This window comes from Clostridium sulfidigenes (genome assembly GCF_052067195.1).
Taxonomy (GTDB): Bacteria; Bacillota; Clostridia; order Clostridiales; family Clostridiaceae; genus Clostridium_J; species Clostridium_J sulfidigenes.
In genome coordinates, this window is record NZ_JBQHQR010000015.1 from 1 (window position 1) to 57,671 (window position 57,671).

Sequence of the window (57,671 nt, forward strand, 5' to 3'; positions counted from 1 at the left end):
GTGTGGGAGGGTAGGTTGTTGCCAGGTCAATGTTCCGCGATAGCTCAACGGTGGAGCACTCGGCTGTTAACCGATAGGTTGGAGGTTCGAATCCTCTTCGCGGAGCCATTTTTAGTCTTACAAAGTAAGGCTTTTTTTATTTTTCGATAATATATTTGAAAAGTATGCAACATAGCTATTAATTAAATATTAGCTATGTCGCATACTTTTAATATTAGCTACCTTCATGTTCGGTAGATATCATTAATTTATCGTTATTTGATTTTATTATAATGTTGCCATTTATATCAGTCCTAAGTATTTTAGAATTTAGATTTTCCAATGCTTTTAAAGTATTTTTATGAGGATGACCAAAATCATTTCCCATGCCACAACTTATTACAGCTATTCTAGGGTTTACTTTAGATAGAAATCCTTTGGAAGATGAAGTCTTACTTCCATGGTGTGCTACTTTTAATACAGTAGATTCTAAAGATTTTTTACTAGCTAATAAAATATTTTCAACTTCTTCTTCCATATCTCCAGTAAACAAAAATGAGGTATTTTTATTTATATATTTTATTACTATAGAATGATTGTTTAAATTATCATCGGAGATATCACCAGTCCATAGAAAATCTATATAATTATCCTTTGAAAGTTGAATTTTAAGATTGTCATTAATAGTTTTAATTGTAAGGTCTTTACTTTTAAGTGCGTTTACTAAGTTAGAAAAATTCTTATCTGTGGTTAAAACTTTAGGCATAATAAACTCTTCTATATAAAATTTATTAACTATATCATCCATAGAACCAATATGATCTTCGTGAGGATGAGATGCAATAAGGTAATCTAATTTTTTAATTTTATATTTTTTAAGATAAGAAATTAAAGTGTCTTTAGCGGTATTTGGTCCACTATCTATTAAAATATTAAAATTATTATTCTCAATAAGAATAGAATCTCCTTGGCCAACATTTATAAAATGTATCCTAGTTTCTGAATCCTTCAATTTAGTATTAATACTATTTTTGCTAGTATAACCTAGTAAGAAAAAGGAGACAAAAAATATTATAGATAATATAAATAGAGTTCTATTACTTTTATAAAATTTTTTCATAAGACCTCCTTAAGTAGTACATGTAATATATAAAGTATTGACAAAATTTCAATATATACTTCACCAGAATACATATTATTGATATAATTAAATGTAAACATTAAAAAAGGACGTGAATTAGTTGAGAAAATTAAGATTTGGAATAAAATTTTCTTTTAAAATGCTTGAAATTGCCATTAAAAGAATTACATATTCAATATGCAAAAATAAATTAACAGAAGAAAAAAGGGAAGAATACTTATATAATTTAGAGAAGGACTGGGCTGCTGCTACAATTAAATATTCTGAATTAAAAGTTCATGTTGTAGGTAGTGAAAACTTATTAAATCAAACATGTGTTTATGTTTCAAATCACCAAAGTATGCTAGATATACCTGTAATAATGATGAATATAAAAGATACTGCAGGAGCTGTGGCTAAAATTGAAATGAAGAAAGTACCGGTTATATCCTATTGGATGAAGGAATTAGGATGTGTATTTTTAGATAGAGAAAATGGACGGGAAGGTTTAAAGGCAATCCTTCAAGCTATAGAAATAATAAAAAGTGGCAGATCTATGCTTATATTTCCAGAAGGTACAAGGAATAGAGACAAGGGTGTAGGTGATTTTAAAAAGGGAAGCCTAAAACTTGCAGTTAAGGCTAATGTACCAGTGATACCAATTACGGTAAATGGAACCTATAAGGGGTTAGAGGGAGAGCCAGAAGATTTAAGAGCTCAAATTATTTTCCATAAACCAATTTATATGGAGAACTTGAGTAAAGAGGAAAAAGCTAATTTATCTGAGATATGTAGAGAGATAATAGCAAGACCACAAGATGAGAATATATAAAATATAAACAAAAAGCTTCAAAGAAAATTTCTTTGAAGCTTTTCTATTAAGCTAAATTTAGTCTATGGTTAATACTATGGATTTAAGTCTAGTCATAGCTTCAATACTATATTTTATACCTTGAGTACCCATACCTGAAGCTTTAACACCAGAGAATGGGAAGTGATCTGGTCCTCTTTCAGACTTATTATTTATTTGAACAGCCCCCACCTCTAATTTGTTAGCTACATAGAAGGCATCATTAATATTTCTAGTAAATACACTGGATTGAAGTCCATATTGAGACTTATTAGCAATTTCAATTGCTTCATCTTTATCCTTTACTCTAATTATAGGTAGTACAGGACCAAAAGGTTCTTCCCATGCAATACGCATATCACTAGTTACCATATCAAAAAGAGTTGGGTGTAGTAAGTTACCCTCTCGCTTATTACCATATAGCAATTTTGCACCTTTACTTAAGGCATCTTGAATAAGCTCTTCAACAAAATCAGCAGATTTTTTATCAATTAAAGGAGTGATTTTAGCTCCAGATTCAGGAGTACCGATGGTAAGTTTTTTTACTTGTTCCAAGATTTTAGAGGATAATTCATCGGCAACATCTTCTGTAACTAATACACGTTTAATAGCTGTACATCTTTGGCCAGAATAACTATATGCACCTGAAACAATTTCTCTAGCTGTATCATCTAAATCAGCATCTTTTAGTACAATGGCAGCATCCTTTCCACCAAGTTCCATAATCATAGGTACCATACCAGCAATTTTAGCTATATGTTTGCCTACTTCTGTAGAACCTGTAAAATTGATAAAGTTTATATTGTCGTTAGTAACCAGATAGTCACCTATTTCAGAAGATTTACCAGTAACAGAATTTATTACTCCATCAGGAACACCTGCTTCTTGAAATATCCTAATAAGATGAAGAGCACTTACAGCACCCTGTGTTGGAGGTTTAAGAATAACACTGTTACCACCAACTAATGCAGGAGCAATCTTGGAAGCTGATAGGTTAATTGGATAGTTAAAAGGTGATATAGCAAGGACTAAGCCTATAGGTACTCTTTGAACTAGACTCATCTTATTTTTTTTAAATCCTGGGAAAGTATCAGCAGCTATTGTTTCTCCTTCTAGATTTTTACCAGCATCTGCAGTAAATCTTATAAAATCTGCAGTACGCTTTACTTCAGAAATAGAGGAATTAATATCTTTGCCTATTTCCATCATAAGAACTTTAGATAATTCATCACAATTTTCTTCAAGCAAAGTTGCTGCTTTATGTAAGATTTCAGAACGTTTACTTACAGGTACATCACTCCAGGAGTTTTGGCTTTCTTTAGCAAAACTTATTATCTTATCCACATCGTCTTGACTCATTTGAGGTATAGTACCTATTAATGAGTTATCACTAGGAGAAAAAATATCTATAGTATTTTCAGTTGTCATCCATTGACCATTTACTAAATTACAGTAATGATTTTCTTTCTTTACACATTTGAACAAAGAAAAACCACCTCTTTCATATTTTTATTTATTAATAATATTATTATCAAAGAGGTAAGTTTAAATACTAGAAATAGAATATTAAGTTTTAATTACTATTCAATATTTGCAAAATTTTATCTTCAGAAATATCTAAATTGGAAAGCAATCCAGATACGCAGGTTACATATTCTGGTGTTGAGTTACTGCTCCATTGAATTTTATCATTAATAATATTTTCAACTATTCTGCATACATCAAAACCAAGACCTTCTAATGAATATCTTAATTTCCTTGGGAATATACAAGGCATGTTATTACTACGAGAGCAGTTGTTGCAAATTAGGCATCTTCCAGAAAATAGTGCAATGCTGTCATTATAATAAGATTCTAAGGAAAGTATTTTATTATCATTAAATTCTCTAAAACTATAATAAAGACCATTAAAAGTATTAGTAAATTCATCAGTGCTATTACTTATATCACTATATTTACTTAGAGAGTAGGTAACAATATTATTTAGTTCTTCCTTTGGAATTTGGTTTATATAGGTTTTACCACTAATTACATAACAATATTTGAACTTAGAAACATATTCTAAATCACTAAAAGAGAGTGGAGGACAAGACCATACTTTATTAAATTTATTACAGCTTTCGCAGTATTTATTTACTATCTCAGGAGTATAATACTTTAATAATTCATCAATACTACACTTTTTAACATTATAAGAAATATATTTTATCATTTTTAACACCTCAGCTAAGTTTTTCATAGGATATTTAGGCATAGAGCATTTTTATATAAGTTAAAAAATTTATTTAAATTATATTATGCTATTGCCAACCTATCTAAACTATTATAAATTAAAAACAAAATAAATCCTATAAAATTATAAAATAAAAAAGCCGCAATTGCGGCTTTAGAAATTATTCCACATCAGTATATTTACTCTTTGCAAAGAATGATATAGCATAAAGACCTGCTAATCCTACTATGGCATAAACAATTCTACTAAATGTGCTTATAGCACCGAAGGCACTAGAACCTGCAAATAAAATTGCAACTAAGTCAAATTGGAATAATCCTATTAGGCCCCAGTTTACCGCACCAACAATAACTAAAATTAGTGCAATTGAGTCTAATACTTTCATAAAAACATCTCCTTTTAAATAGATTACAGTTGATAGTATTACCATTAGTTTTAAATTTTAAACAAAAAATCATAAAAAATCCTATTGTTAATATTTTGTGAACATATTAAAAATCTGTTATAGTAAGTACATTTTTATAGATATATATTATATAATACTATTTAGTTACAATATATTTGAAAGAAGGAATTTTATGAAAAATGTATTAATATTTTTAGGAAGTATTTTATTATTTTCAATTATAGTATTAGGTATATATGCTTTACTAAAGAAATTTGTATTTAATAAAATAAAAATAAACAAATGGTTAGTACTTATAATGGCTTTTATTGTGTTTGTAGTACCACCACTAGTATTTACAACATTACCAGTGTTAGTAACAAATTATGTAATACCAGGTATATTCGTTATATTATTTCTATGGTTTTGGGATTTGTGTGGCTTCATGTCTAAGACTCAAAATAAAATTGCCAAGGCTGTTTACAATAAACCTAAGAGTAAGAAAAATGATATAATAATAAAGCCAAAGGCAAAACCTAATAGAGTTAAAAATAATCCTAATAATAAATAAAATATAATTGAATTAGATAAAGAAAAGGATGCATGTATAATTAAATACTTACATCCTTTTCTTTATTTTTTTATAAATATGCTATAAAACCTTTATTCCATTAACATAGGTTTCTAAAATTTTGGTTTCTTTAATTTTATTTTTAGGTACAGCAGTTATATCTTGAGATAAAACTACAAAATCAGCTAGATAATTTACTTTAATTTTGCCTTTTATATCTTCATCAAAGGACATGTAACTAGGTCCTGTAGTATAAGCTTTTAAAGCATCTAAAGGGGTAACACCTTCATCAATATTAAAGCCACCTACAGGTTTATTATTTAAATCTGTTCTATTTACAGCTCCATGGATTCCTTGGATTATATTAAAACTTTCAATAGGAGCATCAGAGCTAAAGGCTACAGGAATGCCTTTCTGTATCATAGAATTAAAGGCATAACTACTTTTAGTTCTAGCTTTGCCTACTGCTTTTTCAACTATAGGATAATCACTCATAACAAATGCTGGTTGTACATTAGCTATTACATTGAGCTCCTTGAATCTATTTAATAAATCCTCATTAGTAAATTGACAGTGAACTATAACAGGTCTAAGATTATCCTCAGTATCTTTAGAAATTTTTTCATAGGAGTTTAATATCATTTCACAAGCTCTATCTCCAATACCATGGATAATAATTTGAAATCCTTGTTTAAAACCCTTAGTAACAAAACTATCTAAATCCTCTTGAGAATAAATACTAATACCATTATCAGGAGTATCCTCATAGTTGTCTATCATAGCTGCAGTACGAGCACCTAAAGAGCCATCTTGAAAAAGTTTAAGACCTCCAACCTTAAGAAAATCACTACCTACCTTTGACCTCAAACCAAAACTATTAGCTTCCTCTAATAATTCATCAGTATTAAGGCAAAGTTGAAGAGTTATTCTTACAGGGAGTTTGCCTTCTTCTTCTAACTCTCTATAACTTTGAATTAAATTAGGTAAACTTCTACAGTGAGTTAAGTCTTCAGTTTGAACAGAGGTTATGCCACATTTAATTAAGTCATCAAAGGCGCTACGGAGTGAAGATTTTATCTCTTCTACAGAAGTGGGAGGAACCTTACTAAGTGCAATATTTAAAGCATTTTCACGAAGAATTCCAGTAGGAACTCCATTTTCTCTATCTATAGCACCGCCAGTAGGATTTTCTTTCATTTTATCTATACCTAAGAGTTCAATAGCTTTTGAGTTAATTACCCCTATGTGACCACATATTCTAGAAAATATAATTGGATGATCACAGGAGATTTTATCCAGATCATATCTATTAGGAAGTCGTTGTTCTTTAAAGTAGTTATCATTCCAGCCTCTAGAAATAATGTATGTATCCTTTGGAATATTGTTTTTATTAATATAAGACTTCACAACACTAATTATTTCATCTATAGAGGATAAGTTATTTAGCCTTACTGCAGTCTTTTGAAACCCATAATTAAGTAGATGCATATGAGCATCATTAAAACCTGGAACTACAGTATTGCCTTTTAAATCTGTAACTTTGTAATCCTCTTTAGAAAATAATGACAGTAAATCTTTATTACATCCTACTGCTAGAAACTTTCCGTCTCTCACAGCAAAGGCTTCATAAACCTTGTTGTTATCCAAGGATATAACCTTTCCATTAACGTATATATCTATAGACATATAATCACCACCTATTATAATATAGTTACATAATATATATAGTTATTCTTTAGAATAATATAAAATCCTCTTTAAAACTTGTAAAGGTTTTAGTTGTTGAGAAATTTTAAATAAATTGTAGGGTTATTTATACATATAACTTGTAAAATTATTATTATATGATAAAATTTAAATATAAATTATTTTAAAGGAGAGCATTATTATGTGTAGATGTTGTTGTTGCTGTTGTAACATATGTATAATTTAACAAGATACTACTGAGCTATAATAATGTAATTAATAATTGATATAAATTTTAATCGTTATTTAAGCTACAGTTGGTTCTGTAGTTTTTTATATTTTATACTAATATGATTTAGAATAAGAACAGTTTAATGTTATGTAAAGTATAAATATAGTTAAGCATATATTATATAGATAAGTTACAGAACAGTAATTATCATAAAACATTAGTTATAAGAAATATGTAAAGGAGACATGAGATGAGTTTTTATTTATACAACACCATGACTAGAAATAAAGAAGAATTTATTCCTGCCAATAAAAATAAAGTTGGAATGTATACTTGTGGACCTACTGTCTACAATTATGCACATATAGGAAACTTAAGAACATATATATTTGAGGATGCATTAAAAAAATCCTTAGAGTATGTAGGTTATAAAGTTAAGCATGTTATGAATGTAACAGATGTAGGTCATCTTCAATCAGATGGAGATGAAGGTGAAGATAAAATGGCTCTAGGTGCAAGTCGTGAGCATAAAACAGTATGGGAAATCGCAAAATTTTATGAAGATGCTTTTTTTGAAGATTGTAAAAAGCTAAATGTAAAAAGACCAACAGTGGTATGTAGAGCAACAGAACACATAGAGGATATGATCAAATTTGTTCAAAAGCTTGAAGAACGTGGTTACACATATGAATCAAATGGAAATGTATATTTTGAAATAGATAAATTTGAAGATTATACAAAGCTTGCAAATCTCAGTATAGATGAGTTAGAAGCTGGTAGTAGAATAGAAATAGATCCAAATAAGAAGAATCCTTTAGATTTTGTACTATGGTTTACAAATTCTAAATTCTCCAATCAAATAATGCAATGGGATTCTCCTTGGGGTAGAGGATTTCCAGGATGGCACTTAGAGTGCTCAACCATGAGTATTAAATACTTAGGTGAGAATATTGATATTCACTGTGGTGGAATAGATCATATACCAGTTCATCATACAAATGAAATTGCTCAATCAGAAGCTGCTTTAGGTCATAAATGGGTAAATTACTGGGTTCATGGAGAATTCTTAGTATTAGATGGAGGCAAAATGTCTAAATCAAGCGGAGACTTTTTAACAGTATCTAAACTTGAAGAAGAAGGATTTAGTCCTTTAGATTATAGATATTTCTGCTTACAATCTAAGTATAGAAAACAACTGGTATTTAGTTTTGAAAGTCTAAAAGATGCCCAAAATGGCTATAAGGCATTAAAGAAAAAAATAGGGACTATATTAACTAATATTGATGAAACCAATAATATGAATAAAGAACTTATTAGCGGATATCAAGAAAAGTTTAAAACTCAAATAAGTGATGATTTAAATATAGCCAATGCATTTACAGTGCTTAATGAAGTTATAAAAGATGGTGAATTAAATAATAAAGAGAAAGCATTTTTAATTGATGATTTTGATAAAGTTTTCTCACTTAATTTAATGACTATTGAAAAAGAGGCTATTGAAGTTGATGAGAAACTAATAAATCATCTTATTGAAGAAAGAAATATTGCAAGAAAAGAAAAAAACTATAAAAGATCAGATGAAATTAGAGCACAGTTATTAGATATGAATATAGAAGTGTTAGATAGTAAAGAAGGAACTTCTTGGAGAATAAAGTAAATAAAATAAAAACACATGGGGTGAATTTGAAAGTAACTCCATGTGTTTTTGTTAATCCTCACAATTGCATATGTTATTAATAAAGTTATATATTCTACATTCCAATACAGGATATATACAGTTAATTTGCTCTAGAATTTTATAGGCGGTTTTTTCAGCTTTTTTCAATTTAGAGGTTTTTCTTTTAGTGATAGTAGAATTATTTAATAATTGTGTTGTGCCCATAGTTAGATAAGAAGTATTAGAAAGCTGAATTAATATTTGAAGCAAAGGCGATATACAATTAGCTACATATAAAACTTCATAATCATTAAGAGCTAATAAGTTAAGCTGAGTTTTTAGAACATTTAGGCTAGTAGTAATTTCAGTTAAAGAAAGCAACTCACTTTTAAGAGAAAGTAAAGTGCTGGGATCAGAAGCAGATTCTGAAGAACTTTCATTTATTTTATCTAGACTAGATGATATTAGTGCTGTTAAATTGTCTATGCTAGTAGATATTTTGCTTATATCCTCCATAAAATACTCCTTGGAAATTTAAAATTCATATATTAAGTATATTAAATAGAATATATATATATTCATTTTATATGTGATTTCAACTATGGCAAAATACATATAGCCAAAAAAGTGGGTAAAAATATAGATAATATTATTGACATGGAATAAATAATCGAGTAAAATAATAAAAGTCATTGAAAGTATTCGATGATAAAGGAAACAGTTGTTTTCTTAACTGGGCGATGATATTGCAGACTTTTTCTATATGAGCAATATCCGTATATCAACAACTAAGTTAGTAGTATTATCGCAATGCTAATGAAGAATTAAAAAATTCTTCATTAAAGACAAACTTATTTAGTTTGTGGAAGTACAAAGATAATTATACTGTCTATGTACTTATCTGGTAAGCATATCTTGAAGGTAACACCCGTAACCATGCCGAACACGACGGTTAAGCTTCAAAGAGCCAAAAGTACTGCACGGGAGGCTGTGTGGAAGGATAGGTTATTGCCAGGTAGTTTGGTTCACTAGCTCAGTCGGTAGAGCACATGACTTTTAATCATGGTGTCCGGGGTTCGATCCCCCGGTGAGCCACCAAAACACCTTATTTTATAAGGTGTTTTTTTTATAGTATGATTACAAGCTCTTTACTCCTATCTCTTTCAAAGTGAGAGTAAAGAGGAGTTAGGTCCATGGATAACCATTGCTCCTAAAGGACAACCAGTTCTAAGTATGGAAAAAGCTCTGTTGAAAATTACAGGGATAGAGTATATTGCTTTTAAATTTTGAAATCGTATAGATGATCAATTTAGTATTTAATATTATAAAATGTCTTGATTTATATGAAAAATTCATATAAATTAAGTAAGGAAGAAAATTAAACTTAATATTGTATGGATGAATGTTATTGAAGATACTTAATTTTTTAAAAGACTAAGTAACCGTAGGAGAAAGAGTTAATTACAAGCTTTTAATTAACTTGAAACTTTCAGGTTGAATACAATAGCAGGACATAACCCTGGAGAGACTCTTTACATTAATAATTAAAGAGCATCAACGAAGCAACCTTTATAGGGAATCTTTCAGATAAAAGGACAGGGAGTAAAAAGCATTTATTAATTATGTTTTTTACTCCTTTTATATTGCAAAATATTAAATTGGAATATTATTACATGAAAATAGAGAGGAGAATACATTATGCTATTAATTATTTTTGAAGTTGTTGGAACAGTTGCATTTGCAATTTCTGGAGCTTTAGTAGGAATGCAAAAGAAATTAGACTTATTTGGAGTTATATTTTTAGGAATTATTACAGCTATAGGGGGTGGAATATTTAGAGATGTAACCTTAGGACAAACACCACCAGCTGCTTTTATAAACCCTACTTATTTTATTATAAGTATAGTGGTATCTATTATGGCTTTTTACGGATATCCCAAACTATCTACTATGTACACAACATCTAAAAGAAAAGAAATTATTTCTGAATCTCAGGGTAATAAATATATGAGTGAGGAACAAGTACTTAAAATAGCTAATAGGAGAAAGCAAATAGCTATCTTAAAAAAAGTAATATTAATTTTAGATTCAATTGGACTTGCTACATTTACAATATTAGGTGCAAATTTAGCTTTTAAGCAAGCTCATAGCAATATATTTTTAGTAGTTTGTATGGGATTAATTACAGGTGTTGGAGGTGGAATTTTAAGGGATACCTTTGTTCAGGATACTCCAATGATCTTTAAAAGGGAGATTTATGCCGTGGCATCAATACTTGGAGCATTGGTATTTTACTTATTTAGCTTTTATGGAGTGAATTACGATATAACTTTTTGGGTATGCTTCACAATAATATTATTATGCAGAGCTATATCTATAAGACTCAAATTAAATTTACCAATATCTAATTCTGACAAGTATGATATAAACTTATAGAGCAAATAATTAAGTAAAGAATAAGCTCATATAGATTTTAATAATACATTATATGAATATATCTACTAGATATATTGTAAAAAGTAGTAACTTCTTATTTCTAATATTTTTATAAATAAACATCACATAATTATTATGATTACATATTATATTATTAGGAACAGCTATTGAAGCTAATTTTTAATATATATAAACTTTAATATACTAGATCTAAACAGAAATATTTTATAGTGCTATAGGTTACTATTAAATATTTAGTTGTTAGAAACTATTATAAAATTGATTAAAAAGTGGGGAGAAATATAATATGTTAAATAATAATGAATTCTTCTATTATGATGAAAATAATGAACAAGACTTTTCAACAGAAATGTTTGCTCAAGATTTCAGATATGGACGACCAGATGGAGTAGATTTTGAACAAGAGTACTTTAGAGGCAAAGATGGAAATTGGGGACATGATTGTAAGCCATCACATCATAGACCATGTCCACCATGCCCACCATGTCCAAAACCATGTCCACCATGTCCACCATGTCCAAAACCATGTCCACCATGCCATTGTTATCCAAACCATAACCAATGCTCAAGCGGAGATGATTGGTGGATAATTTTAATACTATTGTTCTGCATATGCCCATTTGGTGGATTTTTCTGGTAAAATATAGTATTATAAATAACTTAAATGCAAATATTTATAGATAAAATATTAAAATAAACATGTATCAAATATAGAAATGGTCATCACTGTATATTAATATATATAGTGATGACTATTATTTTAGGAGGATTGTAAGATGAATAGACAAGAAAAATTGATAAAACTAATTGAAGAGAGGCTTAATAAAAATGAAGTTATAGATTATTATGTGGAAGGTGCTTTTGAAAGTACTGTAAATGGGAGACAAAATACAATGACGGGGATACTAGTAACCACTAATGAGAAAATCAGATTTTGTGGTAAAAGATTTTTCTTAGTTTATGATGACATTATAGAATATAAAGATATTGAATATGTAGAGGCTAATGAAGAAAAACTTGGCCATAAAATTTTTATAGCTGGAAAAGAAAGCTCTTATTCCATGAAATTTATCATAAGTAAAGATGTACATAATTTTGTAGATAGTATAAATAAAAATTTATAATAAAATAGGTAGCCAAAAGAAACTTCATGGTTTAATGATTATTATCTATAAAAATAGTAAATAATAATAATAATTTAAATCTGGTGAGTATACTATTAGAGGCTACACCCGTATCCATTCCGAACACGTAAGTTAAGTTCTAATAGGCTATATATACTACATTAATGAAAATGTGGGAAAAGTAGTTATTGCCGGGTATAAAACAGAAGTTAAAAATTTAAAAGAAGCAAGATAAAAAGGATGTATAATGTTTTATTAATAATATGCTTAACATATTTATTAATGAATCTATTATAATCTTGAATTAACTAAAGATATAGTATACGGTGACTTTAAAATATAAAGAAGAAGAGATAGTTTTTTATCTCTTCTTTTTTGTGCAAAATTAGCTATTATTAGCCAAGTTTATGTTATTAGACAATCATTGGTAAATAAAGATTAAAAACTAAATATATAGGTAAGGTAGATAAAAATAAACTTAAGATAGATTTAAGATAAATTTAAGCTAAGTAATTTATTATAGGATTGTACTAGATGACACAAGGAGGTGATTTATATGAAACAAGTTAAATTTAGACACGAGATAAAGCATTTAATAAATATTTCAGACTATTTGGCAATTAAAAACAGATTAAAAAATATTGCAAAGTTAGATGAGAATGCAGGAGATAAGGGTACTTATACTGTAAAGAGTCTATATTTTGACAATATTAATAACAAGGCATTAATGGAAAAAATTAATGGAGTAAATAATCGAGAAAAATTTAGATTAAGAATTTATAATGATAACCATTCTTTTATAAAATTAGAGAAAAAAAGTAAAGTTAATGGATTATGCAGTAAGATTGCAACAAGTATATCTATGAATCAATGTGAAGATATAATTAAAAATAATATTGATGACATATTTAAATATAAGGAGCCTATTTTAACGGAGTTATACTCAAAGATGAAATATGATTTATTACGTCCTAAGACTATAGTTGAATATACAAGGGAAGCATATGTATTCAAGCCAGGAAACGTGAGAATTACCTTTGATAGTAGCATTAAGAGTGGTTTATATTCACAAAATTTTTTTAATGATAACCTTGCTACCGTAGGAATGCCAGGAAGGAGTCCTATAGTTTTAGAGGTTAAGTTTGATGAGTTTTTTCCTGAAATTATTAGAGATATGATTCAAATAAAAGATAGAGAAAGCTCTGCTTTTTCAAAATATGCAGCTTGCAGAATTTACGAATAAAATTAAGTTATTTGGAGGAGATAAAAATGGATAAAGCATTAAGTTTTAATGATATTTTAAAATCAAGTTTTTTAGAAAAGGCATCAAGTTTTTCAATTGTAGATGTAGCTATAGCCCTAGGACTAGCTCTTGCTATTGGACTATTCATATTTTTAGTATATAAGAAAACTTTCAAGGGCGTAATGTACTCAGAAAGTTTTGGTATTTCTCTTATTGCAATGAGTTTAGTTACAACATTAATTATTCTTGCAATTACTTCTAATGTAGTACTTTCACTTGGTATGGTTGGTGCTTTATCAATTGTAAGGTTTCGTACAGCAGTTAAAGAACCTATGGATATAGCATTTTTATTTTGGTCAATAAGTGTAGGAATTGTTGTAGGAGCAGGATTAATACCTCTTGCGGTATTTGGCTCAGCATTTATAGGAATTATGATTATGGTGTTTGCAAATAAGAAAAGTACTGATAATCCTTATATCTTAGTTGTAAGTTGCAAGGGAGATAGCAGTGAAAATAATGCCATGGAGCATATTAATAAATATGTTAAAAAATATGTGGTGAAGTCTAAAACCGTTTCTGCAGGGAGCAATATTGAATTAACAGTAGAAATAAGATTAAAAGAAATGTCTACTCAATTTGTAAATGAAATTAGCAGTATATCAGGAGTAAACAATGCAGTGTTAGTAAGTTACAACGGAGAATACATGTCTTAAGATTTAGGTGGTGTATGAGGTGATTTTAAATAAGTATATAAATATTTTTATAGCAATAATTATGACATTAAGTCTGGCCTTGGCTGGAGTAATGGCAACTATTGATATGTCTACGGTTGAAGCAAATGCTACAGAGAAAACAACCCAACCAGAGTATATAACAAATCTTTTTAACAAAGATGATATTATGGAAATTGATATAGATATAGATGAGAAACTTTGGAATGAACTAGCAGATAATGCTATGGAAGAAGAATATTATAGTGCCAATATAACTATTAACGGAGAAGCATACTATAATGTTGGGCTTCGAGCTAAGGGAAATACAACATTATCACAAATTGCTAATGATGATACTACAGATAGATATAGTTTTAAAGTTAAATTTGATGAATATATCGATGGACAAACTCTTAAAGGCCTTGAGAAATTAGCATTAAATAATATGATGCAGGATACAACTTATATGAAAGAATATCTTTCCTATGATCTATTAAACAAAATGGGAGTTTCTACTCCAGCGTTTCAGTATGCTAGCATCACCTTAAATGGAGAGCCTTGGGGTTTATACTTAGCCCTTGAGGTTATGGAAGAAAGCTATATTGAAAGATACTATGGAACAACAGATGGAAATTTATATAAACCGGAAACTACTAATATGGCAAAAAACAATATGCCTATGGAACAAGGCAAAGAAATCAATGGGCCTATGGGAAGAAATACTGGTGGAGCAGACTTAGTATATTCTGGAGATGAGCATTCTAATTATTCTACTATATTTGAAAATGCAATTTTCGATTATACAAATGAAGAAGACTACGATAAAATCATAGCCATGGTAAAAAGCCTTAATGAAGATATTAATAACATAGAAAAACATTTAGATTTAGATGAAGTATTAAGATATTTTGCAGTAAATACTTTTGTTGTAAATTTAGATAGTTATGCATCAAATATGAAGCATAATTATTATCTATATGAACAGGATGGAATATGTTCAATACTTCCTTGGGATTACAATTTAGCTTTTGGAGCATTTCAAGGAGGAAGTGCAAGTAATGTTATAAACTTTCCCATTGATAATCCTGTAGCCGATAGTTTAGAAAGTAGTCCACTTATAGGAAAGCTTCTGGAAGTAGAAGAGTATAAAGAAAAATATCATGAGTACCTTAATGAAATAGTTCAGGATTATGTAAATAGTGGAGTATTTACTGAAACAATTAATAATACAGACAATTTAATTGGTGACTATGTGAAAAATGATGCTACAGCCTTTTATACCTACGATGAATATGTAGCTTCTATTCCTGAGTTAATTACCTATGGAGTGGACAGAGCTAAGAGTATATATGCTCAACTTTCTGGATCCCAGTCCTCTACTTCTACTGGAAATATGGCTACTAATTTAAATTTATCTGCCCTTGGTAGTCAAGGTGGTGGAGGCAATAGAGAGGGAAAGGATATTCCTCAAGATATGAAAGAGAATAATAATACTGAAAAGGGAATGGGGATTGGAGAAAAACCCAACAATATGCAGAATAATCCTGAAAAAGGAGCTCCTCAGGGTAACTTTATGCCAGGAAATAATCCAGGTGGTGTTAATAGAGAAAATTCTCCTAATAATATCAGGGGAAATACATCAAATGGTACAAACATTAAATCTAATTTGATAATATATGGTATATGCCTTCTAGGAGTCATTGCAGCAATAATAGTAGTGTTAAGGTTTAAAAGAAAAAAGTATCATGTATAAAATACTAAAAGCTATCTCAGGGTATATATCTAAGATAGCTTTTAAACTTATATAATTTAGATTATAGTACTTTTCTATGTTTCATTATAAATTATTTCATTCTAAAATAGGAAGTTCAACAATAAAGGAGGTATCTTTTCCTACATTACTTCTGGCATAAATCTTTCCTTTATGGCTTGTTACTATGGCATTTGCAATAGCTAAGCCTAAACCATAACCACCAGTTTTCCGTTGTCTAGACTCATCAGAACGATAAAATCTTTCGAAAATTTTTTCTAGGTCTTTATCAGGAATTCCTTCTCCAGTATTAGTAATAATTATTTCCATCTTAGATTTTAATTTACTTGAAGTGATGGTAATAGTTCCATTTGGAAAAGTGTGTTTAATAGCATTATCCATTAGAATATTAAAAAGCTTTTTAATTTCTTCTAAATCACCATTTATAAAAAAGTTATCCTTTAAATTGTTTTCTAATTCTATTTTATTTTCAAAGAAAACTGCTTCAAAAGACATAAGTAAATTTTCTAGTACTTTATTTATGTTTATAGGTTGTAGGTTAAGTATTTTTTTATCTTCATCAAGCTTTGCTAAGGAAAGCATATCATCTATAAGATGAGACATTCTATCAGTTTGTAGATCTATATAATTCATCCACTTGCCTTGACTTTCAATAGTTTTATCTTTATTAGATGAAACTAAAGCTAAATTAGTTTTAATAATGGCAATGGGTGTTCTAAGCTCATGAGAGGCATCTGCAATAAACTGTTTTTGTTTTTCGAATACCTCTTTAATTGGCGCTATGGTTTTATAAGCTAGATAATAGCTTATAGTAAACAATATAATCAAACTGATAAAGCCAGTTATGAAAAAAGTCTTTAAAAGGTTTTTTAATAGATTTTGCTGAGGTGACTTATTTATTAAAGCAATTCTATTAATCTTACCATCTAAGCTTTTAAAGTATGCAAAATCAGTATCTTCAATTTTTATAACTCCTGATGAAGATTCTTTGGATAGAATATTAACTGCTAATTCAACAAGAATATCTTTATCAACATTATATGGAGTAATAATATTTATCACGTTTAAATTATGGTCAAGATTTATTAGTATACCATTGTTAAGGGGACCACCTTTACTGGGTCCACCATTATTAGGTTCATGGATTAGTGCATTAAGAGAAAAGTTAATCTGTCTTTCTCCACTATTCCAAGTTATAAAGTATATGACTCCAAATATACAAAAAAATACAAATGTTAAAAGAGACATATTTATAATAATAAATTTATATTTTAATTTTTTAAACATACTACTCCTCCAATTTATAACCAATACAACGAAGGGTGGATATTTTGGATTTAGAGCCCACATAGAATAATTTTTTTCTTAAAAAAGATATATAGACCTCGATATTATTATATTCAGCATCAGAGTCATAGCCCCAAACCTTTGTAATTAAATCATCTTTAGTAACTATTAAAATAGGTCTTTCCATAAAGTATTTTAGAATTTCAAATTCCTTTGAGGTAAGTCGGACAGAGTTACTATTTCCTTCAAGTTCATAGGTAGATAGATTTAAGGAAAAGTCACTAAAATGAAGAGCATTATCATTTATAACTTCAGCTTTTCTTCTACTAAGAGCTCTTAATCTAGCAAGAAGTTCTTCATGAGAGAAAGGTTTTACTAAGTAATCATCTGCTCCATAGTCTAATCCCTTAACTTTATCTTGAATTTCACCTTTAGCAGTGAGAAGAAGAATAGGAGTAGATACATTATTAGCTCTTAGCTCCTTTAGAATCTCTAATCCATTAACTTTGGGGAGCATTATATCTAATATAATCAAATCATATATTCCTGTAAGACCATAATCAAGACCTGCTTCACCATCATAAACGCTATCTACTATATATTTATTTTTACTAAGAATTTCTTTTAGAGCTTCCGCAAGGTGTATTTCATCTTCAACTAATAATAATTTCATAATACATCACCCTTTAATTACAAATTTTTAGATAATATTACGTTTTTTTATTTAATTTTATCATACAAATCTTAAATTTATATTAAAATTATTATTTATTTTTAGAAAATAGTAAAAGTACCATATTGTGTAGTAAAGGATATTATTTTTTGTTTCGATTATATTTATGTACAGAGTGTATATATAGCTGTAAATTTTTTTTGTATATAGTAAGGTGGGGAAGATATGAAGGTCAGGAAAAGGGCAAAGAATGAACTAAAAAGTAAGAAAATTAAAAATACTAAAAAAGGAAAACAGAAAAGGATTAGAGGAATAGGAATGCAACTTATGTTGAGTTTCACAGTAATTATAGTATTAGTTGCAGCATTTCTATCTGCTTTTTCTCTTTTTATGAATAAGAAAATTATTACTGACAAATCTAAAAGTCTCCTAGAAAATGTAGCTGCATCTATGGCAGGAGAAATAAATCAATTGACAGATAGTTATGGAGTTATAGTAAATCAAATAGCAATAAATGATTTTTTAATAGATGATACAGTAGACAGGAAAGAAAAGTTAACAAAATTAAAGAATATAGCTGAAAAAATAGAGTTAAAAGAAATTGCTATAGTAGATGCTGAAGGGAATTGTATAGACACTTCAGGAGAAAGTACTAATATTAGTGATAAGGACTATTTTTCAAATGCATTAAGTGGGCTTACATTTGTTAGTGAACCATACTTAGGTACAACTGATAGTATGCTAGAAATAGCTATAAGTACCCCAATAAAAGAAAATGGGAATATAAAAGGTGTTTTAATAGCTTATCTAGATGCTAATAAATTATCAGCAATAATATCAAAGGTATCCATAGGTAAAAGTGGAAATGCTTATTTAATAAATAGGGAAGGAAATATAATAACTAATAATGATTCCTTGCTTATAGGAACTAAACTATTAGATACAGTTAAAGATAAAAATGGTTCTGAAAACATGAAACAGATTTTAGGAAAGATGACATCGGGAGAGAGAGGAGCCAGTGAGTATAGACAAGGTGCAGATGAAAATTATATTGGATTCGCATTTATAGAATCAACAGGATGGTCTGTAGGTGTAGAAGTAAGTGGAAGTGAGCTATTAGCAGAAATACCAGAACTTCAAATAAAAGTAGTAATTGTATGTATTATTTTTATAGTGTTAGGTCTAATATTTGGATACCTAGTAGCTAAATCTATGACTAAAAGATTAGGTAGAATAGGTACTATTGTAGAAGATATGGCAAAGGGTAATTTCACTAAATCCAATATAGGAAAAATGAAGAATGATGAAATCAAAGATATATATACGGCTATAGAAAAAAGTAAGGAAATTATAGGTGGAATGATTCTAAATGTTAAAGATAGTTCCATGGTTATTGAAAGTGAGGCTTCATCTCTAGCTGCTTTGGCAGAAGAATTTGTATCAGGAGCTCAAAGCATAAGTGAAAGTATAGAAGAAACTGCTACAAGCTCACAAAGGCAGGCAGAAGAATTGGAAGATGTAACTAAAGAACTAGAGGAATTCGATAATAAACTATCTAATAATATAAGTGACATATATAATATTAGTGATATGGCAGAAAATATTAATAACAAAGCGGATAAGAGTAATGAGGATATGGAAAAGTTAGCCATGGCCATGAATGAGTTAAGTAAATCCTTTAAAGAGTTTAACGGTTCTATATATAGTATGAAATCTAGTATGGAAACTGTAACAGAAATAACAGAAATTATTAATAGTATATCTGAACAAACAAATCTTCTAGCACTAAATGCGGCTATAGAGGCTGCAAGAGCTGGAGAAGCTGGAAGAGGTTTCTCAGTAGTAGCTGATGAAATTAGAAAGCTAGCAGAGCAAAGCAAGGAATCTACACAAAATATTTATAATGTAATAAATAATGCTATTAAAGAGAGTGAAACTATAGAAATTAAAAGCAATAAAATAAATGGTGAATTAAATAACGGACTAATTAGTGTAGATAATGCTATAGATTCATTTAAAAATATTGCAGCATTAGTTTTAGATATGGTACCTAAAATAGAACATGTAGCAGTTAGCTCTAAAGAAATTATAGAAGAAAAAAATTCTATTACTGAAAATATAGAAAACTCAACGCAAATATCTTCTGAGGTTTCGGGAAATACACAACTAATAGCTGCATCTACAGAAGAACTTACAGCTTCTAGTGATGAAGTTGCAAATGCAGCAGAAAAATTACTTGGACTTACAGAAAATATGAAAGAGTTTATGGAACAATTTAAACTTTAGTATTAGAGCTGCTAGTCATCGGATTCGGATAAATTAAGACTTTAAAATAAATTAATTTTTATTTTAAAGTCTTTTTTGTTTATTTTATGGTAAAGGTGAAATACTAATTAATACATGAATTCTGATTTAAATAATAAAGTTATACATTGTTAGTGGAGGTATAATGGAAATATTAGAAGAAAAGCAGTTAAATCTTAAGTTTATTAGTATAACGGCTATTTTATTTATAGCAGGAATATGTATTAATTTATATTTTATGAATTTACATGAAAATGAAAAAACTAAGGAAGTAGGTAGTAATGAAAAAGATGTAGTAGAGAATCATATACAAGTACCATATAGTGAAGAGATTGAAGCATATAGTGAAATCTATGGACTAGATCCTTATTTAGTTGCAGCTATAATCAAAACAGAAAGTGGGTTTGATAAGGATATTGTTTCATCTATGGGAGCTGTAGGATTAATGCAGATAATGCCAAGTACAGGAGAATGGATAGCCAGGCAACTAAATATAGAAAACTTCTCTATAGAAATGCTGAAGAATGAAGATGTGAATATAGAGATGGGGTGTTGGTATCTAAATTACTTAAAAAATCAACTTAAATATACAAATGAAATGCTAGCAGCTTATAATGGTGGCATAGGGAATGTATGTAAATGGCTTCAGGATCCTAGATATTCCAAGGATGGAGAAGTAGTTCATACAATACCTTTTAAAGAAACAGTAAACTATATAGAAAAAGTAGCTGTAGTTTATAAAGAATATGTAGACTTGTATAAAAGTGAAAAGTAATTTTTATAAATAACTATGCTGTAGTATTAAAATAAACCTCTGGAGATTATTTAAATAATTTCCAGAGGTTTATTGATTTTAGTTATAATATTTGAAAATGTGTATAGAATTATAGTAGGTTACTGTAAAATACTGTTAATGAGGTGATGAAATGAGTGATGACTTATTTTTACTTAACAAAGGAATAGGAAGAAAAAAATATAGTATATATGTACTGGCTTTCTTAATAGGATTTATAATTTTAGAGATTATTGGAACCTTTATTACTTTTGAACTTGAAAAAACTGATAATGGGTTGCTAATAGCAGCTTCCATGTCTTTTCAGATTACCCTGATAGTTTTTATAAATATAATGTTATTCATTTTAAGTTATAAAAGATTTAAGGATATAAATTTATCAGGTGTATTTGGAATACTTGCAGCTCTTATATTTGTTCAAATCCCAGTGATAATATTTCTAATGTTTTTTAGAGGAAAAGAAAAATATGAAAAACAAAAGGAGGAAAGTATGGTAAATACCCTTGAGGAAAATGCAACAATAACTCTATGTGAGGGAGAAGAAATGGAAGTCAGAGAATCTAACTTAGGTCAATAATAAAAAGGGTTTTCACAAAATAAATTCATATAAATAAATGTTGAGCATGTATTTTAATAATATAAGTACATGCTCAATATTTTATCCCAGATTAGTGATATATTTTGGGAAAGACCTTATTATTGTGATAATATAAAGATATAATATTTAGCAAAGGTGGAAATTGCATGCTTAATAACAGGGATGATTATTTTCTCACTATAAAATTACTTGGGCTCATATTTAGTATCTATGTATATATAAATTATGGCTCCTTCCAAAGCTCTATAATTATAGGATTACTGTGTTTTATAATAATAAACATAGCTTTATATTATTTAGAAGATATTAAGATAAAGATATGTTTATCAGCCATGTCTTTCTGTATTTCTTATGGACTAGGTATAAAATACAACAGTATATTTTTCATATTAATACCATTTACCTTTTTTGACATAGGTATACTAATGAATATAAAGCTTATCCATTCTTTTATAGGGAGTATCTTATTTATAACCATGATACCAAAAGACATAGTTATGAATTGTTTATTGTTTGCAATATTTTACTATATAGCAGCAAAGATATTAATTAATAAAGTAAGTAAAATAGATAAAATATGGAAAGAAAACTTAATGTTAAGAGAAAAAATAGACAAGTATACTAAAGAGGTAGAAAAAGAAAAAAATTATTCAAAACAGATAATATATACCACAAAGTTGGAAGAAAGAAATAAGCTATCAAAGGAAATGCATGATAAAATTGGACATACTATAGCTTCTAGTTTAATGCATCTAGAAGCCACAAAGGTAGTAATAGATAAAGATAAAAATGAAGCTAAAAATATGATAAATACAACTATTCAAGTTCTAAGGGAAGGTATGGATGATATTAGAAAAACTTTAAAAATAATTAAGCCTTCCGAGGAACAATTAGGTATAAATAGAGTGAAATCTATAATGGATGATGCTTTTAGTCATAATAGTTATGTATATACCTTTAATCACTCTGGAAACATAGATAAGCTTACCTATAGTCATTGGAAGTGTATAATTAATAACCTAATGGAGGCAATTACAAACATAAAAAAACACTCTACGGGTAACAGTGTTTCTTTAAATATTGAAGTCCTAAATAAGATTGTAAGAGTCTCTATAAAAGATAATGGTGATGGAGCAGTGAATATAAAAAAGAGCATTGGACTTAAGGCAATGGAGGAGAGAGTAATAGACCTTGGAGGGAATATTAGTTTTAATGGAGAAGATGGATTTACTATAATAATGATTCTTCCTTTATCATAATAGAGTAATTTAATAAGGGATTGCCTAAATAACTATTTAATTTATTTGGACAATCCCTATATTAATACTATATTTTCAATTGAGATCTTTCATTAAAGAAGCTTTTGTAGGAGATATAGGTTGCTATTAAGGTAGCAATGGAGGTTGAAGATAATATCATAAAGGTAACCATTATTTGAAATTTAATTGCCATAAGTGGAGATGATCCAGCTAAAATTAATCCAGTCATCATCCCAGGAAGAGATACAATGCCAAGGGTTTTAGCAGAGTCAATGGAAGGCATTATTGAGAGTTTTATACTATCTTTAAGAATCTCTTTAGATGCAACCTTAGCTGTAGCTCCAAGGGCAAGTTTAACTTCAACTTCATTTCTCTTACTACTAAAGGTAGTATTAAGGTTTTTGTAACTGAGATTTATGGCAACCATAGAATTACTGACAACCATACCAGCTACAGGTACTATTTCATTAGGAATAAAGTTAATAGCACCAGAAAGTACTAATATAGAAAGGGTTATAAAAGCACCTAAAAATAGAGCAATAAAAGATGTTCTAACAGGGCTTTTTATGTTCTCACTACGTTTTTTAGTATTAAGTGCTGCGTTGATGATCATTAATGTTACTAATAAAATAGTGAATATAGGATTTTCTAAGCTAAATACAAATTGAAGTATATAGCCTACTATAACTAATTGTATTATGGCCCTAACCATACTAATAAGTATATCTTTACCTAGTCCTAAATCTTCTTTATAGGAGATGAAAATAGGAATGCAAATTAATACTGAAGAAACTATAAGGGATAGAGTACTCATTAAAATCCCTCCTTAGAAATTATTGTTCCATCTTCTATAATAATCTTTTTATTGCTTAAGTCCTTTATTTGAGATAAATCATGGGTAATCCATAAGATTGTATGACCGTTCTTATTCATATCCTTCATAATATGTTCAACTAAAAGTTTATTTTCTTTGTCCAGTGCTGAAGTAATCTCATCTAGTAAGAGAACAGGACCTGGATGGAGAAGAGAGCGAATAAGGGAAATTCTTTGTTTCTCGCCACCAGATAATTTGTTTATATCTTTACGCAGGTATTCCTTGTCCATATTAAATTTTTCTAAAAGCATATATATTTTACTATCGTCTATATTTTTCTTTCTAATTTCATAGGGAAAAGAAAGATTATCATAGACAGTTTTACCAAACAAATAAGGTTGTTGGAAAAAATAATTTATTTCACTGCGTAGTTTAAGAGGGGGGATTTCAGAATAATCTTTATCTCTCAGGTATATATGACCAGAGGTTGGTGAAATTAAGTCCCCTAAAATTCTCAGTAAGGTTGATTTGCCACCACCAGAAGGACCTGTGATAGTTATAAAATCCCCTTCATTGATTTCTAAATTAATGTCCTTTAGAACTTTTGTATTAGCATCTTGAAAAGAAACATTTTTTAAAGATAATATACTCATTATATCCCTTCTTTCAAAGTAAAATTAAAAAAATATTATTGCTTAATTATATCATTGAAAGGAAAGAATACATAGATAAACCCTCACTAATAATTTAAATTTCTTAGTGAGGGTTTATTATAATGGTCTTTAACACAGTATTTATAACAATTGACTTACATATAAAATTTTTATTGAAGTTTGAACTTAAGCTTATAGGCTGCAGCTAAAAATAGTGCAATGGAAAAGAGTAATAATATTCCTAAATTAATAATAATAGAATCTGTTCCCATACCCATCTGAAGTTTATTTATCCCATTCATTACCCAGTACTGAGGAGTGAAGGGAGCTATAAATCTAACACTTTCAGGTAAAAAATTAATGGAAGTAAAAGCACCTGATACTATAGTAGTAATAGTAATTACAATGTTAGAAAACATACCGTATCCCTTAGAATTAAAAAATAAAGCTATGGAAAAAATACCAAAGGCCACGGTAACTAGGGCTATTCCTAACAACAGAAGAAACAGAGGAATAAAGCCTACCCCAGTATATATATCTACAAAATAATTTAGAGTAATAAGGGTAATTAGAAGTTGAAAAGCTAAAAGTGAAAAGTTTGCTAAGATATTTCCTCCAATATATTGAAAGGAGGTAACTGGCGTAGTAAATATTCTATAGTAAGTTTTATTCCATCTTTCTGATAATATTATATAAGATATAGAAGATGCCCTCATCATGAGAAAGAAAATTACAAAGGCAATGGAAATTTGAGTTAATTCAAAATCATTCTCTAAATCTGATAAGGTTTTAGAAGTGATTTTCACTGGATCATCACTATATTTTAATAAAAGATTTTCATATTCATCATTGCTTTTATTAGAATTAATGCCCAAGTTATATAAATCTTCTACTTGAAGATTTACTATGGAGGTAATAGCATTACCCATAGAACTGTCTTTTTCAGAAAGTACATTAATCTTTTTAGGACTTCCATTTATAATACTTTCTTCAAAATCTTTAGGGATTTCAATGGTGACAGGAATCGATGTCTCCATCATAGTTGATTCAACAGTAGAACCTTCAAGAGGGACTGTACTAATTGAAGAATTATTACTTAAACTACTTATTAAAAGCTTTGATGAATCAGAGCAATCTTCATCTATAATCCCGATTTTTACAGTTCCATTGCTGAAACTAAATAATTTTATACTAAGCATTATTATTATTATAGGAATAAAAAGTTGTACTATAGAAAGCTTATCTTTAAATATAAGCCTTAGATTTTTTTCCGCCATAACTAATAAAATCTTCATTAATAAGCCTCCTTTTTATTTGATAAACAGAAAGTAAAAGCTAAAAATAAAATTCCCAGTGCTACAGAGTAGAGAATACTTATATAAAACTTAGAATAGTCATCATAAAAAGCTATGGAAAGAATAGATTTATTTATTAAGGTTAAAGGTGAAATATAGCGTACTATATCAAGGAGCTTATTACCATCTTCTAAATATATATATCCTCCACCTAAAAAGGTCATAACAGGTATAATTAAGGTATTAAGAAAGAAGGAACCATGTTTTTCTTCCTTAAAAATATATCCTAATAAAATCCCAAGGGTAGTGCCAAAGAAATTTAAAGATAAAAGGAGTGCTATAACAGAGAAGTAATCCTCACCCCAATAAGCTTTTAAAACAAATATGGAGTAAAGCATTGCAGGAATTAGTGATATCACTGTTACAATAAAAGTTGAAGTAACTTTAGTTATTATATAGGAATTTTTAGAAAGGTTTCCTTGAAAGCACCTAGCTTCTATTTTGTTTCTTCTATTATTATAAATGGTATAAAACCCATAGCCCGAACCATAAAGGACCATCATGGTTATTTCTACGATGCCATAATAATCATAGGAGGTAAATCCTTTTTTAGGCTGAAATTCAGTAGCAGTGGTAAAGCCTTCTTTTAAGGTTTCAATATTACCATTGGTGATACTTTTTAGAGTGACTTTTTTAGATATGGAAGTTAGCATACTTATAACTATATTTGTTGAATATTTATTCTTAGAATTTTTATAAACTATAATATTTTTATCCTTAAGTTCTAGGAATATAGAATTAGCAGTTTGAACTTCTTTTTGACCTTCTTCTACAGATGAAATTTCTTTAAAGGTTATATTATTTTTTTTCCCCAGTTCTAAGAAATTATTTAAAATAAGTTTTTCTTCACTATAATCAGAAGTGGTAGAAAGATTGTTCACATATATCACTGTTTTAGGTTTAAATTCATAGCTTGAAGAAAAGGCTCCACTTAAAGTTATTCCAAGGGTAGTCATAAATAATATAGGGAAAATTATCATGGATAACATGGAGGTCTTATCCCTAACTAGGTCTAATATATCATAATAAACAACATTTAAAAATTTCATAATTTCCTCCTAATCCCTAAGCTTTTTGCCAGTTAAAGTTAAGAATACATCTTCTAAATCTAAGGTTTTATAACCCATATTTCTAATTTCTATATTATTAGAAGTAAAAAAGTTAATAATGGAACTTAAATTTGATACATCTTTACTGGAGGTTATCAGTACTTTATTTTCATTTAAGGAATAACTTTTTACTCCCTTTATTTCCAAAAGCTTTTCTAAAACAGATTCATTAATATCATAGCCTTCAATTTCTAAAGTGGAGTTATCAGAAATTAAAGAGATTAAATCATCCTTAGTTCCCTTTGCTATTAGCTTTCCATTATCCATAATAACAATTTTATTACACAGCTGTTGAACTTCTTCCATGTAGTGAGAAGTATAAATAATAGTGCAACCTTCTTTATTAAGCTCCTTTGCCATATTTAATATATGATTTCTAGATTGAGGATCTATTCCCACGGTTGGTTCGTCCATAATTATAATTTCTGGCTTATGAGCTATGGCACAACCAATATTTAATCGACGCTGCATTCCACCAGATAGATTTTTACACTTAGTTTTTTTATGATCCTGTAAAGAGGTAAAATCTAGAGCATAGTTTAAACCCTCTCTCAAAGAAGCTCCCCTTAACCCATAAAGTTTTGCAAAAAAACTTATATTTTCTTCTACTGTAAGGTTTTCGTATAAAGATATGCATTGAGGTACAATACCCATACGAGCTTTTATTTCTGGTCCATACTTATAAAGAGACTTTCCAAAGATTTCTACATTACCTTTAGTAGGCTTTAGTATGGAGGTGATTATATTTATAGTAGTAGTTTTACCTGCACCGTTAGGACCTAAAAGACCTAGAATTTCACCTTTTTCAATGGAAAGAGTTAAGTTATCTACAGCAATATTATCACCAAAGTTTTTAGTCAGGTTTTCCATATTTATTAACATTATAACAACCCCTTTTTTAAGCTAAAAAATTATTAAGTATTTTCTAAAAATCTTATTGATATTTCTTAGCTCAAATTTAAATATAATTAGAATATCCTATAATTAAATTATATAAAAAACCTTTCCCACTAATAAGTGGAAAAGGTCATAACTTTATATGACTTTAGTCATACCTAAATTTTTCCTTTTAAATAATAAACTGCAATTTGGGTTCTATGCTTTAAATTAGTTTTAGTTAATATGTTTGTAATATAATTTTTCACAGTACCTTCAGAGATATATAGCTTTTCAGAAATTTCCTTATTACTTAAACCTTCAGCAATGGATTCTATAATTTCCACTTCTCTTTTAGAAAAATTATTCATATTAGGGTTAGGACATACTGGAGAAGTTTTAGAAAGAAGCTTATCTATAATTCCATTTTCCATTACGTCACTTCCATTATGAACTACTTTTATGGTGTTAATAATAGTATTAGGAGAATTGCTTTTTAACAAATAACCCTTTGCTCCATTCCTTAATGAAGAAGAAATATATTCATCTTCATCAAAGGTGGTTAATATAATGACTTTAGTTGATGTGACTTTACAAATCTCCTTAGTTGTCTCTACACCATTTAATTTAGGCATACGAACATCTAAAAGTGCCACGTCCACAGAGTTATTACAGCAATACTTAACAGCTTCCAAACCATTTTCACAAACATGTACAACATTTAACTCCTCATCCATGGATAATATAATTTTTAAACTTTCTCTTATCAGTGCATCATCATCACAAATTAAAATTTTAATACTCATAATAACTCCTATAATAAAAAAATATAAACTTTTAATAAAAAACATGATATCTTCAATTAATGTATAACTTTAGCTCCATAGTATATAAATTAAATATTTCTATAAGAATCATTAAAAACCTTTATATAATAAAAATAAAATAGCGAGATTACCCTGGGGGATGGGTATCTACGCTATTTTATATTTATTCTAGAGGGTTACAATATGGCTCAAACCATCCTTGAGGGAATTTACAAAGAGGACATACTTTAGGTGCAGTGTCACCTTCATGTATATATCCACAGTTAGTACATTGCCATAGAGAATCAGAATCTCCTTTATACAAGGTACAGCTAAGTAATCGGTTGTAAAGAGCACGGAATCTTAAATCATGCTCAGCTTCCACTTCCGCAAGTTCTTTATAGAAGTCTGCGATTTCTTCGAACCCTTCCCTTCTTGCGACTTCTTCATATTCTTTATAAATTGCAGTTGCTTCAGCAGTTTCGCCCATAAAGGCATTCATTAAGTTTTCTTCTGTAGAGTTTACTTCACCTAAAAATTCTCCAAATACCCTTCTAGCATGGGCAAGTTCATTAAATGCAGTTTCATCAAAAACTTGGGCTACATAGTGAAGACCTTCACTTCTAGCTTTTTCTGCATATAATGTATATTTAGTGTTAGCCTTACTCTCACCAGTAAAAGTCTTTTTCAGATTTTTTTCAGTTTGGCTTCCGTAAAATTCCATATAAATCTCCTAAAAAGTACTTATCTATATATAATATATTAGTAGGTACTTTAAAGGTTACAAAAAATAGACTATGAAACATGAAATTAAGTTTCATAGTCTATTTTTTATTTATGCACTCATCAATATCCATAATAAATCCTTACATAAAAATTTTATTCTTCATAGTAACTAAAACAATAAAATAAGCAATTTTTATAATGTGGTAGATCACTTTCAAGGATAACATGACCATTGTCAGGCATCTTTGAATAGAATTTCTTAGAACCATCTTCAAATCTAATTTCTATAGTTCTAAGTCTTTTGAAAAGTTCATTAGCTAGTTCATAATCAATAGGCTTAATTATTCTCCATGTATCATTAAGACTTACATGCTTATCTTTTGCAAGTTTTACACGTCTGTGAATGATAAATTTTTCTGGACCTCTAAGTTCTAAAGTATGACCTTCAGAATTAATAGCTCTGTAAGTAGGATGAGAATCTAAAACTTGAAAAGCTTCTAAAGTTGATAAATTGTATTCCATAATGTAATAACCTCCTTTAAATCATTTTTATTATAATAAGTTTACTCTTAATATATGAGTATAATACTATAATTATATCATAATATGATTATAAGTTCAGGTAAATATTAGAAAATATATTATCTTTAAATATAAGGAACCTTAAAAAGTATAAACTATAGATTTGTGGTTACTCTAATATTACAAAGGGGTGATACCGTGACAAATATGAAAAAAACACAAAATAATAAAAAAGAAGATGGACATTTTAAGAAAAAAAATATAAATCATGATCCACAAGTAGAAAGTGCTAAAGCAGTATTTAATGGACCTAAGGCTGAATACAATGGTCCTAAAGCAAAGGAGCATGATCCAAAGGATTTTATTATTTAAAGTAAGAATTAAAAGGTATATCATAGTGATGAAAGTCATTAGGATATACCTTTTATAAGTTATAGCTCTAATTAAATCCATTACTACTAGCTTTAATACTCCATCTGAAGCTAAGAACTCTGTTTACCAAGATTTAAATTCATATTAATTATTGCATAAGGAAGCTATATTATAAAAGTTTACAAATTCCTCCCAATTTATATGTTATAATGTATAAGTAACAGTGTAAAAGTAAAAATTCCACATAATTTATCAAAAATCAAAAGGATATGAATGATATATGTAGAATAAAATTAATGGTGACTATATTTTAGTGATAAAATGTATAATTATGTATAATAGGGGGAAAGAAGAGTGAAAAGAAGTAAAAGTCGTATTAGAAAGCTACTATGTGCAATAACTGCAATGTTAACAATTACTATGGTATCTCCAGTTAGTAGATTAGCTACAGCAGAAGATGGTGGCATAAGTAATACAGAAAGTCAACTACAAACTATACTAAGTGAAAATGAAGGGGCTAATGTACTTGTGAAAAATGGATTATCCATTGATGTTGGACAAGCAATTGACCATACTAGCCTTTTAGTAGAAGAAGAAGCTTCAATTCCTTTTAAATTAAGTTCTAGAGATGAAAGTATAGTCAAAGTAGACGAAAATGGAAAATTTGTGGGTATAGCTTCAGGGGAAACCTTTATAACCCTTGAAAGTGAAGGCGGTACTTATGTTTATCAAGTAGAAGTAAAAGATCCAACTAAAGAAGTAGCATCAGCTAGAACTTTAACAGCAACCACTGGAAAAACTATAACAACTAACAGTAATTATAGAGTATTTATTGATGCAGGACATGGTGGGAAAGACCCTGGAGCATGTGCAAATGGATTAGAAGAAAAAAAATTAACTTTAGCTATATCAGAGAAGGTACAAAGAATTCTTCAATCTCAAGGAATAGAAGTAGTAATGAGTAGAACCACGGATAAGTTTTTGGAGCTTAGAGAAATTAGTTCCCTTGCTAATAATTCAGGAGCTGATGCCTTTGCATCTATTCATATAAATTCAGCAACTAGAACTGATGCCTATGGAATAGAAACTTATTATTATCCTAATAGAATGGATTCAAAACCACTGACAGATTCTGTGCAAAAACAATTAATAAGCAGTACTGGAGCTAATGATAGAGGGGTAAAGACTAAAGATCTTCATGTGGTAAGAGAGACTAAAATGCCATCAACTTTAGCGGAATGTGGTTTTATAAGTAATAAAAGTGAAGCGCTTAAAATGAACACAAATGCTTATCAAGAATTATTAGCTAGTGGTATAAGCAAAGGTATTACTAATTATTTAAAAGCTAATGTAACCCTTTCTTCAACCCCAGGAGAGAGAATGTATGGAGCTACAAGATTTGAGACCTCTTATCTAGCAGCAAAAAAAGGATGGACAACTTCCGATACGGTAATAATAGCACCAGGAATGAGTTATCCAGATGCATTGTGTGCAGGACCATTGGCAGCAAAAAATAATGCACCGATTTTACTAGCAAGAAATGAATCTTTAAGTAGTCAAAGTGAGTTAAAAAACTTACTCTCTAGTCTAAAGGTAAAAAAAGCTATTATAGTTGGGGGACCTACTGTCCTTTCAACATCCTTTGAAAATGGAATTAAAGCTATGTCTATATCTACAGAAAGATTAGGTGGTTTAGATAGATATGAGACCTCTGTAAAAATTGCGCAGGCAGTGGGAAATAACGGTGAAGTGGCCATTGCAACAGGTGCAGGATTTGCAGATAGTCTTTCTATATCAGCTGTGGCAGGGGTAAGAAGAATGCCTATACTTTTAACTGAAAAAAGTGTATTAACAGGTACAGTGAAAAATTATTTAGATAAGCAGTCTATTACTAGAAGTTATATAATAGGGGGAACCACTGTTATATCAGATAGTGTAGCTAAAAGTATAAAAAGCCCAGAGAGAATTGGAGGAGCTGATAGATACGAAACTAATGAGAAAATTTTTAATAAATTTAAAGGTAGTTTAACTAGTAGTGAAATGTTTATGGCTCTAGGTACAAATTTCCCAGATGCACTTTCTATTTCAGCTTTAGCAGCACAAAAAAAATCTTTTGTACTATTAACAAATACAACTGCTGTAGAAGCACCAGTAATGAATGTAGTTACAAAAAATAGAGATAGTATAAGTAAAATGTATATAGTAGGTGGACCACAGTTTATAACAAGTACTATATTAAATAAATTAAGAATTAAATTATAAAAAATTAATTTAAAAAAATGTCTTAACTAAAGGTTAAGGCATTTTTTTATTAAAAATTAACAGGTGTACACAGGATTTATATGGGCAAACTAATATAAAGTTATTTTATTTAAAATATATTTTATAGAAGGGAGAAATGTTATGAGGAAAGTTATATATTTAATTTTAGTTTTATTATTAACTACTAATTTTCATGGAGCATTTGCCATAGATACACACAGTGATCCTGATTCCGTAGAGATATCTTTACCAAGAATGGTTAATAATATACTGAAAGATGAAGAAGGTGCCACAATAGAAAACGAGGAAAAGGTATATTCTAATAAGTATGTATCTGTAAATATCAATAAGCCCATTGTAAAGATTGCTAAAAATAAAGAAGCAGAAGGGATTATAAATAATAAGATATCAAAAAGAATTAATGACTTTGAAGAATATATAACAAAGCTATCAATTAGAGACAATGAATATAATATAAAAGTTGGATTAGAACCAAAACCCTATGTAATTAATGTAAATAACAATGTGACTTATAATAAGAATAATATCCTTTCAATAACACTAAACCTATATAGTTATACAGGTGGAGCTCATGGATCATCGGTAGATGAGACCTTTAACTTTGATATAAATACAGGAAATAGAGGAGTCATTGAAGATTTCTTGGGTAATAATAGGAATTATAATAAAATTATTTTAGACAATGTGAAAGCTACTATAAATAAAAATCCTGAATTATATTTCAAAGAAGCTGTAGATAAACTAAATGTAATCCCTTATAATCAAAAGTTTTTCTTAACAGATAAAGACTTAGTTATATATTTTGATGAATATGAAATTGCACCCTACGTAGCAGGAATTCCTAAATTTTATATACCCCTAAGTAAATTTCCTAAAGGTTTAAATAAAGTAAATATTCAAGTGGAAGCCCCAATAATAAAAACAATAAATTATGAAGAAAGTAGTGAAGAGTTTAATCAGTATTTATGTTATCCTAAAATTGAAAATATGATAAACAAGGATATAGAGATGAAAATTAATAACTATATTGAAGATGAAGTTTTTAAATTTATAAAGGATATAAAGTCATCAAACACTCAAAATAAGGATTCTGATAAATATGTAAAGGGAGTTACCACCTACTACAAGAGCTTATTTAAAGATAAAAATAGCATAATTTTCTATATAACCTATTCAGGAAATAATAGAAGGGATGAAAATATTTTGTTAAACAATAAAATATATGAGGTAAACTTACAGAGTGGAGAAATTAAAGTAAAGAATCAGTAGATAATTAGGTTCTATATATTAAAATCTAATGAGAGGAATTTTAAAAAAATCATATAATTTTAATTATAAATTCAATTAAAAATTTAAATAAAAATGTTGTAACACATTGGATATATGACTAGTAATATAATAAGTGAAGCATTCAATTTCGGAGGAGAGTATGCAAAATAAAACTAGTCGTAACATAATAGGTCCTGATTTAAATGAATATAGGGGCGATGTAAATTATACTCTACTTGCAACACAAACCCCATATGCTTATTTACGTGGTTCTGGTTATGGTACTGGTAGATTTAGAATAGACAGAAAATTTATTGAGTATGTAAACGGATTAAGAAATGTGGGAGTAAAAACAGGAGCATATCACTATGCAGTACCTTCTACAGATTTAACTACCGCAGATGTTCAATGTGATGGATTTATAGACATATTACAACAAGCTTATGGACCAGGAAGATATGGAGATCTATTCCCTGTAATTGACATTGAAGCACCACTAGATAAATCTATATCTACAGATGCCTTACTAGATTGGGTAGACAGATTTAGAAAGAGATTTGAAAGAAAAACTAGAAGAAAAATGATGTTATATACTGGAGCATTTTTTATTGATTTATATAATAATTTCTACCATACTAAGAAAGGCTTTATTCTAGCAGATATGCCTCTTTGGATTGCTATGTATCCAGAATTACCAGCAAATCCTCCATATCCAAGGGATCAAGGTGGATGGACTAGATGGAGAATGTGGCAATTTACTGAGAATGGAACCATGCCTGGAGTAAATCCACCAGTAGACTTAAACTATGGACCAGAAAATTTAGATTTATTAACGCAACCTAGAAGTGTAAGAGATTTTAGAGCAGTAGCAACAGGCCAAGAAATAAGAATGAATTGGACTAAAAATACTGATATAGATTTAGGTGGATATAATATATTCATAAACTCCAACTATGTAACTACATTAGGCAGAGATGCTAACTCCTATGTTTTAAAACTGGCTAACAAACCAAGTCTAGGAGAAAGGTATATAATGTCTATTGAAGCCTTTGATACAGACGGAGATTTTTCACAAGAGAGAGCTAGTGCTAATGTTACCTTTGGTAGGGAGATAGTATTTAATAATGAAGATTCCCATGAATGTCAATGTAATAACAGATGGAATGTAGATGATTATACTGATGTAAAATCTGTAGAATTTAAGGATCCTGTAGATGGTTTAGCAAAAAGATTTATTAAACCTGTTGAAAGAAAAGAAGATTTTGATATCTATGATGATTTTGTAGAAACAGATGATGAATTTGATGATATTTTATATATGAAGAGATTAGAAGCTGAAAGAGCATATAAAAAATATTATGATAATAGGGACTCTGTGGATAAATTTGGTCTTTCTGAAATTAATAGAGAGTGTAGAAGAGAGAACCCTTATAAAAAGCTAGATAAAAAATGTGAAAATCCTTGTCCAAGATGTAATAAAAACTATGAGGAGCATCACGAGGAATATGATAAGTGGAATGAAGATCAGTATGATGATATTGAAAAGGAAGTCCATGATGACAATGATATAATAGATAGAAATAATTTTAAAGAAGACATAGACTATGAAGAAATAGATACAAAAGGTATAGAACAAGAAGAAAATGATATTTTATTAGAGGATGTTGAGAATAGTAAAAGATATGAAAAACCAGTATATGATGACATCCTAAGAGAAGAATATGAAGGAGACCGTCGTAGATTAGAAAATCGTGATCCAATAAGTTATAAGGTATGTGAAGAATGTGTTCAGCCTAAGAGTAACTGCATGAAGTGTGAATATTTACTTCAAAACATGTATCTAAATAATTGTGATTATGGACACAAACATCATAAAAAGAAATACTATGATTATAAAGAATTTGATGAATGTTATCCAAGTAAGAAGAAGAGCAAGAAGAACAAAAAACATCATAAAAAACATCACAGATAATTAAAAAGTCCACTTTCTTTTAAGGAAGGTGGACTTTAATACATATTATACTTCTTTTGGTGTATCCGTAATAGGTTCAGTTTTTATAGCATACTGAAAAGCGCTTTCGTCACTATCTTCATATTGTTTTATGTCAGGGAAAGCTTCATAATCAATTTCAGAATCTTCACCACAGTGACAAGAATTTAGATTTTCTTCATAGTCATCATCTAAAAAGCTACATTGACATAGGTCTGAATCTTCATCTCTATCTTCATCTTCATTTAAATCACCCTTCATAAGAGCCTCACTTATAGACTTTATGCTCTTGTTTGAAACGGCATTTACAATTTTATCTACAACCACAACAGCACCTACAATAGCTAAAGTATTTGTTATTAATTTTTTTAAATTCATAATATCATTCCTTTCTTAAGATTCCCATTTAGTTTATGTATAATATGAGAAATTATATCTAAATATTTATTAAAATATTTTTTATTGCATTATATTAGTTTTTTGTGCCTTTATTTTTTTCATAATAGACTCTAGATTAAACATATGACTTTGAAGTATGTTAAGATTCTTACCTAAAGTCATGCTTCTAGTTATTATTCCATCAAATAGCTCCGATTCCTTTTTAGTAAGAGAATCCTTAAACTTCCCTCGTTGTTCAAAGTTAAGTTTTTCAAATTCTACAACAATGTGATAACAATACTCTAATAAATTGCCATTAATATGATTAGCTCTATTTTTGTAATTTCTTTTACAAACTAAAAATCCAATAATAATTATAATAATTACAACAACAAATGAATACATGAGCACAAAGCCTCCTTTTTAGCACACATTAATAAGTATAGGCTAAGGATAAGTTCCTGTAAAGAAAATTATTCCTAATATATAAAATATTTAATATTAGAATAGTTGTAATAACATTTTTATAGCTACGGCAAGGGACATAGTAACAAAAATAGGCTTAATAACCTTTGAACCCTTATTAATAGCTAACTTTGTTCCAAGCTTAGCTCCTAATATCATAAATACACAAACAGGTATACCAATTAGGTAATTTATGTTACCACTAAAGGCAAAGGTAACAAGAGCAGCAATATTACTAACAAAATTTAAAACTCTAGCATTGGCTGAAGCTTTAAGAAAATTAAAACCTAAAATATTAATAAGACCAAAGATTAAAAAGGAGCCTGTACCAGGTCCAAAGAATCCGTCATAGAATCCTAGTGAAAAAGCAAAGATTATAGAAATAGTCATATTCCTTTTATTTAATCCCTTAAAATTATCCTTTTCCCCAATGGATTTAGAAAAGAATGTATAAACACCTATGGCAAGAACTAGCACAAGAACTAAAGGTTGAAGAAAACTTTCATCCAATAGAAGTACAGCCTTAACGCCTAAAATAGAGCCTATTAAAGTGAAAGGTGCCACTATTTTAAGAAACTTAAAATTGCAGTTACCTGACTTTATAAAATTAATAGAACTAGTAAGCGAGGCCATAGAAGCTGTAAACTTGTTAGTTCCAAGAACCATGTGAGGAGGCAAACCAGCTATCATATAAGCAGGAACGCTTATTATCCCACCACCACCAGCAATGGAATCTACAAAGGCTGCCAGAAAACCTGCAAAGCATAAAAAAATAAAAGTAAGTGTATTCATAATTCCTCCAGAAATTTAATTTTTACAAGCTTCATATTAAAGAATATATTATAAATTTATGAAGCATAATCTACTCTTATATTATAAGGGGAAAAGGAAGAAAAAGAAACAGCATTACTTTATTATTCATAAAAGTACCCCATAGGCCAGGAGTAAAATTCCTTACCCAATGGGGCATAGTTTATTTATTTTTACACATTAAATTTTCCTTCCATAATGGTTCAGCACGTTTAGCCCAAGTTTCACCATAGTCTATAGTTTTAGCTACTAAATCATCTACATTTTCAGGATCTACATACTCTGTAGACTTAGCCCCAGAAGCCTTAACCATCTCTGCAATCTTTGGAGCATTATCAAGAATTGGGCAAGGTCTAAATTGATTTTTATTAAAAGGTTGATTCTTTTGGTATTCCATAAACAGTGGCTGTCCTAGGGCTTCAATTAAAGGAACTTCCTTTATATTAGCACTGGAGTAGTGGCAGAATACACAAGGTTCCACATCTCCATTAGCATTAATATGGCAGTATCGTCTTCCACCAGCCACACAACCACCAACATATTCAGCATCATGCCAGAAATCCATATTAAAGATTGATTTAGTAGAGCGCCAACCTCTGATAGTACGATATAGTTTTTGCCTTTGATCAGGATTAGCCATTAAGGAAGTATCTGTTTTGCAGCCTATAGGCATAAAAGTAAAGTACCAAGAGAAATAAGCACCCATATCTATCATCATATCTATAAATTCTTCAGATAAAACGCTGTCACAGTTATTAGTTGTAAAGCAAGTTGAGAATCCAAAAGGAACTCTATTTTTCTTCATAAGAGACATAGCACGAGTAATATCCTTCCAAGAACCATCACCACGTCTTGCATCAGTAGCATCATCAAAACCTTCAACACTAATAGTAGGAACTATATTTCCAACTTCACATAGGTCTTCACAGAAAGCCTGGTCAATTAAGGTTCCATTAGTAAATATCATAAACACACAATCATTATGTTTCTTAGCTAGTTTTAAAATATCATTCTTTCTAACTAACGGCTCACCACCAGTCATTATATAAAAGAAGATACCCAAATCCTTACCTTGAATAAGTAAACTATCTAATTCATCATAGCTTAAATTTAAAGCCTTGTTATAATCAGCAGCCCAACAACCGATACATTTCTTATTACAAGCAGTAGTAGGATCTATAAGTAGAGTAAAGGGAATTTCATAGCCATATTCCTTAGATTTTTTCCTAGATTCACTCCAACCTCTAATAGAAGAATTAAGAAGAAAGTTACTAAACACAGTCTCTAAAATATGAGGATTCACTTCTTTGGCTAATTTAGTCATAAGCTCTACCCAGTTATTATCCTTCTCCTTTAAAAATCCTTCAACGGCATCATATTGAGGTGTATATAAATTTTCTGTATCGAACTTCCTTAACCAATGAACAATTTTCTCAAAGTTTTTCTCAGGATTTTTCTTTAAGTATCCAAGTCCCTGCTTTAAAGCAGCCTTTTCAATTTTATATTTTACATTTAACATAAGCCATCCCCCATTTTAAATAATTTTAAAGTAAGAAAGTATCATTTTTACTCCCATAATAAGTAATATAACGCTACCACAGATATTAACTGCAACTCTGTACTTATCACCCACACGGTAGCCTACCCTAAGCCCAACAATAGATGAAATCCCTGTTATCACAAATATGATAAACATATCTATAATAATTTCAGTGCGCAGTAGAGCAAAGCCAATTCCTAATACTAAAGCATCCAAACTAGTTGCAAAGGCTAAGGAAAAAATATTTCTATAGTTAAAACTTTCCCTTTGCTCATTGATGGATTTAATAGTAAGTGCATTTTTTATCATCTTCAGTCCTAAGAAAATGAAAATAATTGCAGAAAACCATTGATTGATGGATTTAAAAGTTTCAGAATAAATTGAGCTTACTGGAAACTTGGTAATCATCATTCCAATAGTAAGCATAATAGCTTGTATTCCTCCAAATGCAAGGCCAACAATAAAATCCATACGCTTTTTAAGATAAGGTTGAGTTGCACCTGTACATACTGTCACTGTAAATGCATCTAAAGACAATCCTATTGATACTATGATTATTTCCAGAACACTCATAAGCATCTTCCTTTCATAATCTGTTTTCTTAAATTATAGTCAATGTAGATTTTTATGTAAAAATACACTTTACCATAAATGTATATCAAAAAAAACAAAAAGCAACTTATGTAGTTGCTTTAAAACAAATCTATTTAATTGTTTTATATAAGATTAGTAATATATTTTGCTAAAGCCCCATAACTTTTTATAATGGCTTGAACACAATATCTTCTAAGGAATTAGAAAGTAGTAAATAATATTTTTCAGCTAACTCATGAGCAGGAACTTGTACACCTTTTTTAAGCCAAGTAATTAAAAAATAGGTTAAACCTCTAGAGTAATAATTAGCAATTTCAGAAGCGGTGAGAATTCCTTCAAAATTCATATTTTCTATATCTAGCACAGAGAATAATTCTTCAAACATCTTAAGAAGAAATTTATATATTATACTTTCAAAGGAATTTTGTCCTTCTATTTTCATAGCTTTAATATAAAACTCTTTATTATTTTCTATCCTAGTAAGAACAAAAAGAATTGTCTCATTAAACATTTTATTATCTATAAGAAGGGTTGCACCTTCAAATATATCCTTATAACAAATCCATTCAAGCAGTTCATACTTATCAGCAAAGTGGTTATAAAAGGATGGTCTTATTAACTTTGCCTCATCAGTAATCATTTTTATAGTTATCTTATCAAAGGAATGTTGAGTCATTAACTTTTTAAAGCTATCAACTATCAGTGCTTTAGTATTTTCTTTTTTAGATCTCACAGTATAACCTCACCCCTTTAAAGATATTCTAAAAGTTTTCCACAGTTTTAATCATTATATCAACTTCCTATATTTTATGTCAATTAAGCCGTATATATGCCATAATACTAAGAGTTACCACATTCAATGTAAGGAGAAGCTTTAAAATTCCTAGGGATATACCATAAAAGCCTAGATAAAATCTGGGGGATAATATATAATAAACTAGGTAATTTCAAATAAATATATACCTATTTACCTAGGAAACAATATATCTAGAAAACTATGAACCTATATAAATATGAACCTATATAAATATTAAAATAGTTAAATAGGGAACAATAAAACAATATACCTATATAAATTTTTAACTAGGAAACTATATAACTAGTTAACTATTTGTTCTGTTCATGCGGGTTTCAGAGGTTTTGGTGATTTTCAGAGTCATATTTGGAACCCCAAAATAGAGGGTAAAAAATTTAGTTAAGACTTACAAAAATACCTAATAAATAAAATTATTTTAAAATAAAAAATTAAAACTAACATAGAATTTTATTAGATAAGGAGATAAACATGAGAAAGAGAAAAGAATATGAATTTATCATAGAGGGTACAGAATTTCCAGGAAAGGGAGTTGCATTCCATGAAGGAGAAAAAGTAGCTATAAAAAGTGCATTGCCTGGGCAAAAGGTTAGAGCAAGAGTAACTAAAAAAAATTCCAATGGAGTAGAAGCTAAACTTCTTGAAGTTTTAGAAGACGTAGACTACAAAGTAAAGCCAGCCTGCGATATCTTTGGAATTTGTGGAGGATGTAGTCAAGGAGACTTATCACTAGACACTCAACTTAAATTTAAAGAAGAACAAGTAAAGGCACTATTAGATAACAAAGGTATAACAGATTATGAGTACCTAGGAATAGAAAGCAGCCCACTTCACTATGAATACAGAAATAAAATGGAATTCACCTTTGGAGACTTTGAAAAAGGTGGAGAACTAACCCTAGGAATGCACGCTAAAGGAAAAAGCTTTTCCATAGTATCAGTACATAACTGTCAAATAGTAGACGAAGACTTCAGAGCTATAATAAATGCAACCATAAACCACTTCAGAGGAGAAAACCTTCCTTATTATAGAATCTTAAAACATGAAGGCTTTTTAAGAAATTTAGTAGTAAGAAAGGCTATAAACACAGGAGAAATATTAGTTAACATAGTTACAACTACCCAAGTAGAATATGACTTCACAGCCTTTGTAGATGCTTTAAAAGGATTAAATCTAAAAGGAGAGCTCACAGGAATAATCCATACCTTAAATGATTCTCTATCAGATGTAGTGCAAGCAGATTCTGTAGAAATACTACATGGAAAAGACTATATAATAGAAAATCTTCTAGGATTAAAATTTAAAATAAATCCATTTGCCTTCTTCCAAACTAACACTAAAGGAGCTGAGAAGCTTTACTCTATAGTAAGAGACTTCATAGGAGAATCAGAAGACAAAGTAGTCTTTGACCTATACTGCGGAACAGGAACCATAGGACAAATAGTAGCTCCAAAAGCAAAAAAAGTAGTAGGTATAGAGCTAATAGAAGAAGCCGTAGAAGCTGCAAAAGAAAATGCTAAAATTAACGGACTAAACAACTGTGAATTCATAGCAGGAGATGTAGCAGTAACCATAAAAAATGTAACAGAAAAACCAGACATAATAATCCTAGACCCACCAAGACCAGGAGTACACCCAGTAGCCCTAGACTACGTAATAAAATTTGACGCCAAAGAAATAATCTACGTATCCTGTAACCCTAAAACCCTAGCAGTAGACCTAGAAGTATTAACTGCTAATGGATATAAGGTGGAAAAGGTGAAAGTTATGGATATGTTCCCGCATACGCCGCATGTTGAGGTGGTCACAAAACTTACTAAGAGCAAAGCGAATTAGGAAGTTTTAAGAGTGCCACCCATGCAAGGGCTCCCCAAGAATCCGAGCGAAGCGACGGATGATTGGCAGGAGACTACTGCTGAGGCGGTTGTGAAGCTTACGAAGAGTGTTTAAGTATTAGGAAATAGAAATACCCTAAATATAAAGGATTTCCGAGAGCGAAAGAGTTGCTGCTAAATTCACAGCAGTGACTTTCAGTCCTGGAAATCCTTATTTTATTGTTCTTCTTCAAGCTCTTTCAAGGTTTTTCCTTCTGTAGTTTTCCACTCAGTTAGACCATTTACATGACCACCGATAACGAAAGCAGCAGCATAGGAAGGGCTATTAAATAGAACATCCTCTTGTAATACTTCTTGGTCATCTATTTTTGCATTTTTTCGGGCTTCCTTAATTCTCACAGGGATGCTTGGAGAATCTTTTGTTTCAATATGGCTACCTTTTAAAACGACAAAACCTTCACTAGTCTGCTTGCAAGAGGCTTCAATGAGCTGCCCACTCTTTCGACTTTTTCTCTTAAGATATAGAATCAATTCTGGTTCATTGTCCGTGGTAGATTCAGAAATAATGGTTTTTGGCTCTGTAAATGGGAGGAATACCTTATGTCCAAGTGTACCCATAATGATTTTTGCATAATCTATGAATTCCTCAAGTTCGCTTTCTTTTTCTTCTGTAATATTACCGGGAGTTGGGTCGTTCCCATTCTTAACAGTGTAGCGGTTTGCCTGCATTGCAAGATTACAGAAACGATTTTCAAGATAACTAATCTCAGTGGGACCAAATGAATTGTTAGAGGTTGTGAAAACAATGGCCTCTGTCCAATAATCTTTCTCAGCATTACGTTTATGTTCCTGCAAGCGATTGAGAATTCCTTCACCATTTTTTCTTGCACCTGCTTGACCTATGTAAACAACATTTTTCCCAGTTTGGTCTGACGTGCCAAATAGAAAGTAAACACCACTTTGTTTTAAATCATCTCTTTCTTTACACTTATCTAACTCAGTACGTGGAATTTTATATGCAACACCTGTCCAGTTGGCAAGGGTACATTTCATACGACCGTTTGCATTACCATCCATTAAGAACAGATTTATACTTTTCCCTCTTGTTGCCATTAGTAGCACCTCCTAATAATTTATTCATTTACTTTATGCTCTCCTATTGTTAGGTTGTATCTTAATACCACTAATTGTAAATTAGCATTTATATCTATAAGTGTCAATATTAAATTGATGTTTTGGGTGAGTGAGAATGTTCTTTTGTGGTAATAACATCAAGAAAACAACTTCTGTGATACCACAGTTGTTTTGGAAAATTGTATCTGAAGGCCGTAACAAATAGTGAACACAGTTTGCTTAACTTTTAAAAAGAATCCAGAGTTATCATTCGTAGATATATTTGCAGATGATGATATAGCAGTATTAATACAAAAAAGCGTGACGAGTTTAATAGAATGACTGAGGAATGCGTGGTTGGAAATATTGATATGGTTTTACCCAAGTCAATTAGTCGCTTTGCTAGGAACACTTTGGATTGTTTACAATACATCCGTAAGGTAAAAGAGAAGAACATTGCAGTATATTTTGAAAAAGAAAATATTAATAGTTTGGATTCCGAGGGAGAAATTATGCTTACAATCATGGCATCCCTTGCATAGCAAGAAAGTTAGAGTTTAAGTCAGAATGTGAAACTTGGTATTCAGTATCTATATCAATAGGGCATCATTCAAATAAATACTAATAGGTTTTAGGATATAAAAAGGATGAAAATAAACACCTTGTAATTATTACTGAAGAGGCAGAGTTAATAATTACAAGGTGTTTATCGAGAATATCTTGAAGGCTCTAGCATGGATAAAATAAAAAAGTACTTAAAAACGATGGGATACTGAAAAGTGCAGGTAAAAAAAGGTGGAATACCAGTATAATTCGAAAGATACTCAGCAACGAGAAGTATATGGGCGATGCACTTTTGCAGAAAACTTATATCGTTAATTTTCTTACAAAAAAGAGAGTTCAAAATAACGGTGTTGTTCCACAATATTATGTAGAAAATAGCCACGAAGTTATAATTCAAAAAGAGATTTTTATGCAGGTTCAGGAAGAACTGATTCGCAGAAGTACAGGTCATGTAGGTACAAGTGGTAAGAAAAGAAATTTTAGTTGTAGCCATCCATTCTCACAGATTGTTTTTTTGCGGGGAATGTGGAGAGATATACTGCAGAGTTCATTGGAACAACAGAGGCAAGAAATCTATTGTTTGTAGATGCGTCAGTAGATTGGAGAACACAGGCTTAGCTTGCAACTCAAGGACGGTGCTTGAGGATTTATTAAAGGATGCCGCTGTAAGAGCAATTAATGATTTGCTTGGGCAAAAGAATGATTTTTTAGAAGTTCTTAGCAATAATATAGAAACGGTAATTAATGAAAAGTATACCAGTGCAATAGCTGAAATAGAGAAAAAGCTAGAAGATCTACGAAATCAACTATTAATATGGGCCAATTCTAAAGAGGATTATAACGATAATGCTGATGAGGTTTATCGCCTACGGGAAGAAAAGCATTATGCTTTAGCAGAAGATGCAGAAAAGAAAGCAGCGGGCCAAAGACTTATGGATATGACAGCTTTCCTAAAGGAACAACCAACGCTTATTGATGAATGTGATGAGCAGTTGATAAGGAGGTTGATTGGAAAGAGTATGGTGCATGAGGATAAGTTCACCGTAGAATTTAAATCTGGGGTAGAAGTTGAAGGTGAGGTGGAGATGTAAATAAAATTGGAAAAGTGGAGCACACTTTGGGTTTATATAAGCCTAGAGGGTGTTTTTGCCTATTTATAAAAAAATTACATATTAAATGCAGCAACGTCATATTTTGACGTTGTTGCATGGTATAATTAGAATGTAGCAAGAAAGTAATAGAGTTTAAGGGTGATTTAATGGACAAGATAACAAGGTTGCTTTTGTTATATTCAAAGCTGACACAAGGAGAAAAAGTCAATAAACTTAGCTTTTGTATGGAGACAGATAGTTTGCCTAGAACATTTGATAGGGATATAGAGGATGTGCGATTATACTTAAGTGAGCTGTTCTGTAATGAAGAGTTAATCTATGATAGGCAGGAAAATGTTTATTACTTTGCAGGTCCGCAAAGAAAAGCACTGGAAACTATGGAGTATCTGTTTATTGAAAGAGTGTTATTAGATACTGGTGCACTTCGGGCTGATGAAATGGATGGATTGCTCACACATTTGGCAGAGAATGCTGAAAACGCAGGTAAAATGGTAATACATGAAAAAGAATGTATAAAGAAGTATGATGAACCTCTTCATAAAAAAGCAATCCTTAAGATGCATGGTGACTTGGCAACTATAATAACGAATAAATCTATTATTAGAATAAACTATATAAAAATGAGTGGAGAGGTGGTTGAAAGAGAAGTAATTCCGTGTGCAATAAAATATGACTTTGGATATTTGTATTTAATAGCATTTTTAAAGACAAGCAATAAGCAATATCCGGCATATTTTCGACTAGACAGAATTTATTCGTTCTCTGTTGCTCGAAGTCAAAGGATAGGTGAGAAGCAAAGTGTAGTTCAATATATGGAGAGGTATTCAAAAGGGATTACTCAGATGTATGGAGGTGAATTTATAGAGGTTCTTATTTCGTGTAAAAAAGAGTTTTACCCATACATACATGATAAATTTAGAAATGCCAATATTGTAGAGGTTAAAGCTGATACAGTAAGTGTAACTCTAAATGTATTTGAGGATGGATTTATAAAATGGATAATGAGTCAACCAATAGAGTTAGTCCAGATAATAAAGCCACAGGAAGTGAAAAAGAAGATTACAAATGAAGCAAAAAAAATTGTTACAATATATGCGGAGGTGCATGAATAATGGCGAAGAAAATTAAATTTCCTTTAGAGATGAATAACGGAGTAATGGTTAGAACTTTAGAAGAATTAAGAGAAAATTTTAATCTAGAAAAAGTGGTAAACTACTTTATTAGTGGAAAATTAATAACATGGTTAAATGACAGATATTATGAAAGTGAAGCAATACAAGTTGGAGAGTTAAATAGCTCAAGCTTAGACTTTAAAAAAAAGATTTGTGAAATATTTGATATTGAATATATTGAGGAAAACGATATTGATATAGAAAACATTGAAAAAAGGAATAGTAAAATTACTAAACTTAAACAGTTTACTGAAAATGAAGATATTATAAGAAATGTTGATCTAGTAGCATTTAATCAAGAGGAATTATCAGACTTGTTAGATGAAAATGCTAAAACAATATATCTCTGTGATGAGAGATTCTATCTTCCTTTAAGTAAAAATGATATTAAATATATAGGTATCTCAAATCCCGTTTTGGTTATAAATAGTAAAAGCGATATTGATTTAGATGAAAAAAACATTGTCATAGAGGACTGTATTCTAAAAAGTGATAACTCTATTTTTTTAAAAACTGCAAATTCAAAAGGTATTACTTATAGAGGCGAAATTAAAAAACAAAATTTTGAATATCTTGATTGGAAAGTATATATAAAAGAAGGAATATTTTATGTTGATGAATTAAATGATGAGTTCGAATTCAACTGTGAGCAAGACAGTAAAGGAAAGTGGTATAAAAATGTAAACAGTTTGTATAGAAGCAGAATAGATGGAAGTGATGAGCAATTATTAGTAACTGATGGTACTCCTGTAGCAGATTTTTGCGTAGCTGATGATATTATTTTCTTTACCACAGGATATAAGAGTATCCTGAGTAACTTAAAAGTACACAGGGTTAATTTAGATGGAAGTAATAGAATGGATATGAATATAGAATGTTCAAGTTGTGATATGAGGTTGAAAACTATTGGTGATGAGTATAAAAGTATATTATGTAACAAGAATTATTTTTTATGGATAGAAGAAGTGAAATATAGTGCAAGCTTATATAAGGCAAAACATGATGGTACACAAAAAGAAAAGATTTTAAGTCTAGATTATTTAACATTTAAGAGTGCAAAAATAACTGATAAGTATTTATTTTACATTCAAGGTAAAAACAATACTTTATACAGAGTGGATTTAGATACAAATTCAAATGTACAAATTGATACAAGTATTAATAAATTGGATACAGATGGTAAAAATTTATATTATTTAAAATGGGAGAGCACTGGGTGGGGAGAATATAAAAATGATCCTCAAAATTGTTTTTACAAAACAGATTTAGATGGAAAAAATAAAGTGTTATTAGAGCATCATTATCCATTTAGTGCTGTAGTTCGTATGAATTATTCAAAGGGGATATTGTATTATTATACTCGAAAAAAAATGGGATGTTTATCTATTGATAGTAATTCTCCAGAAATTGAAAATAAAATAATACTTAGTGAGTTTAAATAAAATATTTTGAATTACTTTACAAATAGAAAGGTGTTGGGGTTATTGTGAATTATAGTTTAAAAGATAAATTAGCCCGTTATATAGATGCTGGATTTCCTATCATATATTTGAATACATTTGAAGAAGATAAAGTTGATTTAATTATTAAAGAAGTAAGTTGTGGAAAAGAAATTTATGAATGGAATGAGACAAATGGCTACATAGATTTCGAAACAAAGACACCAATGACAGAGGACTGTACTCTAGAGATGATGCTTGACCAGTTGAAACCTCAAGAAATGTTGGATAGAAAAATAATTCTACTGAAGGATGTTAATGCCTATTTAGATGATCCTAAGATTGTTTCAAAAATTAAGGGTGTAGCCAGAATGATTAACCAAGGTGTGGATGCTACAGTGGTAATTATTTCTAATATATTGGTCATTCCTAAAGAGTTAGAAAAATTTATTACCATTCTTGAAATGGATTATTTGAGTAGCGATGAGATTAAACAGATAATTCTAGACTTTATCCAAGAAAATGATCTTGATGCAGTTAAAGATAGTCTTGTTGATGAACTTGCTGTTGCATTTAAAGGGTTAACTGAATTTGAAATTCATAATCTTTTGGCACTATCATACGCTGATGATGGGGAATTGACAAGGCGTGATTTAAGACTTATTTTTGACCAAAAGCAGCAGATGATAAAAAAAGCTGGGATTTTGGAAATGATTCCGCTTAAAGAAACCATAGACGATATCGGTGGTCTAGAAAATCTAAAAGAATGGTTTATTCGCAAAGCAAAGATTTATAAAAACATGAATAAGGCAAAACAGTATGGTGTGGATATGCCAAAAGGTGTATTGATTGCAGGAGTACCTGGATGTGGAAAGTCATTAAATGCCAAGGCAGCAGCTAACCTGTTTGAAGTACTACTTCTTCGATTAGATATGGGAAGATTGATGGGGAAATATGTAGGTGAATCTGAGGGCAATCTCAGAAATGCAATTGCTCTTGCAGAGGCAATATCACCATGTGTTTTATGGATAGATGAATTAGAAAAGGCTTTTGCTGGAATTGGTGGAAACGGTGGTGGTGCAGAAGTCACTACTCGATTGTTTGGTAATTTTCTTACATGGATGCAAGAAAAAGACAGTCCAACATTTGTAGTAGCTACAGCAAATGATATTACAAAATTGCCACCAGAATTATTACGAAAGGGTCGTTTTGATGAAATCTTTTATGTAGGCTTGCCAAATGAATATGAAAGAGAGAAAATTTTTCAAATACACATTAATAAACGTAGACCTCAAGACTTGAAGAATATAAGAATATCTGAACTTGTTGTAAAAACAAAAGGGTTCAGTGGAGCTGATATTGAAGGTGTTATTAAAGATGCAGTGGAGACAGCATTTGCAGATTATAAGAAATGTGTAGAAACGCAAGATGTAATTAATGCTATAAATAATACGCATTCACTTTCAGAAATTATGAAGGATGCGCTTGAAAAGATGTCTAAGGAATATGAAAATAGAAAATTCAAGAATGCTTCTAAGTGAGGTGGGAAGAATGGAAGAAAAGAAAAATTCAAATGAAGTTACTAGTGCGGAGTATATATCTGAAAGAGAGGCTAAAACTGTAAAGGAACTTTTTAAGAAGTATCTTAAATCGTATAAAGAAAAAGATGTATCAGTGACAGATAAAGAATGGTTAGAGCAATTATTTAAGACCGAATTGTCAGAAGTAACTGATGAAGAAGCAAAGCAAGACGCTGAAGAGATTGTAGAATCTATAAAAGTGTTTAATAGCAATTTGCAGTCTGTAAATGAGGCCGCAACACGAGGGATATCTAAAGAAAGTTGGCTTGCAGATAAAATGCAAGAAGCATCTGTAGGTATGGCTGTAAATGAATATGGTGAAGTTCTGCAATCTATGGATAATATACTTTATCAGAAGAATATGGAGTTGGCAGATGCCCTTCAACGTTCAACAGATGGTAACATTAAGATGAGTCCTAATTTGGATGGAAACATCGCAGAAAATATGATTGCAAAAACAACAGAGTTAAGTGGATTTTCGCAAGGAAAAAATATCAAGGTTGAGGTGCGAGATGTTTTTACAGAAAACTCTGTAGATGTAAGAGCTATCAATTTGGATACAGGGAAATATCAGAACTACCAGTTGAAGTTTGGTAAGGATGCTAAAGCTACAATAGATTTAATTGAACGTGGAAACTACAATAACCAACAAATTATTGTTCCTTCAGAACAGTTAGAAGAGGTTAAAGCTCATTTCAAAGCAAAAGGTTCATCTAAAACAATAACAAATCATATCGACGCTTGGGGTGCAAAAGGCAAAAAGTTCACAAAGGAAGATATGAAAGAACTTCAAGTTGCAGCGCAAGAAGATGGAATTATGCCAAGTATGGATTATAGTCATTATCAAACTAAAGATTTGGCAATGTCTATCGGAAAAAATGCAGGTGCAATGGCATTACAAGCTGCAGCAGTTACAACAGGACTTAATGTTGCTAGTAAGATATTCAATGGTGAAAAAGTTGACGCTGATGAAATAGTTGAGATTGCAATTAAAACAGGAGCAGACACATCTGTTAAAGTTGTTACTGCTGGAACACTTCAAGTAGCTATTCGAAAAGGCATAATCTCATTTATACCAAAAGCAACTCCTGCTGGGGTAATTGCATATATTGCTTGCGTAGGAATTGAGAATGTAAAGATATTAGCAAAGATTGCATCTGGAGAGTTATCTATGACAAAAGGGCTCGACCAAATGGGAAGAGTTACTACATCTATGGTAGGCGGTCTGTGGGGAATGGCAAAAGGAGCAGCTCTTGGAGCTAAATTGACAGGATGGATTCCAGTGGTGGGTGCTCCATTGGCTGTAGTAACTGGATTTATTGGAGGAATGGTCGGCTATTTTGGCGGTTCAAAAATTGGTGACACAATTTATAATGCTGGAAAGAAAGTTGCAAGTGCTGCAAGAAGCGTAGCAAAGGCTGCAGTAAACGGACTGAAATCTGCAGGTCGAGCTATAAGTACGGGTATTTCCAAGGTAGGTAGTGCGATAGGAAGATTATTTAGCTGATGGATAAAATAGGTGGTGGTAAATTTGCAGGGAATAATGGATTTTGCTTTGTTGGTGAAAATTAGCAAACTTGAGTATTTGGAATCTATACAGAGTGGAAAACTGTATATGAATAACCTAAAATTCTATGTAGATATGGAAAAGACTACAGGTGAGCAAGGGATAGGAGATGTCCAAGAAGCATCTTGGATAAATATAAAAAAACATAAATTATTCATACAAGTAGAAGGCGAAGAAAGAAAAGAAGTGCCAATAGGTCCTGCTCCAGGAATAGTTTATGATGAGGAAGCATTATATCATCCAGTGTTCTGCATGATGTTCAAACTTATTAATTTACAAAAAGAAAACGAAACACAAAGTGTTGGACAGTTTCAATTATCAAAAGAAGAACTGGCTGATTTCATAGATAATGATATTGGTGCCTTAATAATTACAGATGTCGGTGAGTTCTTAAAACGAGTTCAAATTGCAACTCAAGAGATTGGCATTGCTGGGAAACATGGTGCAGTTAAATATCGTGATAAACGCATTCCTAATATTGTGAATGGTGGAATTCAGTTAGATGATTCTTTTACAAAAGACCTTAGATTTCAAAAACAGTCAGAGTTTAGAATAGAATTATTTACCCAAAGAAAAGAAGCTATGATTCTTGATATTGGGGATATACACGATATATCTTTTATTGTTGGGTATGATAGAATATTTGACAAACTATCTATTATTTTTCAGGAGCAAGTGGACTAACATATTCTTTCAAAAATAGAAGTATAGGGCTACTAATAATGTTACAGTTGTGCGATAAACTAGTGATATGTTCCCGCATACCGATAGTGTAAAAAAATCAGTCGATATATTCCCATAAACGAGAGTTGGCATTTGACGTACTTTTTATCCTCTCGTGCCACGTGGAAACGGTTGTCTTGATGTCAAAAGCTGAGGATAAGTAAACTGCTAAAAATATAGTAAAATCAATAGTTGTAGAGTATAAACCATCTGCTGGATTGAGTCTGGTATGTGGTTTTGTTTTGGTTTTTGGGGTTGGAAGAGGGGATTTGATAGTGTAGGTAAAATGGTCTACTGGTAGAAATGTTGCAGGGGTATTACAAGTGAGTGTGGGGGAAGTGGTCGACTAAGAAAATTGGAAGACTTTGTAGAATAAAATTATAGCAAATGTTATAATTAAGGAAGTGATATGGAGGTGTAAAGAATGGATTTTTCAAAAGTTGTAAAAGCGATACGAAAAACGTTGGACATTAGTCAAGAACAGCTTGCAAAAGAACTCCATGTTAGTTTTGCCACCATCAACAGATGGGAAAATGGGAAAAATAGTCCGAATATGTTAGAGAGAAAAGCTTTATACGATTATAGTAAGGAAATGGGAATAGATTTGGAATTGCTTAAGAAATTAATGGAATGCTAATTTCGATTTTTATGAATTGAAGAGAAAGAGGGGGAAACTATGGTTAATCAGAATCCAGAGCAAAAATCTAGGGACAAAATAGATTTGATGTTAAATCAGGCTGGATGGGTAGTACAGTCAAAAAACAAAGTAAATTTATCTGCTGCACAAGGTGTTGCTGTTCGTGAATATCAGACCGATATTGGCCCTGCAGATTATGTACTATTTATTGATAGAAAACCTGTTGGTGTAATTGAGGCGAAAAAAGAAGAAGAGGGGCAAAGACTTACTGTTGCAGAAGACCAATCATCAGGATATGCCCAAGCAAAACTGAAGTATAATTTGAATAAAGAACCTCTACCTTTTGTATACGAAAGTACAGGTTTAATAACTCGTTTTACTGATTACCGAGACCCAAAACCTCGTTCAAGGGAATTATTTCATTTTCATCAACCTGCAACATTACTAGAATGGATTAAGCAACTAGAAACATTAAGAAAAAGGCTAATAAACATTCCAATTTTAGATAAAGAAGGATTACGTCCTGCTCAGATAAATGCTATTGAGAACTTAGAAATATCTTTTAAAAATAATAGACCTAAAGCACTTATTCAGATGGCTACTGGTGCGGGCAAGACATTTACAGCTTGCACTTTTGTATATAGATTATTGAAGTTTGCACAGGCTAAAAGGATTCTATTTGTCGTTGATACAAAAAACCTAGGCGAACAAGCTGAGCAAGAGTTTTTAAAATATCAGCCAACAGACGATAATAGAAAATTTACGGAGCTGTATAATGTTCAGAGATTAAATTCCAGTTATATTGCTTCTGATAGTCAAGTTTGTATTTCCACTATACAAAGACTATATTCTATTTTAAAAGGGGAAGAATTGGAAGAATCAGCAGAACAGGAAAATCCAAATGAAAAAAGCTGGCAATGGCAAAAGAAAGAACCGATGCCTGTTGAATACTCAGCAAAAAATCCTATTGAACAATTTGATTTTATTATTATAGATGAATGTCACCGTTCAATTTATAATTTGTGGAAACAAGTGCTTGATTATTATGATGCATTCCTAATAGGCCTGACTGCTACGCCTGATAAAAGAACTTTTGGTTTTTTCAATGAAAATGTAGTCAGCGAATATACTTACGAAGATTCTGTTGCAGATGGAGTCAATGTTCCTTATGATATGTTTACGATAGAGACTGAAATTACACAAGCGGGAGCAAAAATTAAGGCAAAAGAATATGTAGATAAGAGAGAAAAATTGACTAGAAAGAAGAGATGGGAAAGGCTAGATGAAGAATATATTTATACTTCAAATAAGCTAGATAAAGATGTTGTCAATCCTAGTCAAATTAGGCATATAATCAAAGCTTATAAAGAAGCTTTGCCACAAATTTTCCCAGACCGTTTTGATGAAAATGAAGAATTTGAAGTGCCTAAAACACTGGTATTCGCAAAAACAGATAGTCATGCAGATGATATTATTCAAATTATTCGTGAGGAATTTAATGAAAGCAATGATTTTTGTAAAAAGGTTACCTATAAAATTGATGAAGATCCTAAATCGGTTTTGAATCGTTTTAGAAATTCATGGGCGCCAAGAATTGCCGTAACTGTAGATATGATAGCAACAGGTACAGATGTAAAACCACTTGAGGTTTTGCTGTTTATGAGAGATGTAAAGAGCATTAATTATTTTGAACAGATGAAGGGGCGTGGAACACGAACCATTAGTTTTGATGACCTTAAGCGTGTTACGCGCACTGCAAAACACACAAAAACGCATTTTGTTATTATTGATGCTATTGGTGCGACAAAATCTAAGAAAACTGATAGCAGACCACTTGAAAGAAAACCAAGTGTGCCTTTGAAAGATCTTTTAGGGGCAGTTGCTATGGGAGTGCAAGATGAGGATTTATTTACTTCTCTTGCAAATCGTTTGATACGATTAGAGAAACAATTTACAGATGACGAAAAAGTCAAATTTGAAGAAATAAGTGGCGGAAAGAGCATGAATTCGGCAATTAAGGATTTATTAAATGCTTATGATCAAGATATTATTGATTCCAAAGCTCAAGTGCTTATAGATAAAATTCCTGAAGCAGAACGTTCACCTGCTAAAGAAGAAGCATGTCGTCAACAAGTACAAGATGAATTGGCTATTGATGCGGCGAAACTTTTTACAGGAGAATTGAATGAATACATTGAAAATGTAAGAAAGGTACATGAACAAATTATTGATATTGTCAATCAAGATAAAGTTTTACGAGCTGAATGGGATAGTTTTACAATAGAGAAGGCTGAGGAGTTAGTTAAAAATTTTAAAAGCTATATAGAAGCTCATAAAGATGAAATAACAGCATTAAGTATTTTTTATGATCAGCCTTATAAAAGACGAGAAATTACTTTTAAGATGATTAAGGAATTATTAGAAAAAATCAAACTTGAAAAACCTTTGCTTGCACCTCATTATGTTTGGGATGCGTATTCACAATTAGAAGAAGTAAAGGGTGATAATCCTAAAAGTGAGCTTGTTGCATTAGTATCACTCATTCGAAGAGTTGCAGGAATTGACCAGCAACTTACACCATATAGTAAAACGGTTGATAAAAATTTTCAGAATTGGGTTTTTGGAAAACAAGCAGGCTCGTTAAAGTTTAATGAGGAACAGATGGACTGGTTAAGAATGATAAAAGATCATATAGCAACAAGTTTTCATGTAGAAGTGGAAGATTTAGACTACACACCTTTTGACGCACAAGGAGGCAGAGGGAAAATGTATCAGTTATTTGGAGATAAAATGGATGAGATTATAAATGAATTAAATGAGGTGTTGGTAGCGTAATGAGAGAAGATTGGATAGAAGTGGAATTGGGAAAGTTAGGTAAAGTAGTGTCAGGCGGAACTCCTAAAACAAGTATACCTGAATTTTGGGGAGAAGATATTTCTTGGATTACACCTGCTGATTTATCAGGATATGGTGAAAAATATATAACTAAAGGAAAAAAAAGCATAACAATAGAAGGACTTCAGAAATCTTCAGCTAAATTGATGCCACAAAATTCGGTTTTATTTTCTTCAAGAGCTCCTATTGGATATGTTGTAATTGCAAAAAATGAATTGTGTACTAATCAAGGATTTAAAAGCTTAATTCCATATAGTATTGTATACTCAGAATATGTGTATTATCAATTCAAGGCATTAAAGAATACAGCTGAAAAAAATGCAAGTGGAACAACATTTAAGGAATTATCTGCAAAAGCTTTTGCTATGTTACCTTTTAAACTTGCACCTCTTCCTGAACAGCGAGCCATAGTAGCAAAAATCGAGCAGCTTTTTAGTGAATTAGATAATGGAATTGATAATCTTAAAAAATCTAAAGAAAAGTTGGAGATTTATCGTCAAGCTGTATTGAAAAAAGCTTTTGAGGGGGAGTTGACGAACGCCATTATCACATATAAGTCATTATCATATTTTGCAATATTAATAACAAAAGGAGCTTCCCCTAAATGGCAGGGATTTGATTATATTGATGATAGTTCGCAGTTGTTATTTATTACCAGTGAAAATGTAAGAGAAGGGTATATGGATTTGTCAAAAAAGAAATATCTTTCAATTGGCTTTAATGAAATTCAAAAACGTTCAGTTTTAAATAAAGGAGATGTCCTGTTTAATCTTGTAGGTGCTTCGATTGGAAGATCTGCAATATTTGAAGAGGATAAGTTAGCAAATATAAATCAAGCAGTAGCAATTATTAGACTTAATGAAGAATTATCTAATAAATATTTAAATTATTTCTTAAACTCAGAGGTTGCTAAGCAAGAATATCTGAAAAAAAAGGTTGATGTTGCAAGAGCCAATCTTAGTCTTAAAGATGTAAACGAAATTATAGTGCCTCTTTGCTCAAGAACAGAGCAAAATCAAATAGTTCAAGAAATCGAAACTCGCCTTTCTGTTTGTGACAATATCTTAACCAACATAGATGAAGGTCTTGAAAAATCAGAAGACTTACGCCAAAGCATTCTAAAAAAAGCTTTTGAAGGTGAATTGTTAAGTAAAGACGAGTTAGAAGCATGTCGAAAAGAACCAGATTGGGAACCAGCTGAAAAACTTTTAGAGAGAATAAAAAAAGAGAAATAAAGTGAGGATGTTAACATGAGTAATGAAGCAAGTATAGTATCAAAAGTATGGAGTTTTGCCAATATTCTTAGAGATGATGGGGTAAGTTATGGAGATTATTTAGAACAGCTTACTTATTTGCTTTTTCTTAAAATGGTTGATGAATTTGCAAAACCTCCATATAATCGAAAAATTAGTGTTCCAGAAGGCTGTGATTGGGAAACTTTAAAAAATGAAAGTGGAGCAGCATTAGAGTCTCGTTATAATAAAACATTAAAAGAACTATCGAATGTAAAAGGTATTCTAGGACAAATTTTCACAAAATCTCAAAATAAGATTCAAGACCCTTCAAAACTCTATAAAATCATTGATATGGTAGATAAAGAGAAATGGAGCATGATGGGTGCGGATCTAAAAGGTAAAATCTATGAAGGCTTATTAGAAAAAAATGCTGAAGATACAAAGAGTGGTGCGGGTCAGTACTTTACACCTAGAGCTCTTATTCAAGCTATGGTAGCTTGTGTTCAGCCTGAGCCAATGAAAACTATAACAGATCCTGCATGTGGGACAGGCGGATTTTTTTTAGCGGCATATGACTACATCATCAACAACCATCACTTAGATAGAGAACAAAAGGAGTTTTTAAAAAATAAAACTTTTTATGGGAATGAAATTGTAGCAAATACTCGAAGAATGTGCTTGATGAATATGTTCCTTCATAATATAGGTGAAATAGATGGTGAAACATTTATTTCATCTGCAGATGCCTTGGTATCTGATGAAGGCAAAAGATTTGACTATGTATTGGCAAATCCACCTTTTGGAAAGAAATCTAGTATGACGATTACCAATGAAGAAGGTGAGCAGGAAAAAGAAGATCTAGTTTATAATCGCCAAGATTTCTGGGTTACAACTTCGAATAAGCAATTGAACTTTTTACAACATATCAGAACCCTACTAAAAGAAACGGGAGTAGCTGCAGTAGTGCTGCCTGATAATGTTCTTTTTGAGGGTGGAGCGGGAGAGACTGTTAGAAAAGAACTGTTAAAAACAACAGAACTTCACACAATTTTAAGGCTACCGACGGGAATATTTTATAGACCTGGAGTAAAAGCAAATGTACTATTCTTTGATAACAAGCCAGGAGCCAAAGATTCTTGGACGAAAGAAATATGGTTCTATGATTACAGAACAAATATTCACCACACGCTTAAAAAGAAACCTTTGGCATTTAATGATTTAGAAAAGTTTATAAAATGCTATAATCCAACGAATAGAAATAATCGTGTAGAAACTTGGTCAGAAAGCAATCCTGAAGGTAGATGGCGTAAGTTTACTTATGAAGAAGTTATTGAAAGGGACAAAACAAACCTTGATATATTTTGGCTTAAAGATAAAAGTTTAGCCGACTTAGATAATCTTCCTGATCCAGATATCTTAGCGAATGAGATTATCGAAAATATAGAAGCTGGTCTAGAGAGCTTTAAGGAAATTATGGCAACATTGAAT

General features: G+C 30.5%; 51 protein-coding genes, 2 tRNA genes, 2 rRNA genes, 2 pseudogenes and 1 riboswitch (1 of these 58 running past the window's edge). Of the genes and pseudogenes, 34 read left to right on the forward strand and 23 right to left on the reverse strand.

What is annotated here, in order from left to right:
• Positions 1–33 precede the first annotated feature (33 nt).
• A tRNA-Asn gene (locus ACTNBA_RS15310) sits at positions 34–108 on the forward strand.
• A gap of 106 nt (positions 109–214) precedes the next feature.
• Here ACTNBA_RS15310 and ACTNBA_RS15315 read toward each other — a convergent pair.
• Positions 215–1,099, reverse strand: coding sequence for a ComEC/Rec2 family competence protein (locus tag ACTNBA_RS15315; RefSeq protein ID WP_441075111.1), 885 nt, complete (start codon positions 1,097–1,099; stop codon positions 215–217).
• A gap of 121 nt (positions 1,100–1,220) precedes the next feature.
• Here ACTNBA_RS15315 and ACTNBA_RS15320 point away from each other — a divergent pair, with 121 nt between their 5' ends.
• A complete protein-coding gene (locus ACTNBA_RS15320; protein ID WP_441075112.1) occupies positions 1,221–1,931 on the forward strand; it encodes a lysophospholipid acyltransferase family protein in 711 nt (236 codons plus the stop codon).
• A gap of 57 nt (positions 1,932–1,988) precedes the next feature.
• Here the strand turns inward: ACTNBA_RS15320 and ACTNBA_RS15325 are convergent, their stop codons facing one another.
• The 3 genes from ACTNBA_RS15325 to ACTNBA_RS15335 form a co-directional block, all read right to left on the reverse strand.
• Positions 1,989–3,434 carry an NADP-dependent glyceraldehyde-3-phosphate dehydrogenase gene (locus tag ACTNBA_RS15325; RefSeq protein ID WP_346920744.1) on the reverse strand — a complete coding sequence of 482 codons (1,446 nt, stop codon included), beginning with the start codon at positions 3,432–3,434 and terminating at the stop codon, positions 1,989–1,991.
• Positions 3,435–3,522: 88 nt separating this feature from the next.
• The gene (locus ACTNBA_RS15330; protein ID WP_441075113.1) at positions 3,523–4,161 is read right to left on the reverse strand and encodes a DUF2284 domain-containing protein; all 639 of its coding nucleotides are present in this window, start codon (positions 4,159–4,161) and stop codon (positions 3,523–3,525) included.
• Between the two features lie 181 nt (positions 4,162–4,342).
• Complete coding sequence (locus tag ACTNBA_RS15335; RefSeq protein WP_035134290.1) at positions 4,343–4,567, reverse strand: DUF378 domain-containing protein; 225 nt, start codon at positions 4,565–4,567, stop codon at positions 4,343–4,345.
• Positions 4,568–4,760: 193 nt separating this feature from the next.
• Between ACTNBA_RS15335 and ACTNBA_RS15340 the strand changes: the two genes are divergently transcribed.
• Positions 4,761–5,138 (forward strand): hypothetical protein, encoded by a 378-nt coding sequence (locus ACTNBA_RS15340; protein WP_441075114.1) that lies wholly within the window; start codon positions 4,761–4,763, stop codon positions 5,136–5,138.
• Positions 5,139–5,219: 81 nt separating this feature from the next.
• On the opposite strand, the gene ACTNBA_RS15345 is transcribed toward ACTNBA_RS15340, so the two are convergent.
• Positions 5,220–6,824, reverse strand: coding sequence for an amidohydrolase (locus ACTNBA_RS15345; RefSeq protein ID WP_441075116.1), 1,605 nt, complete (start codon positions 6,822–6,824; stop codon positions 5,220–5,222).
• Positions 6,825–7,306: 482 nt separating this feature from the next.
• Here ACTNBA_RS15345 and cysS point away from each other — a divergent pair, with 482 nt between their 5' ends.
• Positions 7,307–8,713 (forward strand): cysteine--tRNA ligase, encoded by a 1,407-nt coding sequence (gene cysS, locus ACTNBA_RS15350; protein WP_441075118.1) that lies wholly within the window; start codon positions 7,307–7,309, stop codon positions 8,711–8,713.
• Between the two features lie 51 nt (positions 8,714–8,764).
• Here the strand turns inward: cysS and ACTNBA_RS15355 are convergent, their stop codons facing one another.
• Complete coding sequence (locus tag ACTNBA_RS15355) at positions 8,765–9,229, reverse strand: hypothetical protein (RefSeq protein WP_441075120.1); 465 nt, start codon at positions 9,227–9,229, stop codon at positions 8,765–8,767.
• Between the two features lie 384 nt (positions 9,230–9,613).
• Between ACTNBA_RS15355 and rrf (ACTNBA_RS15360) the strand changes: the two genes are divergently transcribed.
• From rrf (ACTNBA_RS15360) to ACTNBA_RS15400, 9 genes are all read left to right on the forward strand, one after another.
• Positions 9,614–9,730 (forward strand): 5S ribosomal RNA (gene rrf, locus ACTNBA_RS15360).
• A 5-nt stretch (positions 9,731–9,735) separates the two neighbouring features.
• Positions 9,736–9,811 (forward strand) — tRNA-Lys (locus tag ACTNBA_RS15365).
• A gap of 411 nt (positions 9,812–10,222) precedes the next feature.
• Positions 10,223–10,322: riboswitch (glycine riboswitch) on the forward strand.
• An 89-nt stretch (positions 10,323–10,411) separates the two neighbouring features.
• Positions 10,412–11,149, forward strand: coding sequence for a trimeric intracellular cation channel family protein (locus tag ACTNBA_RS15370; RefSeq protein ID WP_441075121.1), 738 nt, complete (start codon positions 10,412–10,414; stop codon positions 11,147–11,149).
• Between the two features lie 307 nt (positions 11,150–11,456).
• On the forward strand, positions 11,457–11,810 hold the full coding sequence (locus ACTNBA_RS15375; protein ID WP_441075123.1) for a hypothetical protein: 354 nt from the start codon (positions 11,457–11,459) through the stop codon (positions 11,808–11,810).
• Positions 11,811–11,946: 136 nt separating this feature from the next.
• The gene (locus ACTNBA_RS15380) at positions 11,947–12,294 is read left to right on the forward strand and encodes a PH domain-containing protein (RefSeq protein WP_441075124.1); all 348 of its coding nucleotides are present in this window, start codon (positions 11,947–11,949) and stop codon (positions 12,292–12,294) included.
• 79 nt (positions 12,295–12,373) lie between these two features.
• Positions 12,374–12,491, forward strand: a 5S ribosomal RNA gene (gene rrf, locus ACTNBA_RS15385).
• Between the two features lie 359 nt (positions 12,492–12,850).
• Positions 12,851–13,537, forward strand: coding sequence for a polyphosphate polymerase domain-containing protein (locus ACTNBA_RS15390; protein ID WP_441075126.1), 687 nt, complete (start codon positions 12,851–12,853; stop codon positions 13,535–13,537).
• A gap of 26 nt (positions 13,538–13,563) precedes the next feature.
• A complete protein-coding gene (locus ACTNBA_RS15395) occupies positions 13,564–14,250 on the forward strand; it encodes a DUF4956 domain-containing protein (protein WP_441075127.1) in 687 nt (228 codons plus the stop codon).
• Between the two features lie 19 nt (positions 14,251–14,269).
• Positions 14,270–16,003, forward strand: coding sequence for a CotH kinase family protein (locus ACTNBA_RS15400; protein WP_441075128.1), 1,734 nt, complete (start codon positions 14,270–14,272; stop codon positions 16,001–16,003).
• A 96-nt stretch (positions 16,004–16,099) separates the two neighbouring features.
• On the opposite strand, the gene ACTNBA_RS15405 is transcribed toward ACTNBA_RS15400, so the two are convergent.
• Complete coding sequence (locus tag ACTNBA_RS15405) at positions 16,100–17,308, reverse strand: sensor histidine kinase (protein WP_441075130.1); 1,209 nt, start codon at positions 17,306–17,308, stop codon at positions 16,100–16,102.
• A 1-nt stretch (position 17,309) separates the two neighbouring features.
• Positions 17,310–17,981, reverse strand: coding sequence for a response regulator transcription factor (locus ACTNBA_RS15410; RefSeq protein ID WP_441075132.1), 672 nt, complete (start codon positions 17,979–17,981; stop codon positions 17,310–17,312).
• Between the two features lie 225 nt (positions 17,982–18,206).
• On the opposite strand from ACTNBA_RS15410, the gene ACTNBA_RS15415 reads away from it, so the two are divergent.
• From ACTNBA_RS15415 to ACTNBA_RS15430, 4 genes are all read left to right on the forward strand, one after another.
• A complete protein-coding gene (locus tag ACTNBA_RS15415) occupies positions 18,207–20,267 on the forward strand; it encodes a methyl-accepting chemotaxis protein (RefSeq protein ID WP_441075133.1) in 2,061 nt (686 codons plus the stop codon).
• A gap of 163 nt (positions 20,268–20,430) precedes the next feature.
• Positions 20,431–21,060 carry a lytic transglycosylase domain-containing protein gene (locus tag ACTNBA_RS15420; RefSeq protein ID WP_441075135.1) on the forward strand — a complete coding sequence of 210 codons (630 nt, stop codon included), beginning with the start codon at positions 20,431–20,433 and terminating at the stop codon, positions 21,058–21,060.
• 151 nt (positions 21,061–21,211) lie between these two features.
• A complete protein-coding gene (locus tag ACTNBA_RS15425; RefSeq protein ID WP_441075137.1) occupies positions 21,212–21,655 on the forward strand; it encodes a DUF805 domain-containing protein in 444 nt (147 codons plus the stop codon).
• A gap of 167 nt (positions 21,656–21,822) precedes the next feature.
• The gene (locus ACTNBA_RS15430) at positions 21,823–22,935 is read left to right on the forward strand and encodes a sensor histidine kinase (RefSeq protein WP_441075138.1); all 1,113 of its coding nucleotides are present in this window, start codon (positions 21,823–21,825) and stop codon (positions 22,933–22,935) included.
• Between the two features lie 67 nt (positions 22,936–23,002).
• Here ACTNBA_RS15430 and ACTNBA_RS15435 read toward each other — a convergent pair whose 3' ends face one another.
• The 8 genes from ACTNBA_RS15435 to ACTNBA_RS15470 form a co-directional block, all read right to left on the reverse strand.
• The gene (locus ACTNBA_RS15435; RefSeq protein WP_441075139.1) at positions 23,003–23,749 is read right to left on the reverse strand and encodes an ABC transporter permease; all 747 of its coding nucleotides are present in this window, start codon (positions 23,747–23,749) and stop codon (positions 23,003–23,005) included.
• Positions 23,749–24,402 (reverse strand): ABC transporter ATP-binding protein, encoded by a 654-nt coding sequence (locus ACTNBA_RS15440; protein WP_441075140.1) that lies wholly within the window; start codon positions 24,400–24,402, stop codon positions 23,749–23,751. Before ACTNBA_RS15440 ends, ACTNBA_RS15435 begins: the two co-directional genes overlap by 1 nt.
• A gap of 170 nt (positions 24,403–24,572) precedes the next feature.
• Positions 24,573–25,697: an ABC transporter permease gene (locus ACTNBA_RS15445; RefSeq protein ID WP_441075141.1), complete on the reverse strand. Its 1,125-nt coding sequence runs from the start codon at positions 25,695–25,697 to the stop codon at positions 24,573–24,575.
• Positions 25,697–26,806: an ABC transporter permease gene (locus ACTNBA_RS15450; protein ID WP_441075142.1), complete on the reverse strand. Its 1,110-nt coding sequence runs from the start codon at positions 26,804–26,806 to the stop codon at positions 25,697–25,699. The genes ACTNBA_RS15445 and ACTNBA_RS15450 overlap by 1 nt, the downstream gene beginning before the upstream one ends.
• 9 nt (positions 26,807–26,815) lie before the next feature.
• Positions 26,816–27,748 carry an ABC transporter ATP-binding protein gene (locus ACTNBA_RS15455; RefSeq protein ID WP_341349096.1) on the reverse strand — a complete coding sequence of 311 codons (933 nt, stop codon included), beginning with the start codon at positions 27,746–27,748 and terminating at the stop codon, positions 26,816–26,818.
• Positions 27,749–27,921: 173 nt separating this feature from the next.
• On the reverse strand, positions 27,922–28,548 hold the full coding sequence (locus ACTNBA_RS15460; RefSeq protein WP_441075144.1) for a response regulator transcription factor: 627 nt from the start codon (positions 28,546–28,548) through the stop codon (positions 27,922–27,924).
• A gap of 184 nt (positions 28,549–28,732) precedes the next feature.
• On the reverse strand, positions 28,733–29,272 hold the full coding sequence (locus tag ACTNBA_RS15465) for a rubrerythrin family protein (protein ID WP_346846329.1): 540 nt from the start codon (positions 29,270–29,272) through the stop codon (positions 28,733–28,735).
• Positions 29,273–29,427: 155 nt separating this feature from the next.
• Positions 29,428–29,796, reverse strand: coding sequence for a hypothetical protein (locus ACTNBA_RS15470; protein WP_441075145.1), 369 nt, complete (start codon positions 29,794–29,796; stop codon positions 29,428–29,430).
• A 207-nt stretch (positions 29,797–30,003) separates the two neighbouring features.
• Between ACTNBA_RS15470 and ACTNBA_RS15475 the strand changes: the two are divergent.
• From ACTNBA_RS15475 to ACTNBA_RS15490, 4 genes and pseudogenes are all read left to right on the forward strand, one after another.
• Positions 30,004–30,108: pseudogene (locus ACTNBA_RS15475) on the forward strand (CPC_1213 family protein); the annotation flags it as partial.
• A gap of 414 nt (positions 30,109–30,522) precedes the next feature.
• A complete protein-coding gene (locus ACTNBA_RS15480; RefSeq protein WP_441075146.1) occupies positions 30,523–32,430 on the forward strand; it encodes a cell wall-binding repeat-containing protein in 1,908 nt (635 codons plus the stop codon).
• A gap of 141 nt (positions 32,431–32,571) precedes the next feature.
• The gene (locus tag ACTNBA_RS15485) at positions 32,572–33,720 is read left to right on the forward strand and encodes a DUF3298 and DUF4163 domain-containing protein (protein ID WP_441075147.1); all 1,149 of its coding nucleotides are present in this window, start codon (positions 32,572–32,574) and stop codon (positions 33,718–33,720) included.
• Positions 33,721–33,880: 160 nt separating this feature from the next.
• A complete protein-coding gene (locus ACTNBA_RS15490; protein ID WP_441075148.1) occupies positions 33,881–35,692 on the forward strand; it encodes a glycoside hydrolase family 25 protein in 1,812 nt (603 codons plus the stop codon).
• 45 nt (positions 35,693–35,737) lie between these two features.
• On the opposite strand, the gene ACTNBA_RS15495 is transcribed toward ACTNBA_RS15490, so the two are convergent.
• The 6 genes from ACTNBA_RS15495 to ACTNBA_RS15520 form a co-directional block, all read right to left on the reverse strand.
• Positions 35,738–36,088, reverse strand: a complete 351-nt coding sequence (locus ACTNBA_RS15495) for a hypothetical protein (RefSeq protein ID WP_441075149.1) — start codon at positions 36,086–36,088, stop codon at positions 35,738–35,740.
• Positions 36,089–36,169: 81 nt separating this feature from the next.
• A complete protein-coding gene (locus tag ACTNBA_RS15500; RefSeq protein ID WP_441075150.1) occupies positions 36,170–36,493 on the reverse strand; it encodes a hypothetical protein in 324 nt (107 codons plus the stop codon).
• Positions 36,494–36,589: 96 nt separating this feature from the next.
• Positions 36,590–37,345, reverse strand: coding sequence for a TSUP family transporter (locus tag ACTNBA_RS15505; RefSeq protein ID WP_346880093.1), 756 nt, complete (start codon positions 37,343–37,345; stop codon positions 36,590–36,592).
• A gap of 181 nt (positions 37,346–37,526) precedes the next feature.
• Entirely contained in the window at positions 37,527–38,882 is a 1,356-nt protein-coding gene (locus ACTNBA_RS15510) for a radical SAM/SPASM domain-containing protein (protein WP_441075152.1), read from the reverse strand.
• Positions 38,883–38,897: 15 nt separating this feature from the next.
• Entirely contained in the window at positions 38,898–39,476 is a 579-nt protein-coding gene (locus tag ACTNBA_RS15515) for a manganese efflux pump MntP (RefSeq protein ID WP_441075153.1), read from the reverse strand.
• Between the two features lie 187 nt (positions 39,477–39,663).
• Positions 39,664–40,230 (reverse strand): TetR/AcrR family transcriptional regulator C-terminal domain-containing protein, encoded by a 567-nt coding sequence (locus tag ACTNBA_RS15520; RefSeq protein ID WP_346846342.1) that lies wholly within the window; start codon positions 40,228–40,230, stop codon positions 39,664–39,666.
• A gap of 552 nt (positions 40,231–40,782) precedes the next feature.
• Here ACTNBA_RS15520 and rlmD point away from each other — a divergent pair.
• Positions 40,783–42,147: a 23S rRNA (uracil(1939)-C(5))-methyltransferase RlmD gene (gene rlmD / locus ACTNBA_RS15525; protein ID WP_441075156.1), complete on the forward strand. Its 1,365-nt coding sequence runs from the start codon at positions 40,783–40,785 to the stop codon at positions 42,145–42,147.
• A 215-nt stretch (positions 42,148–42,362) separates the two neighbouring features.
• On the opposite strand, the gene ACTNBA_RS15530 is transcribed toward rlmD, so the two are convergent.
• Entirely contained in the window at positions 42,363–43,259 is an 897-nt protein-coding gene (locus ACTNBA_RS15530) for a GIY-YIG nuclease family protein (protein ID WP_441075158.1), read from the reverse strand.
• Between the two features lie 338 nt (positions 43,260–43,597).
• Here ACTNBA_RS15530 and ACTNBA_RS19130 point away from each other — a divergent pair, with 338 nt between their 5' ends.
• From ACTNBA_RS19130 to ACTNBA_RS15580, 12 genes and pseudogenes are all read left to right on the forward strand, one after another.
• Positions 43,598–43,801, forward strand: a complete 204-nt coding sequence (locus ACTNBA_RS19130; protein WP_502361628.1) for a recombinase family protein — start codon at positions 43,598–43,600, stop codon at positions 43,799–43,801.
• 269 nt (positions 43,802–44,070) lie between these two features.
• Positions 44,071–44,193, forward strand: a pseudogene (locus ACTNBA_RS19135) (recombinase family protein); the annotation flags it as partial.
• 91 nt (positions 44,194–44,284) lie between these two features.
• On the forward strand, positions 44,285–44,914 hold the full coding sequence (locus tag ACTNBA_RS19140; protein ID WP_502361629.1) for a recombinase zinc ribbon domain-containing protein: 630 nt from the start codon (positions 44,285–44,287) through the stop codon (positions 44,912–44,914).
• Between the two features lie 167 nt (positions 44,915–45,081).
• Positions 45,082–46,047: a helix-turn-helix transcriptional regulator gene (locus tag ACTNBA_RS15540; protein ID WP_441075160.1), complete on the forward strand. Its 966-nt coding sequence runs from the start codon at positions 45,082–45,084 to the stop codon at positions 46,045–46,047.
• A complete protein-coding gene (locus ACTNBA_RS15545) occupies positions 46,047–47,549 on the forward strand; it encodes a DUF5050 domain-containing protein (RefSeq protein WP_441075162.1) in 1,503 nt (500 codons plus the stop codon). The genes ACTNBA_RS15540 and ACTNBA_RS15545 overlap by 1 nt, the downstream gene beginning before the upstream one ends.
• Positions 47,550–47,593: 44 nt before the next feature.
• Positions 47,594–49,087: an AAA family ATPase gene (locus tag ACTNBA_RS15550; protein ID WP_502361630.1), complete on the forward strand. Its 1,494-nt coding sequence runs from the start codon at positions 47,594–47,596 to the stop codon at positions 49,085–49,087.
• Positions 49,088–49,097: 10 nt separating this feature from the next.
• On the forward strand, positions 49,098–50,633 hold the full coding sequence (locus ACTNBA_RS15555) for a hypothetical protein (protein ID WP_441075165.1): 1,536 nt from the start codon (positions 49,098–49,100) through the stop codon (positions 50,631–50,633).
• Between the two features lie 78 nt (positions 50,634–50,711).
• Positions 50,712–51,377: a hypothetical protein gene (locus ACTNBA_RS15560; RefSeq protein WP_441075166.1), complete on the forward strand. Its 666-nt coding sequence runs from the start codon at positions 50,712–50,714 to the stop codon at positions 51,375–51,377.
• Between the two features lie 463 nt (positions 51,378–51,840).
• The gene (locus tag ACTNBA_RS15565; RefSeq protein ID WP_441075167.1) at positions 51,841–52,053 is read left to right on the forward strand and encodes a helix-turn-helix domain-containing protein; all 213 of its coding nucleotides are present in this window, start codon (positions 51,841–51,843) and stop codon (positions 52,051–52,053) included.
• Between the two features lie 39 nt (positions 52,054–52,092).
• Complete coding sequence (locus ACTNBA_RS15570; protein ID WP_441075168.1) at positions 52,093–54,888, forward strand: type I restriction endonuclease subunit R; 2,796 nt, start codon at positions 52,093–52,095, stop codon at positions 54,886–54,888.
• Positions 54,888–56,183, forward strand: coding sequence for a restriction endonuclease subunit S (locus ACTNBA_RS15575; RefSeq protein ID WP_441075169.1), 1,296 nt, complete (start codon positions 54,888–54,890; stop codon positions 56,181–56,183). Before ACTNBA_RS15570 ends, ACTNBA_RS15575 begins: the two co-directional genes overlap by 1 nt.
• A 15-nt stretch (positions 56,184–56,198) precedes the next feature.
• Positions 56,199–57,671, forward strand: the 5' portion of a protein-coding gene (locus ACTNBA_RS15580; RefSeq protein WP_441075170.1) for a type I restriction-modification system subunit M. The gene runs 21 nt beyond the window's last position; 1,473 of the gene's 1,494 nt are visible here — the first part of the coding sequence; its start codon is at positions 56,199–56,201; its stop codon lies beyond the right edge, outside the window.

What these genes read in the sequence shown, in the direction of transcription:
- ACTNBA_RS15390 (WP_441075126.1), top strand. Translation starts at nt 12,851, where the DNA reads ATGAAACAAGTTAAATTTAGACACGAGATAAAGCATTTAATAAATATT.
- ACTNBA_RS15330 (WP_441075113.1), bottom strand. Translation starts at nt 4,161, where the DNA reads ATGATAAAATATATTTCTTATAATGTTAAAAAGTGTAGTATTGATGAA.
- ACTNBA_RS19130 (WP_502361628.1), top strand. Translation starts at nt 43,598, where the DNA reads ATGACTGAGGAATGCGTGGTTGGAAATATTGATATGGTTTTACCCAAG.
- ACTNBA_RS15380 (WP_441075124.1), top strand. Translation starts at nt 11,947, where the DNA reads ATGAATAGACAAGAAAAATTGATAAAACTAATTGAAGAGAGGCTTAAT.
- ACTNBA_RS15565 (WP_441075167.1), top strand. Translation starts at nt 51,841, where the DNA reads ATGGATTTTTCAAAAGTTGTAAAAGCGATACGAAAAACGTTGGACATT.
- ACTNBA_RS15450 (WP_441075142.1), bottom strand. Translation starts at nt 26,806, where the DNA reads ATGAAATTTTTAAATGTTGTTTATTATGATATATTAGACCTAGTTAGG.
- ACTNBA_RS15415 (WP_441075133.1), top strand. Translation starts at nt 18,207, where the DNA reads ATGAAGGTCAGGAAAAGGGCAAAGAATGAACTAAAAAGTAAGAAAATT.
- ACTNBA_RS15575 (WP_441075169.1), top strand. Translation starts at nt 54,888, where the DNA reads ATGAGAGAAGATTGGATAGAAGTGGAATTGGGAAAGTTAGGTAAAGTA.
- ACTNBA_RS15490 (WP_441075148.1), top strand. Translation starts at nt 33,881, where the DNA reads ATGCAAAATAAAACTAGTCGTAACATAATAGGTCCTGATTTAAATGAA.
- ACTNBA_RS15495 (WP_441075149.1), bottom strand. Translation starts at nt 36,088, where the DNA reads ATGAATTTAAAAAAATTAATAACAAATACTTTAGCTATTGTAGGTGCT.
- ACTNBA_RS15410 (WP_441075132.1), bottom strand. Translation starts at nt 17,981, where the DNA reads ATGAAATTATTATTAGTTGAAGATGAAATACACCTTGCGGAAGCTCTA.
- ACTNBA_RS15465 (WP_346846329.1), bottom strand. Translation starts at nt 29,272, where the DNA reads ATGGAATTTTACGGAAGCCAAACTGAAAAAAATCTGAAAAAGACTTTT.
- ACTNBA_RS15340 (WP_441075114.1), top strand. Translation starts at nt 4,761, where the DNA reads ATGAAAAATGTATTAATATTTTTAGGAAGTATTTTATTATTTTCAATT.
- ACTNBA_RS15315 (WP_441075111.1), bottom strand. Translation starts at nt 1,099, where the DNA reads ATGAAAAAATTTTATAAAAGTAATAGAACTCTATTTATATTATCTATA.
- ACTNBA_RS15370 (WP_441075121.1), top strand. Translation starts at nt 10,412, where the DNA reads ATGCTATTAATTATTTTTGAAGTTGTTGGAACAGTTGCATTTGCAATT.
- ACTNBA_RS15500 (WP_441075150.1), bottom strand. Translation starts at nt 36,493, where the DNA reads ATGTATTCATTTGTTGTTGTAATTATTATAATTATTATTGGATTTTTA.
- ACTNBA_RS15470 (WP_441075145.1), bottom strand. Translation starts at nt 29,796, where the DNA reads ATGGAATACAATTTATCAACTTTAGAAGCTTTTCAAGTTTTAGATTCT.
- ACTNBA_RS15545 (WP_441075162.1), top strand. Translation starts at nt 46,047, where the DNA reads ATGGCGAAGAAAATTAAATTTCCTTTAGAGATGAATAACGGAGTAATG.
- ACTNBA_RS15345 (WP_441075116.1), bottom strand. Translation starts at nt 6,824, where the DNA reads ATGTCTATAGATATATACGTTAATGGAAAGGTTATATCCTTGGATAAC.
- cysS (WP_441075118.1), top strand. Translation starts at nt 7,307, where the DNA reads ATGAGTTTTTATTTATACAACACCATGACTAGAAATAAAGAAGAATTT.
- ACTNBA_RS15440 (WP_441075140.1), bottom strand. Translation starts at nt 24,402, where the DNA reads ATGAGTATATTATCTTTAAAAAATGTTTCTTTTCAAGATGCTAATACA.
- ACTNBA_RS15405 (WP_441075130.1), bottom strand. Translation starts at nt 17,308, where the DNA reads ATGTTTAAAAAATTAAAATATAAATTTATTATTATAAATATGTCTCTT.
- ACTNBA_RS15515 (WP_441075153.1), bottom strand. Translation starts at nt 39,476, where the DNA reads ATGAGTGTTCTGGAAATAATCATAGTATCAATAGGATTGTCTTTAGAT.
- ACTNBA_RS15395 (WP_441075127.1), top strand. Translation starts at nt 13,564, where the DNA reads ATGGATAAAGCATTAAGTTTTAATGATATTTTAAAATCAAGTTTTTTA.
- ACTNBA_RS15425 (WP_441075137.1), top strand. Translation starts at nt 21,212, where the DNA reads ATGAGTGATGACTTATTTTTACTTAACAAAGGAATAGGAAGAAAAAAA.
- ACTNBA_RS15555 (WP_441075165.1), top strand. Translation starts at nt 49,098, where the DNA reads ATGGAAGAAAAGAAAAATTCAAATGAAGTTACTAGTGCGGAGTATATA.
- ACTNBA_RS15355 (WP_441075120.1), bottom strand. Translation starts at nt 9,229, where the DNA reads ATGGAGGATATAAGCAAAATATCTACTAGCATAGACAATTTAACAGCA.
- ACTNBA_RS15570 (WP_441075168.1), top strand. Translation starts at nt 52,093, where the DNA reads ATGGTTAATCAGAATCCAGAGCAAAAATCTAGGGACAAAATAGATTTG.
- ACTNBA_RS15460 (WP_441075144.1), bottom strand. Translation starts at nt 28,548, where the DNA reads ATGAGTATTAAAATTTTAATTTGTGATGATGATGCACTGATAAGAGAA.
- ACTNBA_RS15530 (WP_441075158.1), bottom strand. Translation starts at nt 43,259, where the DNA reads ATGGCAACAAGAGGGAAAAGTATAAATCTGTTCTTAATGGATGGTAAT.
- ACTNBA_RS15455 (WP_341349096.1), bottom strand. Translation starts at nt 27,748, where the DNA reads ATGTTAATAAATATGGAAAACCTGACTAAAAACTTTGGTGATAATATT.
- ACTNBA_RS15505 (WP_346880093.1), bottom strand. Translation starts at nt 37,345, where the DNA reads ATGAATACACTTACTTTTATTTTTTTATGCTTTGCAGGTTTTCTGGCA.
- ACTNBA_RS15430 (WP_441075138.1), top strand. Translation starts at nt 21,823, where the DNA reads ATGCTTAATAACAGGGATGATTATTTTCTCACTATAAAATTACTTGGG.
- ACTNBA_RS15445 (WP_441075141.1), bottom strand. Translation starts at nt 25,697, where the DNA reads ATGAAGATTTTATTAGTTATGGCGGAAAAAAATCTAAGGCTTATATTT.
- ACTNBA_RS15420 (WP_441075135.1), top strand. Translation starts at nt 20,431, where the DNA reads ATGGAAATATTAGAAGAAAAGCAGTTAAATCTTAAGTTTATTAGTATA.
- ACTNBA_RS15335 (WP_035134290.1), bottom strand. Translation starts at nt 4,567, where the DNA reads ATGAAAGTATTAGACTCAATTGCACTAATTTTAGTTATTGTTGGTGCG.
- ACTNBA_RS15485 (WP_441075147.1), top strand. Translation starts at nt 32,572, where the DNA reads ATGAGGAAAGTTATATATTTAATTTTAGTTTTATTATTAACTACTAAT.
- ACTNBA_RS15510 (WP_441075152.1), bottom strand. Translation starts at nt 38,882, where the DNA reads ATGTTAAATGTAAAATATAAAATTGAAAAGGCTGCTTTAAAGCAGGGA.
- ACTNBA_RS15540 (WP_441075160.1), top strand. Translation starts at nt 45,082, where the DNA reads ATGGACAAGATAACAAGGTTGCTTTTGTTATATTCAAAGCTGACACAA.
- ACTNBA_RS15375 (WP_441075123.1), top strand. Translation starts at nt 11,457, where the DNA reads ATGTTAAATAATAATGAATTCTTCTATTATGATGAAAATAATGAACAA.
- ACTNBA_RS15435 (WP_441075139.1), bottom strand. Translation starts at nt 23,749, where the DNA reads ATGAGTACTCTATCCCTTATAGTTTCTTCAGTATTAATTTGCATTCCT.
- rlmD (WP_441075156.1), top strand. Translation starts at nt 40,783, where the DNA reads ATGAGAAAGAGAAAAGAATATGAATTTATCATAGAGGGTACAGAATTT.